Here is a 54,794-nt window from a genome sequence, read left to right as displayed (position 1 = left end):
TCTCGGTGCGCGTCGAGGTGGCGATGGCGAAGGGGATCCCGGCGCCGGCCAGGCCCTCCAGCAGATCGTCGGCGCCGGGCTTGACCGGAATGCCGGCGCTCAGCAGATCGGCGAAGGCCTGCTGCCAGTGCCGGTCGAACAGGCCGGCATCGGCGATCCCGGCAAGGCCCTCGGCCAGCCGCGCCGATCCGGCGGCGTGGTTGAGGCCGACCAGGCTCAGGAACAGCTCCTCGTCGACGTCCAGCCGGAAGCTCCGGCAGGTCTCGACATAGGCCGCGCGGGACAGCCGCTCGGTGTCGAGCAGCAGGCCGTCCATGTCGAAGACGACGGCGGCGATCGGCGCGGCGCTCATCCCTTGACGCCCGTCATGGTGATGCCGCGGATGAAGTGGCGCCGCGCCAGCAGGAAGGCGATAACCATCGGCGCGGTGACCACGGTGGCCGAGGCGAAGGTCTTGCCGTAGTCGGTGTAGAACTCCTGCTGGTACTGCATCATCGACAAGGTGGCGGTCATCTTGTCCTGGCTCTGCACCACGATCAGCGGCCAGTAGAGGTCGTTCCAGTGCGCCACGAAGGAGAACACCGAGAAGGCGGCGATGGCCGGCACGGCGCTCGGCAGGATCAGGCGCAGAACGATCTCCATCTCGCTGAACCCGTCGATCCGCGCCGCCTGGATGATGCTGTCGGGAAAGGTGCGGAAGAACTGGCGGAACAGGAAGATGGCGAAGACGGAGATGAAGAAGGGGAACATCATCGCCACATGGGTGTCGAGAAGCCCGACCTTGACGATGCCGATATAGATCGGGATCGAGGTGACGTTGATGGGAATGGTCAGCGAGGCGACCACCGTGCCGAACAGGATGGTGCTGCCGCGGAACTTCAGCTTCGCCAGGGCATAGGCCGCCGGGATCGCGGTCACAAGTTGCACCACCAGGATGCCGACGCAGACGATCAGGCTGTTCAGCAGGAACCGCGGATAGGGCTGGTCGAACAGGACGCTGTAGTAGTTGCCGAGGCCGGCGAAGGTCTTGGGGATGATCGTGAAGACCGGGGCGAAGACCTCGCTGGTCGGCTTCAGGCTGGACGACACCATCCAGATGAAGGGGAAGACCATGATCCACGCACCCAGCAACAGCAGGGCGGTGACGATCACGGCACTGGGGGAACGGGGGCGAACCGCCCGCCACAGCGCCGGCAGGTCGAAGCGGGACGGGCGGGACGGCCCGTCTTGGAGCAAGGGGGTCACGGGCATACCTCAGTAGTGGACCCGGCGGTCGACGACGACGGCCTGGATGATCGCGAAGACGAGGATGAGAAGCAGGAACACCAGCGACAGGGCGGCGGAATAGCCCATGTTGAAGTATTCGAACCCTTCCAGGAAGGCGAGGTAGAGATAGACCTCGCTCGCCTTGTCCGGTCCGCCGCGGGTGACGATGGCGACCACGTCGAAGAGCTTGAAGGCGGTGATGGAGGTGGTGATGGCGACGAACATCGCCGTCGGCCCGAGCATCGGCCAGGTGACCTTGAAGAACCGGTCGAGCGGGTGGTCGGCTCCGTCGATCGCGGCGGCCTCGTAGAGGTTCTTCGGGATCGCCGTCAGCCCCGCCAGGAACAGCACCATGTTGAAGCCGATGGTGCTCCACAGCGAGATCAGCGCCAGCGAGAACAGCACCAGGTCCTGGCTGCCGAGGAAGTTCAGCGGCGGCAGGCCGAGCGCGGCGATGACCCCGTTGATTACCCCCTGCCGGCTGTCGAGCAGCGCCGCCCAGACCAGCGCCATGGCGGCAAGGGTCGAGGTCACCGGCAGGAAGTAGAGCACTTCCAGGATCGAGCGGAACTGCTTGCGCTCCTGGATGGCGATCGCCAGCACCAGGCTGACGACGAAGGCTGCCGGCAGGAACATCACCGCGAAGACAAAGGTGTTGTGCAGCGCATTGCCGAACTGGTCGTCGGTCGCCATCCGCCGGTAGTTGTCGAGACCGACGAACTCGAAATAGTCGCTGACCAAGGTGTAGTCGGTCAGGCTGGCCGCGATCACCATGGCGATCGGCACGATGTAGATCAGCAGGATCAGCAGCGTCGCCGGGGCCACCAGCCAATAGGCCAGCCGCGCCTGGGCGCGCTGGAGCGGACTTGCGGTCGTTGCGGTGGCCATCACACCAGATCCAGCTTCTTGCGCAGCCCGCCCTGCAGGGCGGCCGGCTCGGCATGGTCGTCCGCAAGCACCGGTTCGGCGCGCAGGCGCATGCCGCCGGCGTCGAACAGCAGGATGTGGGCCGGGTTGACGCGCACTTCCCAGTCCCGCGCCTCCGACAGGCTGCCGCCGCAGCCATAGGCCTCGCTCTTCTGCGCCCGGATGCGCACGTCGTGCTCGGGATGTCCGTCGAGGCGCCCATGCACCAGCACCTCGCCGCCGAGATCCTCGATCGTCTGCTTGCGGAAAGTCAGGGACAGGCCGCGTCCGGCGCGCGCCGGATAGGCAAGTTCCGGCACCGTCTCCAGCACCATATGCTCGGGCCGCACGCCGACCTGCACCGGGCCGGAGCGCAGACCGCCGCCGGCGGCCGGGGCGATCGGCAGCACGATCTCGCCGCAGCGGACGACGCCGTCCTCCAGCGTGCCCGGCAGGATGTTGATTTCCGGGCTGCCGATGAAGCGGGCGACATCCACCGTGTCGGGGTTGCCGTAGAGCGTGTTCGGCGCGCCCATCTGCAGGATCGAGCCGCCCTGCATCAGCGCGACGCGGCTCGACATGGTCATCGCCTCGACCTGGTCATGGGTGACATAGACGAAGGTCAGGCCGGAGCTGGCATGCAGTTCCGAAATCTCGCGCCGCACCTGGACGCGCAGCTTGGCATCGAGGTTCGACAGCGGCTCGTCCATCAGGAAGATCTTCGGGTCGCGCACCAGCGCCCGTCCCAGCGCCACGCGCTGGCGCTGGCCGCCGGAAAGCTGGGCCGGCCGGCGGTCGAGCAGGTGTTCGATGCGCAGCTTGCGCGCCACTTCGGCGACGTCCCGCTGGATGCCGGGCCGCTCCCGCGCATGGGCGGGCGCCAGGTGCCGCAGCAGCGGCAGGCGTGCGTGCAGCGGCAGGCGCGCCATGATCAGCGGCATGCCCATGTTCTCGGCGACGCTCATATGCGGGTAGAGCGCGTAGTCCTGGAACACCATGGCGATGTTGCGGTGCTTGGGCGCCGCATCGTTGACGCGGGCGCCGTCGATCCGGATCTCGCCGCTGTCCGGCGTCTCCAGCCCGGCGATGACGCGCAAGAGGGTCGACTTGCCGCAACCGGACTGGCCGACCAGCGAGACGAACTCGCCGTCCTCGATGTCGAGCGAAATGTCCTTCAGGATGGCGGTCTTCCCGAATGACTTGCAAATCCCGTTCAAGCTCAGCTTGGCCATGATGATCTCCTGGAACCGACGGCGGAATGGCGCAGGCGGCGGGGGGCCGCCTGCGCCAGGGGCGGCGCGGTCAGCGCTTCATCAGGGTCTCGGCGATCGACACCAGTTCGGCGGCGCCCTCCTCCGGGGTCTTCTCGCCCAGCATCACGGCGCGGATCACCGACTTCTGGTCACGCCAGATCTTCTCGGACTGGGTGCCGGGATAGCCGGCCCAGGGGCCCGCGCGGTGGTACTGGTTGGACGGCGTCGCGTAGTAGGGATTGGCCTCGTAATAGGCGCCCAGCCGCTCGGGAGCCAGCGCGCCGAGGTTGGTCGGCAGGTAGCCGGTGATCTTGGCGGCGAACTCCTGGCCTTCCGGGCCGGTGATGAACTTGATGTATTCCCACGCCGCCGCGATCTTCTCCGGGTCCTGCGTGGTGATGATGGCGGCGTTGCCGCCGGACGGCAGCAGCCCTTCCGCCTCGTTGGTCAGGGTAAAGACGGCGCTGCGCAGGTCGAACGCGCCGCCGACCCGCTCCTCGGTGGTGCGGGCACCGGCCGGCGAGGAGGCGTAGATGCCCATCTTGCCCACCGTGAACTGCCGCAACTGGTCGCCCTGGTTGACGTCCGGATTGTAGACGCCGGCCTCGACCAGGCTGCGCGCCAGCTTCATGGCGTTGATGTGATGGTCGTTCTGGTTGAACATGACCGTGTCGCCGGCCTCGTTGAGCATGCGGCCGCCCTGCTGCAGGATCAGCACCTGGAACGGCCAGTCGTCGCTCCACTGCTCGACGGAGTAGGCCATGCCGTCGATGTCCGGGCCGAGGGCCGAGATCTTGCCGGCCAGTTCGATCACACCTTCCCAGGTGGTCGGGAAGGCATCGGGATCGCCGCCGGCCTGACGGACCAGATCGGCATTGTAGTACCACTGGATGACCGAGGCGTTGAACGGCATGCCGTACTGCTTGCCGTCGACGCGGCCGAGATCGAGCATCTTGTCGGTGTAGTTGGCCTCTTTCCAGCCTTCGGCCTCGCCGGCCATCAGCGCACCGAGATCGGCGATCTGGCCGCGGGCGTCGAGAGCCCGGGCGAGCGAGGGAAGCTGGTTGAACGCCTCGAAGGCGCAATCGGGCAGCGTGTTGGTGGCGGAGCCGCGGAACAGGCGCAGATGCACGTCGGAATAGTCCTTGGCCGGCGCAGCGTAGACCACTTCGATGTCGTTCTGCATCTCGTTGAAGCGCTGCATCAGCGGTTCGTGCTGGCGGGTCAGGTGACCGGCGGTGGTGAGGCAGGTGATCGTCACCTTCGCTTCCGCGGCCCCGGCCATGGCGAGGGCGATCGTGGTGGCGACTGCAATGTGCTTGAGCATCTCGGGCTCCCGTCGAGGGTGAAACGGTACGGCGCATCCGACAGGCCGGCGCAACGGATGGGGAGGTCGTTGGCGACTGGCGGTGCGTGCGACGGCGACACTCAAAGCGGCTGTTCATGACAGCCGGTTGACGCAACCGGCCCGGGGCGGCGCCTGACATCGAAGCTTCATGCCAAGTGGCGGGCTTGGCGAGACCGGCCGCTCAGATCAGCAGGCGGATGCGGTCGCCGCGCACGATGGCCTCCGTCACCTCGATCGGGCTGCCCCGCTCGTCGACATTGCAGCCGACCAGTTCGAACACCGGCTGCGACGGCGCGATGTCCAGCGTCACCGCTTCCGACGGCGTCGGCAGCCTGGTGTTCACCGTCGTCTCCGACCGGGTGTAGTGGTCGATGCCGAGCCGCTTGAAGGCGGCCGGCGAGGAGGCCGAGGCCGACATCAGGTCGAGCATGTCCGGAAAGCGCTTGGGGTCGAAATAATGCCGGCCGATGGTGGTGGGCACTGCGTCGACGACATGCAGGATCTCGCTGACCAGCACCGTCTCGCGCTGCGACACCGCCAGCATCTTCGCCACCTCGGCGGAGGCGCGGCCGCGTTGCCGCAACACCAGGATCTCGATGCGCACGTCGCAGCCGTTCTCCCGCATGTTGGTGCCGAATCGGGTTCGCCGGTCGATCCTGTAGACCTGCTTGCGGGCCGGCACATAGGCTCCGCGCCCCTGCCAACTGCCGATCAGCCCGTCCTGCTTCAGCCGCTCGATCGCGCGCCGGACCACATGGCGCGGCACCCCGTAGCTCTGGGAAAGGTCCGTCTGGGAGGGGATCCGGCTGCCGGAGCCGAGGGCGCCGGTCTCGATCCGCGCCTTCAGGTCGGCATAGACCCGGTCCCAGGCGGAAGAAGTCGGTGACATCCCGGCGCCTCCAGCTCCGCAAATCGCTCAGCCGGGGACAATCCGCCTCTCCTGCGACAGCCGCGTGACAGCGCCGCTGCCGGCCCGTGCCTCAGCCGCCCGGCAGGGTCCGGTCCGCCTCTCCCAGCGGCCGCTGCATCAGCACCGTGTCGACCCAGCGGCCAAGCTTGAAGCCGACCGAACGCAGCGTGCCGACCGTCTCGAAGCCGAAGCGGCGATGCAGCCCGATCGAGCCCTCGTTGCCGCTGTTGCCGATCACCGCCAGCATCTGCCGCCAGGGTCCTTCCTCGCAGCGGGCGATCAACGCACCGAGCAGCGCGCCGCCGATGCCGCGGCCGCCATGGCCCTCGGCGACATAGACCGAGTCCTCGACCGTGTGGCGGTAGGCCGGGCGCGGCCGGTAGGCGGTCGCATAGCAATAGCCGAGGATCCGTCCCTCGCTTTCGGCGACGAGATAGGGCAGGCCGGCGGCGATCACCGCTTGGCGCCGCGCGTTCATCTCGTCCGCCGTCGGCGGCACTTCCTCGAAGGTCGCCAGACCATGCAGCACGTGATGGGCATAGATCGCCTCAACCGCCGGCATGTCCGCTTCGCCCGCCGCGCGGATGCGCAAGGGCGCGCGCGTGCCGTCGTCCCGTTTCAGCCCCGTCTCGTTCATCGTCCGCCCTGCCCCCGTCTTGCCCAGTCCTGCCCCACGCATCATCCGCGCATCACCCACTCCGGCGGCGCGGGCCCAGCCTTCGACAATCGCCAGGCAAGCGGGGCCCAGGCAAGCGGGATCGCCGTGTCGTCCATAGGAAATCTTCGCGAGGTCGCCGCCGGACGGCGATCTCGCCGGCGCAGGGCCGCGGGAGGGGAACGGGAGGGCCGCTGCGGCGATGCGGAGGCAGGCGATGCGGAGGCAGGCGGACAGTTCCCCGCCGAACGTCGGCCAGGAGCATTGGGAATTTACACGACCACATAGGTCGGGATAATGGGATATCTTTCGATAGCGGCGCCGAAGACCGCCGAAGCGGGGGCTCAGTTGGAATCCGAGGCAGATCCCGCAACGACATTGACCGCCGAGGACGCCATGACCAAGGTGGAGCCACCGGCAGAGCGCCGCGTTCAGGCACCCGGCACGGGCAAGGAAAAGACCGAGACGATGATTTCCCAGAAGGCGAAATACGCATTGAGGGCCCTGGTCGCCCTGGCCAGGGTCGAGTCGCCGGAGGAAACCCGGATGATCTCGGAGATTGCCGAGCAGCAGAACATTCCCAAGAAGTTCCTCGAACAGATCCTTCTCGATCTGAAGCATCACGGCATCGTCGCCAGCCGGCGCGGCAAGGCGGGAGGCTATCTGCTCCTGCGTCCCGCCGAACACATCACCTTCGGCGAGGTTCTGCGGATCATCGACGGCCCGATCGCGCCGCTGCCCTGCCTGTCGCGTATGGCCTATCGCCGCTGCCAGGACTGCGGCAGCGAGCAGAGCTGCGAGATCCGGCGCGTCTTCGCGCGCGTGGCCATCGCCACCCGCGAGGTGCTCGACCGCACGACCATTGCCGACAGCCTCCGTGCCGAGGGCGACGACCTGCCCCTCGACGGCGCCGGTCTTCAGAACGTTTCGCGCTCGGGCGGGTCGCTCTGACGGCCGCCGGCCGCCACGCCGAATTCAAATGCCCACCGGGACCGGATCGCTGAAAATCCGTTCCCTTGCGCAGGAACCATTTGGCAAAGGAGCGCATTTCAATACACTATAATATCGATAGAGTTTTGGAGCTTATCAAAACGGAGGCGGATATGATCCATTCTCGACGCTCCCTGCTGTTCTCGGCGGTCCTTGCGGCGGCTGTCCATGTCAGCGGCATCGCCTTTGCCCAGCAGACGCTGGTCAACGTGTCCTACGATCCGACGCGCGAACTCTATCGGGCGTTCAACGCCGCCTTCGCCGCCCATTGGCTGGAGAAGACCGGCAAGAAGGTCGAGATCACCGTCACGCATGGCGGGTCCGGCTCCCAGGCCCGCACGGTCATCGACGGCCTTGCCGCGGATGTGCTGACCATGCCGCTGGCCGGCGACATTCTCGCCGTGGAGAAGGCCGGTCTCATCGAGCCCGGCTGGCAGGCGAGACTGCCGCTCAATTCCTCGCCCTATCTGTCGACCATCGTCTTCCTGGTCCGCGCCGGCAATCCGAAGACCATCCTCGACTGGGACGATCTCGTGCGCGACGACGTCGAGGTCATCACCCCCAATCCCAAGACCTCGGGGGGCGCGCGCTGGAACTATCTCGCCGCCTATGGCTACGCGCTGAAGCGCTCCGACGGCGACCATGCCGCCGCCCGCGACTTCGTCGGCCGTCTCTATGCCAATGTCCCGGTGCTGGACAGCGGCGCGCGGGGCGCCACGACCACCTTCGTGGAGCGCGGGTTGGGCGACGTGCTGCTTGCCTGGGAGAACGAAGCCTTCCTCGCGCTGGAGGAACTGGGGCCGGGCTCCTTCGACATCGTCGTGCCGTCGCTGTCGATCCTCGCCGAACCGCCGGTCGCCGTCATCGACGCCAATGTCGACCGGCGCGGCACGCGCGAGCTGGCGACGGCCTATCTGGAGTATCTCTACACGCCGCAGGCCCAGCGCATCATCGCGGCCAACTACTATCGTCCGCAATATCCGGAGCACGCCGATCCCAAGGATGTCGCCCGCTTCCCCGATCTCGAGCTGATCACCATCGACGAGGTGTTCGGAGGCTGGGCCGTCGCCCAGCAGGAGCATTTCGGCGACGGCGGCGTCTTCGACCAGATCTACCAGGACAACTGAGACAGTCCGTCACCGGCGGGGGCGCGGATCCGCACCCCCGTCCTTGCCGGCAACCCCGAGGGACCGTGCGGCCGATGGCAGTCACACACTTTCGCGCGCCGAGCATCATTCCGGGCTTCGGGCTGACGTTCGGCTTCACGCTCTTCTACCTGTCGATCATCGTCATCGTGCCGGTGATCGGCATCTATATCCACACGTTCCAGCTCGACTGGGCCGCCTTCGAGCGCATCGTCACCGGGGCGAGGTTCCAGGCGGCGCTGCGCCTCAGCTTCGGCACATCCGCCCTTGCGGCGCTGGTCAATGTGGTGATCGGGGTGCTCGTCGCCTGGGTGCTGACGCGCTACAGCTTTCCCGGGCGCCGCGTCCTCGATGCCATCGTCGACCTGCCGTTCGCGCTGCCGACGGCCGTCGCCGGCATTTCCCTCACCGCGATCTATGCACCTACCGGCCTGATCGGCCAACTGTTCGCCCCGCTCGGCATCCGCATCGCCTATACGCCCCTCGGCATCCTGATCGCGCTGATCTTCATCGGATTGCCTTTCGTGGTGCGCACGGTGCAGCCGGTCCTGCAGGATTTCGATCGCGAGGTCGAGGAGGCGTCGGCAACGCTCGGCGCCTCGCGGCTGACGACGATCGTCAGGGTGCTTCTTCCCAACCTCGTCCCGGCGATCCTGACCGGATTCGCGCTGGCCTTCTCCCGGGCGGTCGGGGAATACGGCTCGGTGATCTTCATCGCCGGCAACCTGCCGCGTCAGACGGAGATCCTTCCCCTGCTGATCGTGTTCCGGCTCGAGGAGTACAACTACCCCGCCGCCGCCGCCATCGCCGCCGTGATGATGACGGCCTCGTTTGTCATTCTCCTGCTGATCAACCTGATCCAGGCATGGAGCAGACGGAGGTTCGGCCGTGTCTGACCCTGCCGCCCGCATCCCCGCCAAACATCCCCCCGCCAGGCGCCTCCCCGCCACGCGCTCCGCCGCGGCGCCGTCGCCGCGCATCTCGCCGACGACCGAGACGCGCGCCGTGCAATACGCGCTGATCGCCGTTGTCGTGGCCATCCTGTCGCTGTTCCTGCTGGTACCGCTGGCGACCGTCTTCACCCAGGCCCTGCGGTCGGGCCTCGGCGACTATCTCGCGACCTTCCGCAATCCCGAAGCCCTCGCGGCGATCCGGCTGACGCTGCTGGTGGCGGCGATCGCGGTGCCGTGCAACCTGATCTTCGGCATCGCGGCGGCCTGGGCCATCGCCAAATACCGCTTTCCCGGCCGCACCCTGCTGGTGTCGCTGATCGACCTGCCGTTCTCCATCTCGCCGGTCGTCGCCGGCCTGGTCTATATCCTGCTGCTCGGCTCCAACTCCCTGATCGGCGGCTTTCTGCTGGAGAATTTCGGGATCCGCATCATCTTCGCGGTGCCGGGCATCGTGCTGGCGACGATCCTCGTCACCTTCCCCTTCATCGCCCGCGAGTTGATCCCCTTGATGGAGGATCAGGGGACGGGCGACGAGGAAGCGGCGCTGTCGCTGGGCGCCAATGGCTGGCAGACCTTCCTGTTCGTCACCCTGCCCAACGTCAAGTGGGCGCTGCTCTATGGCGTGCTGCTGTGCAATGCCCGCGCCATGGGAGAGTTCGGCGCCGTCGCGGTGCTGTCCGGCAAGCTGCGCGGCCAGACCGTGACGATGCCGCTGCAGGTCGAGCTGTTCTACAACGAGTATGCCTCGGTCGCCGCCTTCTCGCTGGCCTCGCTGCTCGCCGGGCTGGCGCTGGTCACGCTCATCGTCAAGTCATGGCTGGAATGGCGCTACGCCGACCAGATCGCCGCCACCGGCAGAGGGCATTGAGGAGACCGCAATGGAACTCAGCATCCGCAACATTCGCAAGGAGTTCGACCGTTTCCCCGCCCTGCACGGCGTCTCGCTCGACATCCGCTCGGGCGAGTTGATCGCCCTACTCGGCCCGTCCGGGTCCGGCAAGACGACGCTCCTGCGCCTGATCGCCGGGCTCGAATTCCCCACCTCCGGCGCGATCTTCTTCGGCGAGGACGATGCCTCGCAGAAGACCGTGCAGGAGCGCAATGTCGGCTTCGTCTTCCAGCACTATGCGCTGTTCCGTCACATGACGGTGGCCGAGAACATCGGCTTCGGCCTCAAGGTGCGGCCGCGCCGCCTGCGCCCCTCGGCGGCGCAGATCCGCCGGCGGGCGTCGGAGCTGCTCGAGCTTGTCCGGCTTCCGGGTCTGGAGAACCGCTATCCCAGCCAGTTGTCCGGCGGCCAGCGCCAGCGGGTGGCGCTGGCGAGGGCGCTCGCCATCGAACCGAAGGTGCTCTTGCTCGACGAGCCGTTCGGTGCTCTTGATGCGCAGGTGCGGCGCGATCTGCGGCGCTGGCTGCGCGAGATCCACGAGACCACGGGCCACACCACCGTCTTCGTCACACACGACCAGGAGGAGGCGCTGGAGCTTGCCGACCGCGTCGTCGTCATGAGCCAGGGGGCCATCGAGCAAGTGGGATCGGCCGATGACGTCTATGACAGGCCCCTTACCCCTTTCGTCTACGGCTTCATCGGCGAATCGAGCCGTCTGCCGGTCAGGGTCGACACTGGCGGGGTCTGGATCGACGACCGGAGCCTCGGTCTTGCCGCCGGCGACGTTCCGGACGGCCCGGCGCACCTGTTCTTCCGGCCTCACGACGTCGAACTCGTGGAGGGCTGCGGCGGCTGCATCGCCGGAGTGGTGGTGTCCAGCCGCCGTGTCGAGGCGACGCGGCGGGTGGAACTGGCCGTTGGCGGGGATCGCCGGATCGTCGAAATCGAGCTTCCCGCCGATCATCCCGCCGCCCTGCGCAGCCGGATCGCCTTCCGCCCGAGAAGCTGGAAACTCTTCGCCGACGCACGGGCCGGGCGGGAGGCATGCGCCGAGACGGTCTGAGGCGATGCCGGGTCTCGCCGGGCTCCGGCACCGCCGCGCGCCGCGCCCGGAAAAATCCCCGGCAAGGACTCCAGAAGGGACGCCGGCGTGATGGACGGCGGCCCCCTCCTCGCGCTCGAACAGCTCCTTCTCGTCGTCCTCTTGTGCGGCATGCTCGCCGTCTTCCTGGTCGACCGCTTCCGCATGGAGGTGGTGGCGCTGACCGGCCTCGCGCTCGGCGTCCTGTTCGGCCTTGTCGGGCCGGCCGACGCCTTTGCCGGCTTCGCCAACCCGGCCTTCATCACCGTCGTCGAGATCCTGCTGGTGGTGAAGGTGCTGTCGAGAAGCGGCCTTCTGGAGCGCCTGTCCGCCCGGATCGTCGCCTTGCGGCTCGGCCCGACCGGGCTGCTGGCGACCCTGTGCGCCCTTACCGCGGCCCTGTCGGTGGTGATGAACAATATCGGCGCGCTGGCCCTGATGATCCCGGTCGCCTTCGGTGTCTGCCGCGCCAGCGATCTCAATCCGAAATTCGTGCTGATGCCGATCGCCTTCGCCTCGCTGCTCGGCGGCGTGTGCTCGATCGTCGGCACGCCTGCCAATCTGATCGTCAGTCAGCAGCTCGCACTGGCCACCGGCACGGGCTTCTCGTTCTTCAGCTATGCCGTTGCCGGCCTGCCGGCGGCGCTTGCCGGGATCGCCGTTCTCTGTCTCCTCGCCCCGCGCATCCTGCCCGTGACCGGCGGCGGCGCGGCGACGCCCGCCCCGCCCTCGCTGCCCTCCCGCAGCGTCGTCGCCGAAGGCGTGGTCCCGGCCGGTTCCCCGCTTGTCGGGGCCTCGCCGGCCGGTCTGCCGTTCGAGCTCCATGCCGTGACCCGCGCGGGAAAGCGGCAGTTCCTGCCGCGCGTCGCGGTGCTGGAGGCGGGCGACAGGCTGCTGATCGGGATCGATCACAGCCGACTGGCGCGTCTTCGCGCCGACGGCGCTCTCGACCTCGGCGCAGGCCCGCCGGACGGCGTTTCGTTGCAGGCGGTGGTGATGCCCGAGAGCACCGTGGTCGGATCCCGCATCGCCACCATCGAGGCGCTGGCCGCCAGAGGCATCGTCACGCGGGCCGCGTCGCTGCAGTCGCCCCGGATCGAAGGCGGCTTCGCCGATCTTCAGCTCTCGATCGGCGACGTGCTCTATCTGGAAGGGGAGCCCGACCTGCTGCGCGAGGCGCTGGAGGAGACCGAGATGCTCGCCCTGGAGGCTGCCGAAAGCGTGCGGACCGACCCGCCCGACTGGCGACCGCTCTGCGTCTTCCTCGGCGGCGTGGCGCTTGCCGCCTTCGCCCCGGTCGCACCCCAGATCGCTTTCGGCCTCGTCGTCCTGGCGCTGGCGCTCGCCGGCTGGCTGAACCTGCGCGACGGGCTCGCCAACCTGCCCTGGCCGGTGCTGATCATGCTGGCCGCGATGATTCCGCTCGGCGAGGCGGTCGAGACCACCGGAACCGCCCGGCTGCTGGCGGGCCTGCTGCTGTCGGCGCTGCCCTCGACGGACCTGCCTCTCATCGCCTCGGTGCTGCTGCTTGCGGTCCTCGTCACACCGTTCGTCAACAACGCCTCGACCGCCATCGTGCTCGGCCCGATCGCGATCGGCATCGCCCAGGCGGCCGGCCTGCCGCCGGAGCCCTTCCTGCTGGCCCTCGCGCTCGGCGTCTCGATCGACTTCCTCACCCCGTTCGGCCACCACAGCAACATGATCGTCATGGGGCTCGGCGCCTATCGCTTCGCCGATTTCCTCCGGCTGGGACTGCCGGTGACCCTGGCCTCGGGCATGACGGGCCTTGCGGCCCTTGTGGGTCTGTGGCGGTGAGCGGGGCCACGCGGACGCGCCGCGCGGCCCCTGTTTCGGCGACCTCGCGGTCCGCTATCTGGCGTTGTCGGCCAGCCACTGCGTCATGTCGGCGATTTCCCGGACCTGCGCCTCGATGATCTGCTCGGACAGGGCGCGGATCCACGGGTCCTTGCCGTGTTCGAGCTGGATCCGGGCCATGTCGATAGCGCCCTGATGATGGGCGATCATGGCGCAGGCGAAGGCGACATCCGGGTCACCCTGCATCATGCCGTCCATCATCGCCGGCATGGTGACCGCCATCTTCTCCATGTTCTGGCGCTGGAAGTCGGTCATGCCGGCCATGTCCATGCCCTCCATCCGCATCATGCCCGTCTCCCGACCGCCACCATGCATGCCGCCATGGCCGGCATGGTCCATGGCGCTGCCCGCAGTGCATTGTTCGGGGAGTTGGAACGCTGCCTCGTCCTGGGCGAGCGCCGGGGTGGACAGGGACGCCGCGAAGATTGCAGCGACCGCGAATTTCAATGTGTTCATCTCAAGGTCTCCTTGAATGATTGACTGGTCTCAGGGTCGATCAGACAGGGAGGATGCGCGGTGGCGGCACCAGGATTGCCGGGTCGATCCCGGCCGCGGCCGTTGGGCGGCCCGGCTCATGCGCCCGCAAGGAGGCCGTCCGCGGCATCTCGGGCAGGGCCAGCGCCAGGCCGGGATGGCACTGGGTCATGACGCAGCAGCCCATGTCGGGCGCGCAATCGGGCGCAGAGCCGGAAGCGGCGTCGGAGGCAGAATTGGGGGCAGAGTTGGGGGCAGACTCGGGCGAGATGCGGTGGTGAGCGTGCGCCGCCCCATGGGAAGACCTGATGGCGGCGGCGTTGCTGGCGGGAGCCTCGGCAGCGGCGGCCTCGACGCTTGCCGGAGGGTGCGGGCCGGCCGGCCCGGAGCGCGGCGGGAGCTTGCCCATCGACGGCCAGGCAAGGGCGACTGCCAGAACCAGCGACAGGCTGAGCAGCACGTCCCGGATCCTGGCGAAGGTCATCTGGCGCGGCATTCGATCGGACCTGCATTTCTGCCCGTCTCGACGAGCGGGCTCCAGGAGCAACGAGAGCCGCCCATTGTCGTCAGCAATGTGGCGCCGTTTTGTCCCCGCACGGGGCCGTCCGGCGTGGTGTCCACCCGCGCTGGTGTGGTGAAGTCGGCCAACTCGCCGAGCTTCATCTTGCGGCGAGCGAGCATCAGATCGAGGCGAGACGCCCGGCGCTATCGCGGCCGCCGCCGTCCGGGCTCAGCCCGGCCCGGCCCCATGCACCGTCAGCGGCACCGGCGCCTCGGGCATCAGGGTGTCCAGCGTCACCTCGCCGAAACGCGCAAGGAACAGCGCCTCGGCCTGCACCATCGTCTCCGCCAGCGCGGCGTTGACGTTCTTCTGCACCAGGCAATCGGGAGTGTCGCTGCGATTGCCGATCGCGAACAGCGTCGGGCGCCCGAGCGCCTCATAGACCGAGAGCAGGGTGATTTCGCTGAGCGGCCGTGCCAGTTGCCATCCGCCGCCATGGCCCTTTCCCGACGTGACGTGGCCTGCGTCCCGCAGGCCCGCCATCGTCCTGCGAAACACCGCCGGGTTCGTGCCCATGCTTCTGGCCAGCACATCGGAGGTCACCGGCTCGCGGAACTGGCCCATATGCAGCAGCACATGCAGCACGTCCGACAGCCGCGTGTCCTTGTTCATGTCTTCTTCCGCTCCAGCGCGCGCAGCAGGGCGCCCCTCGGGCCGTCCGTGAATTTCACGTAACAGATGTTGATACGTGAACCGCCGCCTGTTATGTATCTCCAACTGATACGTTCCAAGCCGCCCCATGTCCAGCGCAGACGCCCTTCCCCGAAGGCTGGCGGGCGTGTGATCCAGCGAAGTCGATCCAATGCATCATGACGCCCTCATCATCGGCGGCAGCTTTGCCGGACTGTCCGCAGCCCTTTATCTGGCGCGCGCCCGCAGGAGCGTATGCGTCGTGGATGCGGGCGCGCCGCGCAACCGCTTCGCCGCCACCTCCCACGGCTTCTTCGCCCAGGACGGCAGCGATCCGCAGGCCATGCTGCAGACCATGCGCCGACAGGTCGCCGCCTATCCGACCGTCGGTTTCCTCACGGATACGGCGGTCGAAGCGCGCGGGGACGACGGCGTGTTCTCGGTCGCGCTCCGCAGCGGCGCGCTCGTCACCGGCAAGCGCCTGCTTCTGGCCTTCGGCATTTCCGACGAGATGCCGGAAACGCCGGGGCTGGCGGAGCGCTGGGGCACATCCGTCCTGCATTGCCCCTATTGTCACGGCTACGAGTTCAGCGGCCGGCCGCTCGGCGTGCTGAAGACCTCGCCGCTCTCGCATCATCAGGCGATGATGATCAGCGACTGGGGGCCGACCACGCTCTATCTGGACGGCGGCGACCTGGAGGCGGAGCACCGCGACGCGCTTGCCCGGCGCGGCGTCCGGATCGAGCCTGCCGCCGTCGATCGCCTGACCGGCGACGGCCGGAGCCTGTCGCATATCCATCTGGCCGACGGGCGGGCCTGTCCGCTCGAAGCGCTGTTCATCGCCCCGCGCAACCGCCTCAACAGCGCCGTGGCCGAACAGCTCGGCTGCGCGATCGAGGCCGGACCGCTCGGGCCGGCGATCAAGGTGGACGAGATGCGGATGACCAGCACGGTCAACGTGTTCGCGGCCGGCGACATCACCCGCACGGCGCACAATGTCACCTTCGCCTGCGCCGATGGCGTCATGGCGGCCCTGGCGATGCACCGTTCTCTGGTCTTCGGGGCCGCGTCGTGAGCACCGCACCCACACCGTTCGCGGATCCGGCGGCTGTTGCGTCCTACACGCAGGACACCCCGGCCAGGGTGCCGGGACTGGCCGACCTGCACCGGATGACGACGGTTCTTCTCGGCGAGCGCGCCCAAAGCGCCGCCGACATCCTCGTGGTCGGTGCCGGCGGCGGGCTGGAACTGCAGGCGATGGCTGAGGCGCGGCCCGGCTGGCGGTTCACCGGCGTCGATCCCTCCCCGGCGATGCTCGACATCGCGCGGCGCACGACCGCTGCCCATGCCGCCCGGATCGCGCTTCTCGAGGGCACTGTCGACGACGCGCCTATCGGTCCGTTCGGCGGCGCGACATGCCTGCTGGTGCTGCACTTTCTGGACAGGGCCGAGCGGCTGCGCAGCTTGCGGGAAATCCGCCGCCGCCTGGCGCCGGGCGCCGCGCTCGTCACGGCGCATCACGCCTCGCCGGACGGCGAGGCGGAGCGCTGGCTGGCCCGCTCGGCCGCGTTCGCCGGGCGGGGCGGCCGCGATCCGGCGCAGGGCCTTGCTTCGGCGCGCGACATGGCCCAACGCCTGCCGCTGCTCACCCCGGCCGAAGAGGAAGCGCTTTTGCGGGAGGCCGGCTTCTGCGCACCGGCGCTGTTCTATGCCGCCTTTTCGTTTCGCGGCTGGGTCGCCTTCGCCGGCTGAGCATCGTCGCGGCAATCGGACGACAGCTTGCCAGCCTGAAAGATGAACCATTCGGGAGCATCGTCTGAGGCAGAACACCGGAGGTCAAAGCAGACTATATCGCCTTGATTGCCGGCGTGGGTGCATGCCGCTCGCAGCCGTGATCGCGGGTAGATGAGGCATAGGATTGGTTGCTATAGCTCACAGCGGAACGGGAGAATTGGAATGCGTAGCCGCTTCAAAGAAGGCACGGAGATCGTCAGCATGGCTGTCGAGCTGGACCGGGCCGAGTTGCTGTGGGCGGCACGGCTGGGCGGGATGGAGTTCGCGGATGATGACGTGGAGGACCTGACCACCCGCATGTTCCATGAACCCCAGCTAGCACGTCTCATCAAACACTACGCGCGACAGGGGTTGATCGGCTCCCTCCACGCCGCGCGCAATCGCGCGATGGATCAGGCCGAAAAAGCGGAAAAGCGAAAGCGTTTCGAGGCGATGACGCAGCCAAAAGGCGGCATGCTGAATTGAGGGGCGCGGTTCACGAGGCTCACTCGTTACATAAAGTCTGCTTGAGCCTTCCGCCGCTCATACGGATTTCAGAGAACCGGGTGCTACCGGGACAGGGAATGAGAACGGCATCATCGCCAAAGCGCGGTTCGATGCCAAGATAGCGACCGGACACATAGTCATCGCCGTGCGACACATAGACGGCGAACTCGCAGTTGGCCGCCCCGCAATACGGGCTAAGTCCCGTCCCGCAGGAGAGCTTACCGAGGTCAAGCAGATAATCGGGCTTGCCGTCGCCGTTGATGTCTTTGGACTGCACGCTTCCGTCCAGAAGCTGCGCTTTACCTCCGATATTGATGCACATTTCCGCCGTCTCAAGAATCAACGGATCCATTGCCGAGGGATAGGACGAGCTGCCGGATACGGCGGGCGGGGTATCCGTCGAGGCGATGAGCGGACATTCGGCCAGCATTGTCGTCAGCGCCGCGCCCGAACCGCGCAATGACAGGGTGAAGGCCGCGAATTGGTCACTGTCGAGGGTGAAGCGGTTCCCGCTTTTGAGTCGTTGCACGAGGTTCTGATGATCGGTTTGGCTGAAAGCGGCATCGTAGCTTTGCATGCCGGTGTCAGCAGGTCCGGCCTTGTTCATCGGCAATGAAACAGCCGCACCGTCTATCGTCCATGTGACGGACACGAACTCGGCGGAGTGGCCGGGTTCCGGTGCGTCGATCCCCCACGAAATGCCGCCGCCCTCCATCGTCAGGCATTGCAGCTTGACACAGTGCCTGTCCGAACCGGCCTGGCAAATGCCTGCAGCAACGAAATTGTCGCCACGGTTGACCTGCCACGCGGCGGAACTCTGCCCCGCCGCAGTGCCCGACATGGCAAGCAGGACGGCAAACGTCCCGCCGATCACTCGTTCGGGTGTTTTCATCCTACTTGCCCCTTTCACTTACCGGATCGTCCGCGATGCGGAATCGAAGCGCGCCCATGTCTGCGTGCGCGATGCGCCGCCAGCCTGCACCTCGAACTGATAATGCGAGTTGATGCGCCCGCCGGAGGTGTTGCAGGGCGGTAGGAAGCCGTAATTCACGGTCGTCGTTCCGGAACCATCCGAGCGGACGGTGGTGCTGCGGTGGTTATATGTCCCGCCATCGCTCCAGTAATCGGTCAGGCGAACACGGATTGGCACGCCTGCCGCAGCCGTATGCCGGATCGTCACGGTCGGCGGCTGTCCCTGTCCACCCAGATCACGGCAGAGACTGGCATTCGTCATCGGGGTGACGCTGATGCTGCTGATCTCGAAATTCTGTGCGGGGGTGGCAGCGGCTATATCGGTACCGTCTCCGGTGGATTGGCATGCGGCGAGCGCCACAAGTATGGTGGCCATGCCTGCAGCACCGCCAAGTTTCTGCACGACGTTCATGTAAACTCCTCTTGGGTGGTTTGCGCTGGAAGATGATAGGGAGCGCGTCAGGCCGCGCTTGGCTTGTGAGCGGCAGATGAACCCTGCCGACAAAGAGCGAGGGCGGCCTTGGCACGACGGCCAACCCACCAGACCCATATGCCGATTGGAATTATCAGCAGGGGGATGACCAGCATTCCAGTCACCACCCCCAAGACGACGAGGATAATTCCGATGACACGTAGCGTTCCGCCGCCTTCGCCGTATGTGCCGTTCGTCAGATTGTTGTAGGCAAGAGCGTTCAGGCCGTTGGACTTCTGAACCCCTGCGACAATGAGATGATCGCCGTTGTTGATGCTCATGGATTCGCCGAAGTCGGCATTGACAGCCTTGCCGTCGATCAGAAAATTCATGGTAGTCGTGCTGGACACGCTGCCCTTGCCACGACTGATAGAACCGTGAACCGATGTATCGGTACGGATGTTCGAGGCGATGCCCTCCAGTTTCGTCAACGTTGCCATCTTCGCCCCCTTCTCCATGCTTGCGCTGGATCGTGCCTGGCCGAACGGCCAGACCCGGTTTCGTCACTTGTTCTGTCCGGCGCGAAGTCCGGCGTTGCACTGCTCCCGCTGGACAGCATTCGGGATCTGCTGCGGGGTGGCCTGCTGCTGGTGCTGGTTCTGCTGCCCGACCTGCTTGCCCTGATCGCAAGTGCTGCTCACGTCATCTTCTCCATGGCTGAATCATCATGGCCTGAACCAGTGCGGCACTGATACAAACCCTTGGATTCATTATATATTTCCATATTTTGTTTCAGAAGGACTTGCCCCGCTGCCAAATGCTTGATTCAATAGGAACCGGATCAACCACAACGCGGTGGTGAGAGCGGCATCCAAAAAGGAACCTTTTTGAACGGTCGCGCCGCCTCCGTCCCACCACGCGTCAGCGCCGGTTCCTCCCCCGCTGCTTCACTCGATTGCCCTGTCTGATTTTTCGTAGCCTGCGCTGCCAGCGCGGTCAGCGTAGTTCAGCCGAAAAAGCCGAAGCACCGGAAAAAATCACCGGATCACCTTGCCGTTTCAATGACTTGGCGGGTAAGCTGCGCAGGCGGTTACATTGCAGCGGGGGTGCTCATGACCGGCGAGAAGAATTGGGATACCCGCCATACATGGCACAAGCTGTTGGACGCCCTGTGTATCGAACAGGGGCATCTGGATAATCTGAACCTGGCCGAGCGGTTGTGTTCGGCCAGCGGCAACCGCTCCCATGCCGCTTTCGACACGGCCTTGAAGAACCTGCACAACTGGCGGCAGGGCGTGCACCTCCCCCAACGGCGCAACTTCCTGCTTCTGACGCGGCTTCTCGACGTCGATCGCGATCAGGCCCTGCGCGAACATTGGAACCGCCTATACGCTCAGGCGCGTAGCGCTTCACCTGTCGTGGCACCGCTCGCATCCGCCCCAGATGAGGTACCTGCCAATGCCTTCCCCCCTGAACGGGCGCGCAGGCCACTCGTCCTCGGAGGAGGCGTGATCGCGGCTGCACTGGTCGGACTGTTTGCGTATTTCCAGTGGCCGGGCGGCGACGAGACGGTTGCTGATCCGGGAACCACCTTTGCCGGTATTCAGGCCGATTATGTTCGCACGGTCACGGCGAAGGTTGGCGATGCGCTCATCATCCATGGCGCGCGCGGCAATGATTGCGGTCCGGCGCCGGAATGGGAGAACGCCCGTCAACACCTGCCCGAACTGACAACAGGAACGCTGGCCGATGGTGGCGTGGGAACACGGTTCAGCCGCCAGTGCGGCGGGAAGGTTCCTGCCCGCGCGATCCTCTTCACGGCGACAACCCCGGGTATCGAGCAGACCTCGCTATACGGCGATTCGATTACCATCACCGTTCAGGAATAAGGCGGCCTATGCGGCCGCCTCCTTCGTTTCGAGCCCGATCAGATAATTCGCGGCTTTGCTCGCCTGGCTGGCGGCGGTGAAGATCGCCTTGCGGTCGTTCTTCAGGACGGTGAGCCAATTGGCGATGTAGGCGGCGTGGTCGGTACGCGGCTCCTGCGAGATACCAAGATCGCTGCACAAGAAGGCCGCGCCAAGCTCGGCCACCAGTTCTTCCATCGCGTAATGCTCGGTGGCAAAGCGTGCGGACATATCGCGGTCGAGTCTGGTCTTCGCGCCCGACCAATGCACCAGCTCATGGCAGAGCTTCGAATAGAGCGAAACATTCTGCGTAGTTCCCTGTCTTCCATGACGGGGATATGCTAACCATCAAGCATCCTGCGACGCGGCATGTGCTTCGTCATGCGTCCTTGAAACCATCCGCTACGAAGCATACGTAACACCCATGATGTTCATTTCCACATTCTTCCCGCTGATCTGAACGACTGAAAGTCGTGTCGGCGCACCTGCGCCGTTCAGATTAGGACGGCCCTGCTGACGCGGAGGCCGAACGGAGAATGTGTTTGTAATGCCTAGATCCAATCGTGTCGGCCTGACTTCCGGTCAGGTCCAGAGCTTCATCGACGATGGGTTCGTCAAAATCGAAAACGCCTTCAGCCCCGACCTTGCAAAGCAAGGGAGGGACGAGTTGTGGGCGGATATAGGTCTGTCACCGGACGAACCTCGAAACTGGACTCAACCCGTTGTTCGAGTGGGGTTCAAGTCGTCGCCCCCCTTCATCGAAGCTGCCAACACGCCGCAACTGCACAAAGCCTACGATCAACTCGTTGGGGAAGGCCGATGGCTTGCCCCCAAAGGTGTTGGAACTTTCCCCATCCGCTTTCCGTCACCAGAATCTCCCGGTGACGATGGCTGGCATGTGGACGTGAGCTTTGGCACCGACAATCCGGACTTCATGGAATGGCGGGCCAACGTGAAGAGCAGCGGACGCGCCTTGCTGATGCTGTTTCTGTTTTCGGATGTTGGCCCCAATGATGCGCCAACGAAAATCCGAAAAGGGTCACATGCGTCGATTGCGCGTGAGTTGCTGCCCTTCGGCGACGCAGGCGCAACGCTCCGGCAACTTTCCGCGAACGGCTACGCCTCTACGGAAGGTTGCGATGTTGCGTTGGCAACAGGTGCGGCGGGTACCGTCTACCTGTGCCATCCATTCATCGTCCATGCGGCGCAGCCCCACCGAGGGGAGCAGCCGCGTTTCATGGCGCAGCCGCCGCTGCTGCCGAAGGGCGAGTTTGATCCGGCGCTACCACCATCGCCGGTCCAGATCGCCATCCGTCAGGCATGTAGGCTGACGTTCTAGGCCAAGAGGCATCCGGGGCCGCAACACGGCCCCAGATGCTGCCGGTTATTCGCTATCGGGTCTGCAACAGGCGCAGGGGTGCCGCCAGCGGCTCAACCGGCTCTATGACGCCATCGAAAACGGGGGGCCGATCTGGACGATTCGGGCCTCAAGGAGCGTATCACCGGGCTCAAGGCGATACGGGAACAGGCCAAGGCCGACGCCGAGCGCATACAGGTTGCGCTCGATAATGTCGGCAACCAGGCGATCAGCCCCGACATGCTAACGGCTTTTGCCCGCTCCGCCCGCGAAAGGATGCGGCTGGAAGATGGTGGCTATCGCCGTGATCATCTGCGCGCCTTGGCGCAGCGCGTCGAGGTTGCCGACAACGAGGTTCGCATCATGGGATCGAAGTCGGAACTGCTGCGAACGCTCGTCGCCGCTTCAAGCGGGCAATCGGCGGCGTTCGGCGTTCATAGTTCTGTACTGAAATGGCGCACCGGGGAAGATTCGAACTCCCGACCCCCAGATTCGTAGTCTGGTGCTCTATCCAGCTGAGCTACCGGTGCTTTGGCCATCATGCCGTCATGCTCAAGGCGCGGGGCCAACGGGCACGAGGCGAGGCGGTCCGTCCGGGGCATCGCCCCCGGACAGGGCGCTACCTCTACTCTGGTCCTTCATGGATTGCAAGCGAGGGCGCGCGATTTTCTCGCACTTTTTCACCAAGGCCCGCAACCTGTTGATAAGCTGCCGAAACCGGAACTCGAACCGGCTCAGCCGCGCCGCTCGGCCGGGGCGGCAAGGGTCCGCGGATCGGCCCCGCCCGCCTCCTCTTGCGCCCCCTGTTGCGCCCCCTCGCCTGTCCCGTCTCCAGCCCTCTCGCCCGCGCCTTCTCCTGTCCCCTCTTCCATTCCAGCGCCGGCCGCCGGGGCGGCACGCGGCAGGCGGATCTCGAACACCGCGCCGGGCCCCATCCGCTCCAGCAGGCGGATCTCGCCGCCATGGGCGCCGACCAGTTCGGCGGCGATCGCCAGCCCAAGGCCGGAGCCGCCGCGCCCGGCCGCCGACTGGAACGGGCGGAACAGCTTGTCGCGCAGGGCCGGCGGCACGCCCGGCCCGGTGTCGCGCACCCGCACCATCAGGTCCGACGCCCGCTGCTCCGCCTCGACGACGATCCGGCACACCAGCGTGTCCGAACCGCCCTGCCGCAGCGCCTGCACCGCGTTGCGGCACAGGTTCATCAGCACGCGAAACACCTGCTCGGGATCGGCCTCGATCTCGGTTCCCTCCGCCACCCGGTTCTCGAAGGCGATCGGCCCGTCCGCCGTGAGGCCGAGCACCTCGCCGACATCGCGCACCACCAGGTCGAGCCGCACCAGGCGGCGGCGCAGCGGCGCCTCGCGGGCGCTGCCATAGGCCAGCACCGAGCTGGTGTAGTCGACGGCGCGGTCGAGCGTGGCGATGATCTTCGGCGCCAACCGCTGCACCGTCGGGTCGGCGACCTGCTCCAGACGCTCGGAAAAGAGCTGCGCCGAGGCCAGCAGGTTGCGCAGGTCGTGGTTGATCTTCGACACGGCAAGGCCGAGGGTCGCCAGTTGCCGGCGCTGCTCCAGCGTCGCGCGCAGGGTCGTCTGCATCTGCGCGAAGCAGCGCTCGGCATCGCCCAACTCGTCCTGCCGGCCCGAAGGAACGATGATCCGGCCGGGATCTTCGGGCGCGGCCTGAAACTCCAGCATCGAGCTGGTCAGCCGGCGGATCGGGCGCACCAGGAGCCAGCGCAGCGACAGATAGACCAGCGTCGCGGTGATCGCCGAAATCACCAGCGACAGCGCCAGGATGCGCACCGAGAAGGCCAGCATCGCGTTGCGCAGCCGCGCCTCCGGCATGACGATGTCGACCCGCCCGCCGATGCCCATCTGGGTCGGCCCGATGACGCGCATCCGCCCCTCGCCCGAGGACAGCAGGATGGCGAAGCTCTCCATCACCGAGGTCATCGCATCGGCCTTGCCCATGTCGACCGTGCGGCCGATCTCGCCGGGCGTCTCGACCATGGCGATCAGCCGGCGGCGCTCGCCCTCGTCGAGCGCGACGGCCAGCGCCCCGGTGGCGCGCAGCAGCTCCGCCTGCACCGCCGGCGACACCGTGTCGGTCTCCACCAGCACGCTGGCGGCGACGCCGGCGATGGTCAGCTTGTCGGTGAGCCAGGTATTGCGGAAATTGGCGATCGACGGCACGAAGATCAGCACTTCGCTGATCATCACGAAGATCACGGTGAGGATCAGCAGCTTGCCGGACAGGCCGCTGCGGCGGCGCCCCGGCCGCGCGGCGGCAGCCTCTGTCGCAGCGTCCCTGCGGGACGTCTCGTCATGATGCGGTGCGCTCAATGGCCACCCTGTCGCTGCTGTGCCGCGCGGCCTGCCCGCCGAACGGTCCGGAACGCTCTGCCCCGTTTGCCGGCGCAGAGCCCGTTCCGCCTCCCGCCTCAGCCGAAACGGGCGAGGACGCGGACGGCGCGGCGAATCCACGGGTTGCGCGCGCTGTCAGCATAATAGGAAATCGCCGCGCGGCGAACCGCTTCCGCAAGGGAGGGATAAGGAGAGACGAAACCGGCAAGATCGCGCGCGGTGAGCTTGCGGGCGACGATGAGCGACAGCAGGTTGGTCATCTCGCCCGCGCCCGCCCCGACGACGCTGGCCCCGAGGATGCGCCCGCCGCGCCCGGCGACGAGCCGCACCAGCCCGTCGGCGCGCCGCTCCGCCCGCGCCCGGTCGTTGCCGGCAAAGGCCGCCTCCAGCACCCGCACCCGGTTGGCGCCGAAGCGGCTGCGCGCCTCGTCGGCGCTGAGGCCGACATGGCCGATCTCCGGGTCGGTGAAGGTGACGCGCGGGAGGATGTCGCGATCCTCCTTCGCCGGCAGGCGGAACAGCAGCGCCCGGATGACGATGCCGGCATGATAGCCGGCGACATGGGTGAATTGCGGTCCGCCGGCGACATCGCCGATGGCATAGACCCGCCGGTTGGAGCTGCGCAGATCCGCCCCCACGGTGATGCCGCGCCGGTCGAAGGCGATGCCCGCCTCCTCCAGCCCCAGCCCCTCGACATTGGCCTTGCGGCCGGCCGCCAGCAGCAGATGCGTGCCCTCGATCTCGCGCGCCGCCTCGCCGTCTCCCCCGCCTTCTGCGATGGTCAGGCGGATCGCGCCGGCCGTGCCGGAAACCGCGGTGACGGTGGCGCCTTCCACGATCTCCACCCCCTCGCCGCGCAGCCGCTCCAGCACGATGGCGGCGAGTTCGGGGTCCTCGCGTGGCATCGCGCGCGCCGCCTCGATGACGGTGACCCGCGCGCCGAGCCGGCGATGCGCCTGCGCCAGTTCCAGGCCGATCGGCCCGCCGCCGATCACCAGCAGATGCTCCGGGCAGGTCCGCAGGGTGAAGATCGTCTCGTTGGTGTGGTAGGGCACGCTGGCAAGGCCCGGGATCGGCGGCACCAGGGGCGAGGAGCCGGTGGCGACGACGAAGCGGCGGGCGCGGACCTGCGCGTCGCCGGCCAGCACCGTGCGGGGGTCCTGGAAGCGCGCCGGCGCGCGGATCACCGTGACGCCCAGCCCCTCGAACCGCTCCTGCGAATCATGCGGGGCGATGCCGGCGATCACCTCGCGGATATGGTCGTTGACGGCGGCGAAGTCGACATCGACGCGCGGCACGCTGACGCCGAACCCCGCGCCGTGCCCGGCGTGGTAGGCCGCCTTGCCGGCGGCGATCAGCGCCTTGGACGGCACGCAGCCGTAGTTCAGGCAGTCGCCGCCCATCTCGCCCTGTTCGATCAGCACCGTGTCGACGCCGAAGGCGGCCGCTGCCGCCGCGACGGAGAGGCCGCCGGACCCGGCGCCGATGACGCAGATGTCGGGAGTGAGGATGCGGGACATGCGAAACCTCTTGTGAAACGCGGGCGCCGGCGGGACGTCGGCGGGAGGATTATCAGGCGGCGGGCGGCCTGCGGCCACGCCATTTCTTCAGGACGACGGGAATGAGCGCGACAAGACCCAGCGCGGCGAAGGCCAGCATCAGCTTCGGCGTCGCCAGCGCGGAAAGCTCGATGCGGCAGGTGCCGGCAGCCGCGCAGCCGGGCGAGGCCGCCTCCTGCGCCGCGATCATGCTGTCGAGCCCGGCGCCGATAAAGGCATAGGCATAGGTGCCCGGCAGGATGCCGACGAAGGTCGCGAGCAGATAGGGCCGCAGCCGCATGCCGAAGACCGCCGGCGCGACATTGACCAGCCAGAACGGAAACACCGGGGCAAGGCGCAGGAACAGCAGATAGTGGAAGGCGTCCTCGCGAAAGCCCTCCGCCAGCCGCGACAGGAACGGCCCGGCCCGCGCCGCCAGCGCCTCGCCCAGCGACATGCGGGCGGCCAGGAAGATCAGCCCGGCGCCGAGCGTCGCGGCGAAGGCGACAAGGGTGCCGGCGAGCGCCCAGCCGAACAGGAAGCCGCCGAGCACGGTCAGCAGCGCGGCGCCGGGAAAGGACAGCGCCACCGCCGCCACATAGACGGCGGCGAAGCCGGCAACCGCCAGCCACAGGTTCTGCTCGACAAGGCCGGCAAGCTCCGCGCGGCGGCGGATCAGCTCGGACAGGTTCAGGTGCTGGTGCAGGCCGAAGGCATAGCCGAGCGCCATCGCCGCCAGGATCGCCGCCAGCGGCAGGAAGCGGCGCAGGCCCGGACGGCGCGCCGCCTGCCCTGCCCTCGCCGTACTGTCGTCGCCCTGCATGGGGCCTCTCCCTTCGGCGGCGCGGGTCCCCGCCCCGACCCTGGGGCGGGCCTGCCGGGTTGACCGCATTTGACCACACTGGTCGTTCCGACCCTAGCGCCAAGCGGCGGGCACGAAAGCGGGAATCGTCCCTCTCACCGGGAAGTGAAACGCCGGCCGGCCCGCGTGAGCCCGGCGTGAGCGCGCCTTCCGGCCGGTCTCGCCCCCCGCCGCACCGCCCGGCGAAAGCGCGGCGAAAGTGGTGGATCGCACCCCGCCGCGACACCGCGCTTGTCGTTGACTTCGCGCGCCCCGGCCCGTATAAGCCCGGCAATCGGGTCGGCTGACTTATGCGGGCGCCCACGACATCCTTGCCTGACCGGTCTTGACGACCCGGGCCGGCGGGGATTGACCACCAGAAAATTCGACAACCAGGGCCGCGCGCCCCTCAGCGCGCGGAAAAGAAGACAATGAAGCGCACCTATCAGCCGAGCCGCCTCGTCCGCAAGCGCCGCCACGGCTTCCGCAGCCGGATGGCCACGAAGAACGGCCGCCAGGTTCTCGCCCGCCGCCGCGCCAAGGGCCGCAAGCGGCTGAGCGCTTAACGCGGGCCGGACGGGCGGGCGAAGGAGTCGTTTCGGTGATCCAGCCCCCGCCGAGCTCAACAGTGCCGACGCTGAAGAAGCGCGCCGAGTTCCTGGCCGTCGCAAAGGGCGGCCGGACCTCTCGGCGTGCTTTTGTCATGCAGGCCGCCGCCAGCGAGGCCGGCCCGCGCATCGGCTACACGGTCACCAAGAAGACCGGCAACGCGGTGGAGCGCAATCGCATCCGCCGGCGTTTCCGTGCCGCCTTGCGTGCCGCCGCAGGTCAGGCCCGCCAGCAGGTCGACTATGTTCTGGTCGGCCGGCGCGGAGCCTTGTGCGCCCCGTTCGACGAGCTGGTCCGGGAGATCGGGCAGTGCCTTGCCCGCACGCCGCTGTCGGGCGGCGACGTATCGCGGCCGCGCCACCGCAAGGGCGGCGGCGACCGTAACAGACAACGTCCAGCGAATAACGAAGGGTGAACGCCGACAATGGCCGACAACCGTAACACGATCCTGGCTATCGTCCTGTCGCTGATCGTCCTGCTCGGCTGGCAGTATTTCATTGCCCAGCCGCAGCTCGAGCGCCAGCGGGAGCTGGCGCAGCAGCAGCAGGCCACCCAGAGCGAACAGGTATCGGCCGACGGAACCCCGGCCCCGCAGGCGCCCGGCATCGTCCCGACGCCGGGACAGGACGGTGCCGGCGTTGGAGCCGGCGTTGGTGCCAGCGTTCCGGGCAGCACCGCCCCCGCGACCGCGGCGATGACCCGCGAACAGGCGGTGGCCGCCACCTCGCGCGTCGTCATCGACACGCCGCGCGTCGCCGGCTCGATCAATCTCGTCGGCGCGCGCATCGACGACATCCGCCTGAAGGACTACCGCGAGACGGTGAAGCCGAACAGCCCGACGATCGTGCTGTTCTCGCCCAAGGGCGCACCCGCACCCTATTACGCCGATTTCGGCGTCACCGCCGATCCGGGCGCCTCGATCCGCCTGCCCGACGCCACCACGGTGTGGCAGGCGCCGGAGGGGGCAAGGCTGACGCCGCAGACCCCGGTCACCCTCACCTTCGACAATGGCGAGGGGCTCGTCTTCGAGCGCGTCGTCTCGATCGACCCGGACTACATGTTCACGGTCGAGCAGCGGGTGCGCAACGAGAGCGGCGCGGCCGTGCAGGTCTATCCCTACGGCATGATCGTGCGCAACGGCACGCCGCATACGGAAGGCTTCTACATCCTGCATGAGGGTCTGATCGGCGTGTTCGGCGATGCCGGCCTGTCCGAGATCGACTATGACGACCTGCAGGACAGCGGCCGCATCCGTCCGGCCGCGGTCAACCAGGGCTGGCTCGGCATCACCGACAAGTATTGGGCGGCGGCGCTCGTCCCCACCGGCGAGGGCACCTTCCAGCCGCAGTTCTCCTACACGCGGGCGACGGACAACTTCCAGGCCGACTTCCTCGGCGAGGCGCTGCGCGTCGAGCCGGGCGCGACGGCGAGCGCGACAACCCGGCTGTTCGCCGGCGCCAAGGAGACGGCCAAGCTCGATGCCTATGAGGAGACCCTCGGCATCAAGCAGTTCGAGCTGCTGATCGACTGGGGCTGGTTCTACTTCCTCACCAAGCCGCTGTTCTACGTCATCGACTACCTGTTCAACCTGGTCGGCAATTTCGGCGTGGCGATCCTCCTGGTGACCGTCATCATCAAGCTGATCTTCTTCCCGCTTGCCAACAAGTCCTACGTCTCCATGAGCAAGATGAAGCTCGTGCAGCCGCAGATGGTCGAGATCCGCGACCGCTACAAGGACGACAAGCAGAAGCAGCAGCAGGCCTTGATGGAGCTGTACAAGAAGGAGAAGATCAACCCGCTCGCCGGCTGTCTGCCGGTGCTGGTGCAGATCCCGGTCTTCTTCGCGCTCTACAAGGTGCTGTTCGTCACCATCGAGATGCGGCACGCGCCGTTCTTCGGCTGGATCCAGGACCTGTCGGCGCCCGATCCGACCTCGCTGTTCAACCTGTTCGGCCTGATCCCCTGGGACCCGCCGCAACTGCTGATGCTCGGCATCTGGCCGCTGATCATGGGCATCACCATGTTCGTCCAGATGAAGATGAACCCGGCCCCGCCGGACCCGACCCAGCAGATGATCTTCACCTGGATGCCGGTGCTGTTCACCTTCATGCTGGCCTCGTTCCCGGCCGGTCTGGTGATCTACTGGGCCTGGAACAACTCCCTGTCGATCGCCCAGCAATGGGTCATCATGAGCCGGCAGGGCGTCAAGGTGGAGCTCTGGGACAATCTGCGCGGCACCTTCGCCCGCAAGAAGGACGAGCCGGCCGACAAGCCGAAGGCGAAATAAGCGCCCGACGTCGGCGGACCTTGCGAAACTCACAGTGTGGCCCCGGAGCAACCCTCCGGGGCCATTTTCGTTGTCCCCGCCCGGCCGGGGGTTGCAAGGGCGGCGGGGGCTCCCCATTAAAGCGGCATCAGTTCGCAAAGAGAACCATTCGGGGAGAGGGCCGATGAACAGGATCGCCTGAAGATGGCGCGAGCGGTGGCTGCAAGGCGGCTGCCCCGCGCCCGGACAGTGACGGGACGCGGCACGGGCCCCCAGGCGGGCCGGCCGCGCGTTCCGGTTCAAGCGCTTCCTGAGTTCATCCCGGAGACATCCCATGCAGGGTCCCGACCCGCGCACGCGCCATCCCCTTCGCGGGGAACCGCATACCGTGTTCCTCAACACGGTGATCACCCGCCCGACCATCCAGGTCGGCGACTACACCTATTACCACGACGAGGACCACGCGGCGGAGTTCGAGACCCGCAACGTGCTCTATCATTTCGACTTCATCGGCGACCGGTTGGTGATCGGCCGCTTCTGCGCGCTGGCCACCGGCGTCCGCTTCATCATGAACGGCGCCAGCCATCCGATGCACGGCTTCTCCACCTATCCTTTCGCGATCTTCGGCGAAGGCTGGGACGAGGGCTTCGACATGGCCGAGCTCGGCCGCAGCCATCGCGGCGACACGCTGGTCGGCAACGACGTGTGGCTCGGCCGCGAGGCGGTGATCCTGCCCGGCGTGACGATCTGCGACGGAGCGGTGATCGGCGCCGGCGCCGTCGTTTCCGCCGACGTGCCGCCCTATGCGGTCGTCGTCGGCAATCCGGGGCGCATCGTCCGCCTGCGCTTTGCCGAGGAGGTGATCGAGCGGCTGCTCGCGCTCGCCTGGTGGGACTGGCCGGCGGAGAAGATCGCCCGGAATCTCGCCGCGATCCGCGGCGCGGACCTCGACAAGCTGGAGCAGGCCGTCTAGAGCATCCGGACCGGGCGGCGCTGCCGTCGTCCGGTCCGCGCACCGAGCGCTGCCACCAGACGCAAGCCGAGACGAACGCCGCCATGAGCCAGCCGGACGACCGCGCCGACGCAGACAGTCCCCACACGCCGGAGGACATCGAGGCCGGCCGCCTGCTGTTCCGCCGTCCCTGGGCCTTCGTCACCAGCGTCGCGCAGCTCGAGCAACTGCCGCCGGAAGGCGACATCGAGATCGCCTTCGCCGGCCGCTCCAACGTCGGCAAGTCCAGCCTGATCAACGCCATCACCGGCGTCAACGGGCTGGCGCGCACCTCCAACACCCCCGGCCGCACCCAGATGCTCAACTTCTTCACCGCGCCCGAAAGCGCGGTGACGCTGGTCGACATGCCCGGCTACGGCTATGCCGAGGCGCCGAAGTCGCTGGTCGACGCCTGGACCAGCCTGGTCTTCACCTATCTGCAGGGGCGGGCAAGGCTGCGCCGCGTCTTCGTGCTGATCGACAGCCGCCACGGGCTGAAGGCAAACGACCTGGAGGTGATGACCCTGCTCGACCGGGCGGCGGTCAGCTACCAGGTGGTGCTGACCAAGATCGACAAGATCAAGCCCGGCCAGGCCCGGCGGGTCGAGGAGGAGACGGCGGAGAAGATCCGCAAGCGTCCGGCCGCGCATCCGCGGATCATCGTCACCTCCTCGGAAAAATCGGCCGGCCTTGCCGACATTCGCGCGGAAATCCATAAGCTTTCCACCATCTGAGGCCGGATGCCGCAGCCCGCACTTGCCGACCCGTCAAAAATGGGGATGCTTGACCGCCGATGCGGGGGCATCTTTCGGCGGGACGGCGCGCCCTCGGCTTTTAACGCTGCGTAAAGTCACATAGGCTATGCCTGCGGAATCGAGGGGACAACCGCATGCACGTCGAACGCGGGAATGCCACGGGCGAAGCGTCCGGCACAGAAGCAGGACGGCAGCAGGTCGATCACCTGCACAGGGAGATCGCCAGCCTGCATCTGGTGGGTCATTCGCTTGATCCCGCGCTGGACGAGATCGTCCGCCTCGCCGCCCGCATCGCCGACTGCGGCAAGTCCTTCGTCACCTTCATCCACGACGCCGACCTGTTCGTGCTCGCCCGTGTCGGCAGCGACACGGTCCGCCTGCCGGCCTCCCAGACCGTCTGCGGCGTCGCCTATCGCGCCGGCGCACCGCTGATCGTTCCGGATCTGACCGCCGATCCGCGTTTCCGCCACTTTCCCTATGTGGAGATCGAGGGCGGCAGCCGGTTCTATGCCGGCTTTCCGATCCACCTCGACACCGGCCTTCCCATCGGCACGCTCTGCGTCATCGACGACAAGGTCCGCCCGCACGGGCTCAGCGAGGACGAGTTCGCCAGCCTGCGCGACCTCACCGCGCTTACCGTGCGCATTCTCGAGGGGCGCCGGCGCGATGCCCGCTTCTCCAGCTATCTCGACATCACCTCCGACTGGATCTGGGAGCAGGACGCGGAGCTGCGCTTCACCTATCTGTCCTGCAGCGCCGAGGACAACGGGGTCGATCCCGCCGACTTCGTCGGCAAGACCCGCTGGGAGGCCCCCAGCGGCGCGGGCGAGAGCCACGAGTTCTGGCAGCGGCACCGCGCGCTGCTGGAGGCGCGCCAGCCGTTTCGCGACGTGCGGTTCCGCTGGCTCAGCAACGGCAGGGAACGCTTCACCCTGGTCAGCGGCTATCCGGTGTTCGCCCCGGGCGGGACCTTCCTCGGCTATCGCGGCACGGCGCGCGACATCACCGAGATGGAGCGGGTCAACCGCGAGCTTGCCCATCTTGCCCGCCACGATCCGCTGACCGGGCTCGCCAACCGGGCGACGTTCGAGACGCGGGTCGCCGACGCTTTCCGCCGCTGGCAGGAGACCGGCGAGGAGGCGACGCTGTTCCTGCTCGACCTCGACCATTTCAAGCTGGTCAACGACACGTTCGGCCATTCCAGCGGCGACCGGCTGCTGGTCGAGACGGCGCAGCGGATGCGCGCGCATGCGGGGCCGCAGGCGACCGTCGCCCGGCTCGGCGGCGACGAGTTCGCCATTCTCGAGCCCTCGCTCGCCCGCGACGGGGCGATCGCCGAATATGCCGCCGGCCTTGCCCAGACGATCGCCGTGCCGGGGCCGGACGACAGCGGCGAGAGCGCCGCCTGCGGCTGCAGCATGGGCATCGCCGTGCTGCCCGATCACGGCGGTTCCTACAGCCAGTTGATGGGCAATGCCGACCTTGCCCTCTATGCCGCCAAGACGCGGGGGCGCGGCCGCTTCATGGTGTTCGACGCGGCGATGCGGCGCGAGGCGGACCGGCGCAACACGCTGGCGCGCGAACTGGCCGACGCGGTCGACCGGCAGCAGTTCCAGCTCCTCTACCAGCCGGTGGTGCGCATCGGCGACGAAGCGGTGATCGGCGCCGAGGCCTTGATGCGCTGGAACCATCCGGTGCGCGGCATTCTGCCGCCCGCTGCCTTCATCGCCGTCCTCGACGGCAGCCGGCATGCGGCCGATATCGGCTACTGGGTGCTGGAGGAGGCCTGCCGCACCGCCCTGCCCTGGGTGCAGGCCGCAAGCCACGGCTTCCGTCTGTCGGTCAACCTGTTCTCCGGCCAGTTGCGCGACCCGCGCCTCGTCCACCGGGTCCGCTCGATCCTGGAGCGCACCGGCTTCGACGGGCGCAATCTCGACCTGGAGATCACCGAAAACATCCTGCTGACGCCGGGCAGCGACCTGGAGGCGGTGCTGCAGAACCTCAAGCTGCTCGGCATCTCGATCGCGCTCGACGACTTCGGCACCGGCTACGGCTCGCTCAACCACCTGCTGCAGTTCCCGATCGACCGGATCAAGATCGACCGCCAGTTCGTGCGCGGCCTCGGCGAGAAGGTCGACTACGATACGGTGACCCGCGCGGTGGTGAACCTTGCCGCCGATCTGGGGCTGAAGGTGACGGCCGAGGGCATCGAGACCGAGGAGCAGAAGGCGTTTCTCGCGCATCTCGGCTGCACCGACCTGCAGGGCTTCCATTTTTCCCGGCCGATCGCCGCCGAGCGGATCGGTGCGCTGCTCGGCGCGGCCGGATGGTCGGAGCTGCCCCAGCCGCGCGCGGCGGAGGCGGAGACCGCCGCCCAGCGCAACGCGGGCTTCGCCTGAGCGCCGGCTTTTCCCGTTTCCGCGCACAGGTCCCCGCGGGGCCGCAATTGAGCCCCTTTCCGAAAGCAGCTATAGACCGGGTGGCGCGCGGATCGCGCTCCGCCCTTCCTGCCGTCCCAGCCGAGGTGTCCGTCCGTCCATGAGCGAAACCGCCCCGATCAATCCCGCCAAGATCATCTCCACCGCCCTGCCGCACATGCTGCGCTATGACGACCAGGTCGTGGTGGTGAAATATGGCGGCCATGCCATGGGCGATCCGGCGCTCGGCAATGCCTTCGCCCGCGACATCACCCTGCTGCGGCTGGCCGGCGTGCTGCCGGTGGTGGTGCATGGCGGCGGGCCGCAGATCGGCACGATGCTCGACCGGCTCGGCATCAAGAGCGAGTTCCGCAACGGCCTGCGCGTCACCGACAAGGCCACCGTCGAGATCGTCGAGATGGTGCTCGCCGGCTCGATCAACAAGGAAATCGTCCACCTGATCAATGCCGAGGGCGGCAAGGCGATCGGCCTGTGCGGCAAGGACGGCAACATGGTGACGGCCGAGAAGCTGCAGCGGCGGGTGCGCGATCCCAATTCGGCGATCGAGCAGATCCTCGACCTCGGCTTCGTCGGCGAGCCGGCGGAGGTCAATCCGACGGTGCTGCGCCTCGTCATGAAGGAAGAGCTGATCCCGGTGGTCGCGCCCGTCGCCCCCGGCGCCGACGGCGAGACCTACAACATCAATGCCGACACCTTTGCCGGCGCCATCGCCGGCGCGCTCGATGCCAAGCGGCTGCTGTTCCTCACCGACGTGCCCGGCGTGCTCGACGCGAGCGGCAAGCTGATCAAGGAGCTCACCATCTCCCAGGCGCGGGCGCTGATCGAGGACGGCACCATTTCCGGCGGCATGATCCCGAAGGTCGAGACCTGCATCGACGCGCTGGAGCGCGGCGTCGAGGGCGTCGTCATCCTCAACGGCAAGGTGCCGCACGCGGTGCTTCTCGAACTGTTCACCGATCAGGGCGCCGGGACCTTGCTGCGCCCATGAGCATCAGCGAACGCGAAGGCCGCCACGCCCACGAGCAGGACCTGCGGGTCTTCACCGGCGTGGAGGCCTGGGTCTTCGACCTCGACAACACGCTCTACCCGCCGAGTTCGGACCTGTTCTCGCAGATCGACGCGCGCATTTCCGGCTATATCGCCCGCCATCTCGGCATGCCGATGGAGGAGGCGCGGCTCAAGCAGAAGGCGTTCTACCGCGACTACGGCACCACCTTGCGCGGGCTGATGGTCGAGCATGGCATCGAGCCGGATGCCTTCCTCGAATATGTCCACGACATCGACTATTCGCCGGTCATGCCCAATCCGCGGCTCGGCCAGGCGATCGCCCGGCTGCCGGGCAAGAAATACATCTTCACCAATGGCGACCGGCCGCATGCGGAGCGCACCGCCGCCCGGCTCGGCATTTCCGAGCAGTTCGACGACATTTTCGACATCGTCGCCGCCGGGCTGCTGCCCAAGCCGAACCTGGAGACCTACAACCGGTTCCTGGAAAAGACCGGCGTCTCGCCGGTGCGCGCGGCGATGTTCGAGGATCTCTCCCGCAATCTGCAGGTGCCGCACAAGCTCGGCATGCGCTCGGTGCTCCTGGTGCCCGAGGGCACCCGCGCCGTCTTCCGCGAGGAATGGGAGCTGGAAGGGCAGAACGCCCCGCATGTCGACTTCGTCACCGACGATCTCGCCGGCTTCCTCAACGCCGTGCTCGGCGCCATCGAGGTGTGATGCGGCCCGCCGGCGATCACATGTCGCTGTCTTGCGGCTGGACGCGGCGGCGCCGGTGGCGTATGCCACCGCATCCCTTCCGCCGCGTTTGCCGACAGGACATCCCATGACCGCTTGTGCCCTTTGCAATTCCGAAGGCGCCACCGCCTTTGCCGTGCCCCCGCGCGAGGACAGCGTGCCGCTCTGCGCCGTCTGCCGGGCCGGCATCGAGGAGGGGCCGCGGGACGAGCCCCACTGGCGCTGTCTCAACGAGGCGATCTGGAGCCCCGAGCCGGCGGTGCAGGTGCTGGCCTGGCGGCTGCTGAAAGGCCTGCCGGAGGCGGCCTGGGCGCGGGACCTGCTGGAGACCGCCTGGCTGGAGCCCGACGTTCTGGCCTGGGCCGAACAGGGCGCGGGCGGCAGCGGCAGCGGCGAGGACGCCGTCGTCCATGTCGACTGCAACGGCGCGGTGCTGGCCTCCGGCGACACCGTCACATTGATCAAGGACCTGCCGGTCAAGGGCGCCGGCTTCACCGCCAAGCGCGGCACGGCGGTGCGCAAGATCTCCCTCGTCGCCGACAATCCGAACCATCTGGAAGGCCGCGTCGAGGGCCAGCGGATCGTCATCCTCTGCCAGTTCGTCAAGAAGGCCTGAGCAGGTCGGCGCGGCGCCGGCCCGCCCGGCCTTGACTTCGCGCGGGCGCGGCGGTTAGGTCCGCGCGGAGACTTTCCGACGCTTTCCACGGACCTTCCGGAGACCCCCGCGCATGACCACGGCCCCTACCGACAAGGCGAAGCTCGCCGCCATCATCGACGCCGCCTTCGAGGACCGCGACACGATCACCGCCCAGACCACCGGCGCGGTGCGCGATGCGGTCGATGCTGCGCTCGACCTGATGGATCGCGGGCACGCGCGGGTGGCGGAGAAAGCCGAGAGCGGCGACTGGGTGGTCAACCAGTGGCTCAAGAAGGCCGTGCTGCTGTCCTTCCGCCTCAACCCGATGGCGATCATCAAGGGCGGGCCGGGCGATGCCGCGTGGTGGGACAAGGTGCCGTCGAAGTTCGACGGCTGGCGCGGCGTCGACTTCGAGGGCGCGGGCTTTCGTGCCGTGCCGGGCGCCATCGTCCGCCGCTCGGCGCATATCGGCCGCAACGTCGTGCTGATGCCGTCCTTCGTCAATCTCGGCGCCCATGTCGGCGAGGGCTCGATGGTCGACACCTGGGCGACCGTCGGCTCCTGCGCCCAGATCGGCCGCAACGTGCATCTGTCGGGCGGCGTCGGCATCGGCGGCGTGCTCGAGCCGCTGCAGGCCGGGCCGGTGATCATCGAGGACAACTGCTTCATCGGCGCCCGCTCGGAAGTCGTCGAGGGCTGCATCGTCCGCGAGGGCGCGGTGCTCGGCATGGGCGTGTTCATCGGCCAGTCGACCAAGATTGTCGACCGCGCCACCGGCGAGGTGTTCTACGGCGAGGTGCCGGCCTATTCGGTGGTCGTTGCCGGCACCATGCCGGGCAAGCCACTGCCCGGCGGCGAGCCGGGGCCGAGCCTTTACTGCGCAGTGATCGTCAAGCGCGTCGACGAGAGAACCCGCTCCAAGACCTCGATCAACGAGCTGCTGCGCGACTGAGACCAGGCGCCCGGCCGCCCTTGCGCGCATCGCCGCGCCGCCGGGCAAAACCGCGCAGGCGCACGACAATCGGGCAAAGCGCCTTGATTGTCGGCGCCTCCCGGCCTACTTCGGGGACAACAGACCGTCTCCTGTCCAGGACATTCCATGTCGCAACCGCAAGCGCATCCGGGCCCGCTGGGGCCGCTCTGGCTGTTCTTCAGCCCGATCGGGCGTGTGTCGCGCGAGCCCTATATGCTCGCGCTCGGCTTCCTGTGGGCGCTGTTCGCCATTCCGGTCAGCCTGTGGGTGCAGGGCCTCGACGTCACCGGCGACCAGACGACGGTGGTGACGATGGAGGACTTCGTCAACTCGCATCCGCTGCTGCCCTACATGCTGTTCGCCAGCCACTGGGTGGTGCTGGCGCTGGCCATCAAGCGGCTGCAGGACCGCAACCTCACCGGCTTCCTCGCCGTGCTGGTCTTCGTGCCGGCGCTCAACCTGCTGTTCGTGCTCGGCCTCGGCCTGATGCCCGGCGAGCCGGGGCCGAATCCTTACGGCCCGCGCCCCAACAGCCGCTGGGCGAGACCGACCTAGCGCAATTTCAGGACACCCCGCAGACCGCCATGGCCGACACCCGCCTTTCCCTTGCCGCAACCCTTGCCCGCGACCTCTTGCGCTGCCCCTCCGTGACGCCGGCCGAGGGCGGCGCGCTCGCCCTCCTGGAGGAGCGGCTGACGGCCGCCGGCTTCACCGTCGAGCGCATGGTGTTCTCGGACCGCGGCACGCCGGACGTGGAGAACCTCTTCGCGACCATCGGCACGAGGGGGCCGAACCTTGCCTTTGCCGGCCATACCGACGTGGTGCCGGCGGGCGATGCGGGCGCCTGGCGGCACGGCCCGTTCGACGGCACGGTCGAGGACGGCATCCTGCACGGGCGCGGCGCGGTCGACATGAAGGGCGGCATCGCCGCCTTCGCGGCCGCCGCCATCGCCTATGTGGCGGAGAAGGGCGAGGCGCTGCCGGGCCGCATCTCCTTCCTGATCACCGGCGACGAGGAAGGCCCGGCGATCAACGGCACGGTCAAGCTGCTCGAATGGGCGGCGGCGCGCGGCCACACGTTCGATGCCTGCATCGTCGGCGAGCCGACCAATCCCGAACATCTCGGCGATGCGATCAAGGTCGGCCGGCGCGGCTCGCTGTCGGGCATTATCACCGTCACCGGTGTGCAGGGCCATGTCGCCTATCCGCATCTGGCGAAGAACCCGGTCTCCGACATGCTGGCGCTGCTCGCCCGTCTCGACGCCCTGGAGCTCGACACCGGCAACGCGCGCTTCCAGCCGTCGAACTTGGAGATCACCTCCGTCGATGTCGGCAATGCCGCCTTCAACGTCATCCCGCGCAAGGCGGTCGCCCAGTTCAACGTCCGCTTCAACGACACCTGGTCGGTGGAGAGCCTGAAGGCGCATCTGCGCCATGCGCTTGCCGGCATCAACGGCCTTTCCTGCGACTGGCAGCTCGAATTCACCAATGATTCCAGCGACAGCTTCCTCACCCATGACGCCGAGTTGATCGAGGCGCTGGCGGACGCGGTGGAAGCGGAGACCGGCCGCCGGCCGGAGCTGTCGACGGGCGGGGGCACGTCGGATGCCCGCTTCATCAAGAATTACTGCCCGGTGGTCGAGTTCGGCCTGGTCGGCCAGACCATGCACCAGGTCGACGAGCGCGTGCCGCTCGCCGAGCTCGACGGGCTTGCCGCCATCTACCGCCGCTTCCTCGACAGCTATTTCGCCGGCTGACCGACAGGCGTCTCCCCCGCCTTGCAACCCGCATCGGTTCGTCTCTCCCCACGCCCCGCACGTATCTTTGCGAAGGTGACGGATTGACGCAGGTCTGTTTCAGTGGTCCTGCTTGTTGCAGTGTCTGGAAACAAGGGTCCACGGCTGCGAGGGAGGCAGGCAATGACGGTCGAGCAGGACAAGAGCGCGCTTTCGGGAGACGCGCCTTCGGGGAATGCGCCTTCGGGGGCGCCGGCCCGGCGGCCCGATCCCACCCGGGTCAACGCCATCGGCTTCGATGCCATCGTCGATGCGCTCGGTGCCGGCATGCGCGACTTCCGGGCGGCGCCGCGCTTCGGCCTGTTCTTCGGCTTCGTCTATGCCGCCGGCGGCATATTGGTGCTGCTCACCGCCTCCGCCCTGCATATGAGCTATCTCAGCTATCCGCTGGCGATCGGCTTCGGCCTGATCGGCCCGTTCATTGCCGTCGGCCTCTATGAGGTCAGCCGCCGGCTGGAGACCGGCGCGCCGCTCGACTGGCCGGGCGTGCTCGGCGTCATCTGGGCGCAGCGCCGGCGCGAGCTCGCCTGGATGGCCTTCGTCGTGCTCTTCGTCCAGATCATGTGGATGTATCAGGTGCGGCTGCTGCTCGCCCTGTTCCTCGGCTTCAAGTCCTTCGCCTCCTTCGGCGCCTTTGTCGAGGTGGTGGTGACGACGCCGGAAGGGCTGATGTTCCTGCTGCTCGGCAATGTCATCGGCGCGGTGCTGTCGGTGGTGCTGTTCTCGCTCACCGTCGTCTCCTTCCCGATGCTGCTCGACCGGGACGTCGACTTCATCACCGCGATGATCACCAGCGTGCGCTCGGTCGTCACCAGCCCGAAGCCGATGATCGGCTGGGCGCTGGTGGTCACCGCGACGCTGCTGCTGGCGATGCTGCCGCTGTTCGCCGGGCTGATCTTCGTCCTGCCGGTGCTCGGCCACACCACCTGGCATCTCTATCGCAAGCTGGTGCCGCCCGCCCCGCTGGAGGATGCGGCGGGCGCTCAGTCGCCCGAGGCCTCTTCGCCCTCCGCCTCCCCGGCCGCCGTCGCGGGATCGGCGCCCGAAAGCCCGGCCCTGTAGGCGGCGAGCAAGGCCGCGTCCTCCTCCGCCGGGCGGTAGTCGACCCGCGTCAGATACAGCCCGTCGGGCGGCGCCACCGGGCCGCAGGCCTCGCGGTCGCGCGCCGCCAGCGCCCTGGCGACGTCCTCCGCCCCCCAGCGCCCCTCGCCGACCAGCCGCAAGGTGCCGACCATCGAGCGCACCTGGTTGTGCAGGAAGGAGCGCGAGGAACACTCGGCGATGATGCTCTCGCCCTCGCGGCGCACGCTGAAGGCCTCCAGCGTCTTCCACGGGCTCTTCGCCTGGCAGCGCGAATGGCGGAAGGTGGTGAAGTCGTGATGGCCGACAAAGACCTGCGCCGCCGCGTGCATCGCCTCGGCATCGAGCGGCTTCTTGACGTGCCAGGCAAGGCCCAGATCGTGGGTCAGCGGCGCCAGCCGGTTGACGATGCGGTAGCGATAATGCCGGCGGATCGCCGAAAAGCGGGCGTCGAAGCCCTCCTGCATCTTCTCGCAGGCGAGGATCGCCACCGGGTCCGGCTGGCAGTGGAAGTTCAGCGCGCCGAGCACGGTCGCCGCCGGCCAGTCCTTTTCCAGATCGAGATGGGCGACCTGCCCGGTCGCATGCACGCCGGCATCGGTGCGCCCCGCCCCGCCGATGGTCACCGTCTCGCCGGAAAACGCCGTCACCGCCCGCTCGATCACCGCCTGCACGGAGGGGCCGTTGGCCTGCCGCTGCCAGCCCACGAAGGGGCGGCCGTCATAGTCGACTGTCAGCTTGTAGCGGGGCATGAACGGGGTCGGCTCGCCGGTTCTCGCGGTTACTCGAAGGCCTCGAAGGGCGTGGCGAAGGTGACCTCGATGGGCAGGGCGGCAACCGCCGCCTCGCTCAGCGCCAGCGCCTGGAAGGCCGCCCCCGCATAGGGGCCGGCGACCTTTTTCGCAAGCTCCGCGTCGAAGCCGAAGCGCGGATAATAGGCCGGCGGTCCCAGCACCAGCACCAGATCCTCGCCCGCCTCGCGCAGGGCGTCGATCCCGGCGCGGATCAGCGCCGCGCCCACGCCGCCGCGCTGGCGGTCGGGGCTGACGGACACCGGCGCCAGGCAGGTGATGGCAAGGCGATGGCCGGCGCCGGCACCGGTGACGCGCGAGAAGGCGACATGGCCGACGATCCGCCCGTCCCGATCGACCGCCACCCGCTCCAGCACCAGCGCGCCGCAGGAGCGCAGCGCGTCGACCAGCCGCGCCTCGCCCTCCTGGCCGAAGGCGGTGGCGATGACCATGGCGATATCCGCCTCGTCGGCGGGCGTCGCAGGGCGGATCTCGGGTTCAAGCGCGGGATGGGTCATCGTCTGGATCGTCCGTTCGGCGTGTGGCTACAGCGGCGTACCGGGTGGCTGGCCGGCATCATAGCCTGCCGGCAACCCGCTTGGCGACGTGGGGCGCCGTCATCCAAGCCGCGCACCCGCGCCGAGCTGCGCGCCGCGCTGGAACTCGGCCGCCGGCATCGGCTTCTTGCCGGCTCGCTGCAATTGCACCAGCCGCAGCGCGCCGCTGCCGCAGGCGACCAGCAGCTTGTCGCCGGCTGCCAGCAGCGTGCCCGGCTCGCCCGTGGCGCCTTCCTCCAGCGAACTGCGCAGCACCTTCACCCGCTCGCTGCGCCCGGCGATCTCCATCTCGCACCAGGCGCCGGGAAAGGGCGAGAGCCCGCGCACATGGTCGTGCACCTCGCGCGCCGGCCGGGTCCAGTCGATGCGGGTCTCCGCCTTGTCGATCTTGCGGGCATAGGTGACGCCCTCCTCTGCTTGGCGGGTCGGCACCAGGGCGCCGCGCGGCAGGGCGGCGAGCGCGCGCACCATCAGGTCGGCGCCCAGCACCGACAGGCGGTCGTGCAGCTCGCCCGCCGTCATCTCCGGCCCGATCGCCAGCTTCTCGGCCATGTAGACCGGACCGGTGTCGAGCCCGGCCTCCATGCGCATCACCTCGACGCCGGTCTCGGCGTCGCCGGCCATGATCGCCCGGTTGATCGGCGCCGCGCCGCGCCAGCGCGGCAGCAGCGAGGCATGCAGGTTGAGGCAGCCATGCACCGGGATATCGAGCACCGCCTGCGGCAGCAACAGGCCATAGGCGACGACGACGGCCGCGTCCGGCGCCAGTTCGGCAAGGGCGGCTTGCTCCTCCTCGCTTTTCAGCGAGTGCGGGCAGCGCACCGGAATGCCCAGCGTCTCCGCCGCCTGATGCACCGCCGACTTGCGCTCTTCCATGCCCCGGCCCGCTTTTCGCGGCGGCTGGGTGTAGCAGGCGACGACATCGTGACCCTGGCCGACGATCTCCATCAAGGTCGGAACGGAAAACTCCGGCGTTCCCATGAAGACGATGCGCAGGCTCATGATTGCTCCTTGGTGGGCGCGCGCGGGTGGGCGCGGAGGGTCAGGCGAGGCGCGTCAGGCAAGACCCGGCAGCAGGGTCTTGAGGCTCGCCACCATCATCTCCATGGCGATGGCGGCGAGGATCATGCCCATCAGCCGGCTCATGATGCTGATCGCGGTGCGGCTCAGAATTCGCGACAGCATTGGCGCGGCGAAGAAAGTGGCAGCGAACACGGCGACCATGGCGGCGAGCGCCGCCACCAGGGCGATCTCCTGCGCGGCCCCGCGCGCCTGCTCGCGGAAGATGATGATGGTCGAGATCGAGCCGGGCCCCAGCAGCATCGGCACGGTCAAGGGGTAGATGCCGGGATTGTCGCGCGTCCGGTGATGCTCTTTCTCTTCATCGGTGCCGGCCTGGGCGCTGCTTTCGCCGCCATGCAGCATGGAGAGGGCGATCAGCAGGATCAGCAGCCCGCCGGCGAGGCGGAAGCCGTCGATGCTGATGCCGAACAGCGCCAGGATCGCCTCGCCGCCGAAGAAGACGATGACCGAGCCGGCAATGAGGCCGAAGGTTGCGGTCAGGGCGACGGCGCGCTGTCCGGCGGCGTCCCGGTCGCTGGTCAGCGCCAGGAACACCGGCAGATTGGCGACCGGGCTCATGATCGCGAAAAGCGCCGCGAAGACCTTGAGGAAGAAGGCGATGTCCATGCGTCCGCCTCCCGGGTCGCAGGTTCGGGGACGGCCGGCTCAGGCCTTTTCGGACAGGCGGGCCTGTTTCTGGAACTTCTTCACGACGCGGTCGCGCTTCAGCTTCGAGATATGGTCGATGAACAGCACGCCGTTCAGGTGGTCGATCTCGTGCTGCAGGCAGGTGGCGAGCAGGCCGTCCGCCTCGATCTCGCGCGCCGCGCCCTCGCGGTCGAGGAAACGCAGGCCGATGCGCTGCGGCCGCTCCACGTCCTCGTAATATTCCGGGATCGACAGGCAGCCCTCCTGATAGACGGAGTGCTCCTCGGATTCCCAGACGATCTCCGGGTTGATCACCACCAGCGGCGCCGGCGTCTCGCCCTCGCGCGCCACGTCCAGCACCAGCATCCGCTTCGGCACGCCGATCTGGATCGCGGCCAGCCCGATGCCCGGCGCGTCGTACATGGTCTCCAGCATGTCGTCGGCCAGTTGCCGCACCGCGTCGTCGACGCTGGCGATCGGCTCGCTGACCAGGCGCAGCTTGAGGTCCGGCAGGATGATGATGTCGCGTTTCGTCATGGTGCTGAGATATGGGAGAAGGCCGGCCGCGTCAACGCGCCGATGCGCCCGGAACGCACGATTTCCGCGGGTTATGGCCGCCGGCGAAGGAGCTGCCGGCATCCTGCGCGCCCCCGGCGCTCCTCTACCTGCTCGCGGCGGCCGCGCGCGCCCCCTTCGCCTGCGCCGTTTCGCTGCACCGGCAAATGTTCTATCTTTGTTTCCATGGAGGCGATTCTCTTCACCCTGCTCGGCCGGCCGGTGTCGCTTGGCGAGGCGCTTGTCGGTGCCGCGCTGCTGCTGCTCGGCGCGGCGCTGCTGACGCTCGTCTCCGTGTCGCGGCAGGCGGGCCGGGCGCGCGATGCCGAATGGCGGGCCACCGAACAGGCGCGCGAGCTCGAGGCGCGGATCGCCGCCCTGCTCAAGGTCCAGTCCGAGATGACCGGGCGGATGCAGACCATGGCCGAGGTCTTCGGCTCGCGGCAGGGCGACCTGATGCGCGCGGTCAACGAGCGGCTCGACGGCATGAGCCACAAGCTCGGCCAGTCGATGGCCGAGACCACCCGGCGCACCCATGACGGGCTGCGCCACCTGCACGAGCGCCTCGCGGTCATCGACCGGGCGCAGGCGACGATCCGCGACCTCTCCGGTCAGGTCGGGGCGCTGCAGTCGATCCTCGACAACAAGCAGGCGCGCGGTGCTTTCGGCCAGGGCCGGATGGAGGCGATCGTCCAGGACGCGCTGGCGCCGGGCGCCTACTCCTTCCAGGCGACCCTGTCGACGCGGGTGCGGCCGGACTGCCTGATCCATCTGCCGAACGGCGCCCCGCCGCTGGTCATCGACGCCAAGTTTCCGCTCGAGGCCTATAACGAGCTGAAACAGGCCGAGGGGCCGGAGCCGCTGAAGCAGGCGCGCGCCCGGTTCCGCCGCGACATCGGCAAGCACCTTGCCGACATTGCCGAGCGCTACCTCGTTCCTGGCGAGACCCAGGACACGGCCTTCATGTTCGTGCCGTCGGAAAGCATCTTCGCCGAGATCCACGAGCAGTTCGCCGATCTCGTCCAGAAGGCGCACCGGGTTCGGGTGGTCATCGTCTCGCCCTCGCTTTTGCTGCTGTCGATCCAGGTGGTCCAGTCGGTGCTGCGCGACGCAAGGCTGCGCGAGGAGGCGCACCGCATCCAGGCCGAGGTCGGCCATCTCGTCGCCGATGTCGACCGGCTGGACGAGCGGGTCCGCAAGCTGCAGCAGCATTTCGGCCAGGCCGGCCGCGACATCGAGCAGATCCTGATCTCCACCGACAAGATCGGCAAGCGCGGCCGCAGCATCGGCGACCTCGACCTTGCCCCGCCGCGCGGCGAGCAGGTCACCGAAGCCGAGCCCGGCCGTCTCGACCGTTACGCCGCCGACTGACGTTCACGACTGACCTTCATGCCCCGGCATTATACGCGAGCCGCACCCTGCGGGGATAACGGTTCGCGCGCGCCGGGGATAGGACGGGGACAGACGTTTGCGGCGCGCGGGGACAAGCCAGCCGGCGTCAGCGGGCCTTGCGGATCGGCGCCGTCTCGCTGTCCGTGTCGGACGACACCTCCACCGTGGCCGCCGTGCCGGCGTAGTTCCGCTCGGTATAGCGGAACTCCTTGTCGGTCAGCACGTCCGGACAGAGGTCGACCCCTTCCCTAAGCGTCACCTCGATGCGGTAGACCGGCGGCTCCGACTTGTCGAGCCCGGCGAACTCCGCCAGCACCTCGTGGCAGGGTGTCGGCGCGGTCACCTTGCCGGTCACATGCAGGGTCGGCGTGCGTCCCGGGCCCGGCATCAGGTTGACCCAGGCGACCACCTCCTTGACGTCTCCGATGTCCATTTGTCCTCTCCCCCGGAAAAGCGCGTTTGCGACAGGAAAATCAATTTCTCGCGAATTTGAGACGGAATTTTGCAAAATTTCTCTCAAAAATTGATTTCATTGCGCACCACACCTGTCAAGCGAATTGCCGCTGCGGCAGAGGAGGACGGCCATCGGCCTTTTTACGCCAGAGGCTTGGCTTTGCGGCACTTTTTTCGTCCCGGGTGCTGCACAGATCGACGGAAGATGCTCTAAGGAGGGAAATATTCGTTTGGAGGACCCTCATGAGCCTGCTGATCGCCGTCAAGGGCTGGAACCCCGCCGCCTGGGCCGCGCGCCTTGGCAAGCACCTGCCGGAGCACGAGGTCCGGTCCTGGCCCGACGCCATCGGCGAGCCGGCCGCCATCCGCTACGCGCTGGCCTGGAAGGCCCCGGCGGAGGCCCTCGCCGCCTGCCCGAATCTCGAGGTGATCTTTTCGCTCGGCGCCGGCGTCGACCACCTGCTGGCCCAGCCCGGACTGCCGGACGTGCCGGTGGTGCGCGTCGTCGATCCGGACCTGACCGCACGCATGACCGAATGGGTGGTGCTGCAGGTGCTGCTGCACCATCGCCAGCATCTCGCCTACGCCGCGCAGCAGCGCGAGGGCGTCTGGCGCGACCTGGAACAGCCGGCGGCGCGGCAGGTTCGCGTCGGCCTTCTGGGGCTCGGCGTGCTCGGCGCGGATGCCGCCAAGGCCTTGGCAAGATTGAGGTTTGACGTCGCGGGCTGGGCGCGCGGGCCCAAGCGGATCGACGGTGTCGCCTGCTATGCCGGCGAGGGCGAGCTCGACGCCTTCCTCGCCCGCACCGACATTCTGGTGAACCTGCTGCCCTTGACGCCGGAGACGCATGGCCTCGTCGATTACGGCCTCGTCTCGCGGCTGGCGCGCGACGGCGCGCTTGGCGGACCGGTCTTCATCAATGCCGGGCGCGGCGGCAGCCAGGTCGAGGCGGATCTCGTCCGCGCGCTCACCGACGGCACCTTGAAGGCGGCAAGCCTCGACGTGTTCGAGACCGAGCCGCTGCCCGCAAGCAGCCCGCTCTGGGCGCTGGAGAATGTGGTGATCACGCCGCATGTCGCCGCCGAAAGCGATCCGGAGGCGATCTCCGCCTATGTGGCCGAGCAGATCCGCGCCTATGAGGCGGGCGGCGAACTTCGTAATCTTGTAGACAAAGCAACAGGTTACTGAAAGGCCCAGCCGGTCAGCAGTGGAAGCGGCGGGCGCGCTGGAACCACACGTCGATGATCTCGCGCACCACCCGCTTCATCTCGCGCGGCAGCGTCGGCTTCTCGTACACGACGTCGAACCAGTCGTTGTCGCTGGCCGGCGACGGCGCTGCGGCGCCGGTCAGCCCGACCAGCGGCAGCGTGCTGCTGTCGTAGCGCTGGCGCAGGCGCCGGGCGAGATCGCCGGCGCCGGTGCCCGGCAGATCGAGCGAGGCGACCACACAGTCGAAGGGCGGGCCGGCGGCCGCGTCCGGGGTCGACAGCAGCTCCAGCGCCGTCTCCACCGAGCCGACCCGGCGCACGCGAATGTTTCCCGTCACGCTTTCGAGTGCCAGACGGAAGGCCATTGCATCGTTCACGTTGTCTTCAACGTGAAGAAAAACAGCATGTGGCAAGACATGAAGCATGATCGATCAGTGATCCATTGAATAGCGGCAAAGACGTTTACATCCGCGACCTGTCGGCAGCCTGACGAAACATCCGATTTTTGTGATCCTTGCGGAATTCCGAGCTTCGGCGTGACCCGTGGGAAGCTCGCGGTCCGTCTCAATGGCGTGAAACAGCGCTCGCGCAACGTCGAGGCTGATATAGTTACAGCCTAAAGCAATTTCAACTGCATTCCCTGCATATCTGATACGCTAGGGAAACGGGTCGTTTTGCGGAATTTCCTTTTAGGGAAGAGCAAGCAAGTTTCGGAAACGACTTGAAATTCTGTCGAAACGACAAGCGCTTGTCGCCGGTCGCCGAAATCAGAGCCGGCGGCAGGCGGTCACCGCGCCCCATTCGGTGGCGGCGATCCGGGCGAGCGCCGCGTCCAGCGGCTCGCGGGCGACGCTCATCGTGCGACCGTTGGCATGCAGCAAGGTGGCCGGATCGCTGAGGATGCCGACATGGCCCTTCCAGAACAGCAGGTCGCCGCGCCGCAGCTCCGGCAGGCCGGCGGAAATGTCGAGCGCGGTGCCGGCTTCGGCCGCCTGCATGTCGCTGTCGCGCGGCAGCAGATGGCCGGCCTCCGCCGCCGCAAGCTGCACCAGCGCCGAGCAGTCGAGCCCCAGCGACGTCCGCCCGCCCCACAGATAGGGCGTGCCGAGCAGGCCTTCGGCGACCGCCACCCAGTCGACGACCGTCTCGCCGAGCGGCATCAGGTGGCGGGCGACCATGGCGCTGCCGTCGTCGAGCAGCGCGTAGTCGAGGCCGCGCGTCACCGCCGTTCCGACGACGCGCACCCGCGCGCCGAGCGAAATCAACGAGAGCGGCGGCCGCTTCAGCTCGGCCTCCGGATAGCGGAAGCTGCGCGGCACGCAGACCCGGTGGGTGGCCGGCAGCCCGGCCTCGCCGAGGCACCCGGCCGGCAGGAAGCCGACATAGCTGTCGGTCGCGAGCTGACCCCAGGCCCAGCCGTCGTCGCGGATCTCGTAGAGATCGAAGCTCTCGCCGTAGAGCGCTTCCGTGTCGATCGAGCGGGCCGCATCCGGCGCGGGGCGCAGCGGCGCCGAGGCGGCCGCGATGCGCATCGGCACCGGATCGGCGAAGCGCTCAGCCGCGACCCGGCCGCGATAGCGGCTCGCCGCAAGGTCCGCCCGGACGGGATGGATGCGGCGGTCGAGGGCGGGGCCAGGGGTCGGGCCGGGGGTCGGGTCGGGGGTGGGGCCAGGGGTGGCGGCGGTGTCGCTGGGCATGCGGTTCTCGGACTTTCTCGAGGCCCCGCGCGGGGCTGCGGTCAGCGATGCATCTCGGCGGCGCGGGCGACGATGGTGTCGGCAATGTGCTCCAGATAGAGCGCGCCGGCAACGGTGCGGGTCACCACCACATTGCGCCGGTCGGCCTCGTCGCGGCGGCGCGACAGCAGCTTCATCGCGCCCAAAGTGTCGAGCGCGCGGGTGATCACCGGCTTGGTGACGTCGAGACGCGCGGCGAGCCCGCGCACCGTGTGCGGCGGCGGCTCGAGATAGACGGTCATCAGGATCGCCATCTGGCGCGATGTGAGGTCGCGGTCGCCGTCGGTGACCAGCGACATCGTCACCTCATGCCAGAGCCGCAGCGCCTGCGACGGCCGCAAGTCGATACCCATCCCTCACCCATGCCTCATCTGCCGTTGCCGGCCTTGCCCCATCCTGACAGGAAGTTCGTTTCGGTTCCGTTATACAAACGGCGAAACGAGGCAGGAAAGCGTGCAGTCTCAGCGTCGCGGGTAGCGGGCGGCAAGCAGCGAAAACAGCGCGCGCGCGGCCTGCGCCTCGCCGCCGAGCGGCCGGCCCGGACGATCCGCCGGGTTCCAGCCATAGATGTCGAGATGCGCCCAGACCCGCGCCTTCTCGACGAAGCGGGACAGGAACAGCGCGGCGGTGATCGAGCCGGCAAAGCCCGCGCCGCTGGTGTTGATGTGGTTGATGTCGGCGATCCGGCTTTCCAGATAGCTCTCGTAGGGACGCCACAGCGGCAGGCGCCACAGCGGATCGCGCGTGGCGGTCGCATGGGCGGCCAGATCGGCGGCGAAGGCCTCGTCATCGGTGTAGAAGGGCGGCAGGTCGGGGCCGAGGGCAACGCGCGCGGCGCCGGTCAGCGTCGCCATGTCGATCAGGATCTCCGGCTCCTCCTCGTCGGCGAGCGCCAGCGCGTCGGCGAGAATCAGCCGGCCTTCCGCGTCGGTGTTGCCGATCTCGACGGTGAGGCCCTTGCGGCTCGCCAGCACGTCGCCGGGGCGGAAGGAGGCGCCGGAAATCGCGTTCTCGACCGCCGGGACGATGACGCGCAGGCGCACCGGCAGGCCGGCAGCCATGATCATCGAGGCGAGCGCCAGCACGGCGGCGGCGCCGCCCATGTCCTTCTTCATCAAGGCCATGGCGCTGGAGGGCTTGATGTCGAGGCCGCCGGTGTCGAAGACGACGCCCTTGCCGACCAGGGTGACGCGCGGATGGCCCTCTTCGCCCCAGACCGCGTCGAGCAGCCGCGGCGCGCGGGTGCTCGCCCGCCCGACCGCATGCACCATCGGGAAGCCTTCGGCAAGCAGCGCCTCGCCCTCGATCACATGGGCGCGGCCGCCGTGATCGGCAAAGAGGCGCAGGGCCGCATCGCACAGTTCGGCGGGGCCGAGATCGCTGGCCGGCGTGTTGACGAGGTCGCGGGCAAGCGCCATGCCGTCGAGGATCAGGCCGAGCCGGTCGAGGTCGACGCCTTCGCCGACCACCAGCCGTGGTGCCGGCCGGGTCGAGGGCGTGCGGTAGCGATCGAAGCGATAGGAGCCGAGCGCGAAGGCGAGCGCCGCCTCCTCCTGCGCCTCGGCGGCGATCTCCAGCCGGAAGTCGCCGCCCGGCAGCTTGCGGGCGAGATCGCCGACGGCAAAACCCGGTTCAGTGGCATTGGCAACGCCGAACAGCACCGCCGACAGCGCCCCATCCGCATCGGGCAGCAGCAGGAGCTGGCCCGCCGAGCCGTCGAAGCCGCTGGCGGCGGCGAAGGCCTGCGCCCGCGCGCCGAGAGCCTGCAGCACCGCCGGCGCCGTGCCCTGCTCGACGACATGAACGGGAATGGCGGCGGTCGAGGCGGACGGGGCGATCAAGGCGGCGCGCACGGGCGGGATCCTTCTGGTGGGCAACGAGTTTCCGGGTTCCGCCGTTTAATCACGGCCGGCCGGAGGCGGCAATCGTTGCGGTACGTTCATGCCACAGGCCGGCGGATTTAACGAAGCATTAGGGTTAACGACGTATTGATGGGTCTGCGCATTCTGCAAGATCCGTCGTCCGCGTCACCGTCGTTCGTGTCACCGTTGTCCGTGTCCAGGAGCCCGGCACATGCCATCCAAGCGCCACGCCCTCTCCCGTTCCGCCGCCACGCCGCGCCTGATGCTCGCCGTGTCGATGGCGACGCTGGTCGCGCTGACCGGCTGCGCCTCGTCGAAGCGCGCCGTCGGCACCCATTCCAGCGCGACCCAGGCCTATGCCGCTCCCGGCTCGAGCACCGCCCTGCAGGCCGTCAGCTATTGGGGCCAGGCCTATGAGCGCGCGCCGCAGGACCGGGAGAACATCCTGAACTACGCGGCCGCGCTGGGGCGCAACGGCCAGGCGGAACAGGCAGAGGCGGTGCTGCGCAAGGCGATCATCGCCAATCAGAGCGACCGCGACATCGCCGCCGCCTATGGCAAGGTGCTGGCGATGAACGGCCGCCTGCCGGAAGCGCTGCAGGTGCTCAACGGCGCCCAGACCCCGACCCGCCCCGATTGGCGGCTGATGTCGGCAGCCGCCGCGATCCACGACCAGATGGGCAACACCCAGCAGGCCCGCGACCTCTACAATCAGGCCCTCAGGATCGCGCCGGACGAGCCGAGCCTGCTCAACAACCTGGCCATGTCCTACCTGCTGGAGGGAGAGGCGAAGGAAGCGGAGAGCGTGCTGCGCCGGGCCGCCGCGAGCCCCAAGGCCGACAGCCGCATCCGCCAGAACCTCGCCCTGGCGATCGGCCTGCAGGGCCGCTTCCAGGAAGCCGAGCAGGTCGCCACCGCCGAAATCGACCCGGCCCAGGCGGCGCAGAACATCGCCTATCTCAAGTCGATGCTGTCGCAGCGCAATTCCTGGGCGGAAATCTCCGCGCAGGACAAGAAGAAGAACAAGTCCGGCGGCTGACGGCACTTGCTCCCTCCCGCAACCGCGAACGGCAAAGCCACCCAATCCGGGTGGCTTTTTCATATCGGCGCTGGCTGTGGTGCTTCCGCCCGGCTCTGACCGCTCCGACCAGCCGTCAGAACGTTGCCAGCGCCTGGATGATCGCCGGACCGATGATCACGGCCAGCAGGACGGGGAGGAAGAACACGATCATCGGCACGGTCAGCTTCGGCGGCAGCGCGGCGGCTTTCTTTTCGGCCGCCTGCATGCGCTGCGCCCGGTTCTCGTCGGCCATGACGCGCAGCGCCGTGGACACCGGCGTGCCGTAGCGCTCGGCCTGGATCAGCGCCAGCGAGACGTTCTTGACGCCTTCGAGGCCGGTGCGGTTCGCAAGGTTCTCATAGGCCATCCGCCGGTCGCCGAGATAGGACAGTTCGGCATTGGTCAGCGTCAGTTCCTCGGCGAGCGGGATCGACTGGATGCCGATCTCCTCCGACACCCTGCGGAAGGCGACCTCGACGGACATGCCCGATTCGACGCAGATCAGCATCAGGTCCAGCGCGTCCGGCCAGGCCCGGTTGATCGAGAGCTGGCGGTTCTGGATCTTGTTCTTCAGGTAGAGATCGGGCGCATAGAAGCCGATGAAGGCGACGACGCAGGAGATCAGCACCTTCACCATCGCCGGCTGATTCAGCTTCAGCACCACGAAGGTGTAGAACAGGGCAATGATGAACAGGATCACCGGCATGACCAGGCGGGCGAAGAGATAGGTGTAGAGCGGCCGCACGCCGCGATAGCCGGCGCGGGTCAGCCGCAGCTTGGTTTCATCGTCCGACAACAGGTTCTTCAGGTTCAGCCGGTCGACGATGTTCTGCATCTGCTTCTTCGGCTTGTTGCGCAGCGACACCCGTGCATTCGTCTTGTCGTCGGCGAGACGAGCCCGCTCGCGGGCGCGCATCTGCTCGCGCTCCAGCGCCACCGACTTCATCCGGCTCTTGAGCTTGTCGCCCTCCAGCAACGGAATGACGAGGGAAAACAACGTGCCGGCGATCGCGACCATGGTCAGGATGGCGATCATCGCCTGCTGCGAGAGCAGATTGGAGAAATCCAGACCCATTTTCTCTTTCCACCGGTTTCGCCGTCTTTCGGGCGCGATCAGAAGTCGAAGGCGATCATCTTCTTCATGATGAGAATGCCGGTCAGCATCCACAGGCCGCTGCCGACGACGATGACGTTGCCGATCGGGTCGCTGAACAGCAGCATCATGTAGGACGGGCTCGTCAGCGACAGCACGCCGACCACCAGGAACGGCAGCGAGCCGATGATCGCGGCCGAGGACTTCGCCTCCTGGCTCATCGCGACGATCTTGCCCTTCATCGCCTTGCGCTCGCGCAGCACCTTGGACAGGTTGCCCAGCGCCTCGGACAGCGAGCCGCCCGACTGCGACTGGATCATCACCACGATGGCGAGGAAGTTCGCCTCCGCCACCGGCATGCGGCTCGGCAGCTTGGCGATCGCCTCGGCCAGGGTGATGCCCATGGCCTGCGATTCGACGATGCGGCGGAACTCGCTCTTGATTGGCTCGCGGGCCTCCGCCGCGACGATCTGGATGCACTCGCCGAGCGGCAGGCCGGCCTTGGTGCCGCGTACGATGACATCGACGGCATTGGGCAATTCGTTGAGAAAGGCGGCGATCCGCTTCTTGCGGCGCCGCGCGAGATAGAAGCGCGGCACACCGAAGGCGCCGACGAACATCAGGCCACCGGTGACGATCAGCGAACCGGACAGGAGAAGGCCGGTAAGGGCGAGCACCAGGGCGCAGATCACGGAGAAGACGATGAAGCCGCGCTTCGACCACGACAGGCCGGCCTGGTCGAGCCGCTGGTCGAGGCTCAGGTGGGTGGCGCGATGCTGCTTCTTCTTCTCGCGCGCCTCGAACTCCTTGAGCTGGTCCTGCACCGACTTGCGGCGGCGGTCGCCATCGCGCGCCAGGCGGGCCGCGTCGATGGTGATGTTGCGCGAGGCCACGGCCTGCATGCGCTTCTCGCGCGCGGCACGGCCGCTCAGTTGCGGCTCGAACAGGGCGTAGAGGATGCCGCCGAAGGAAAAGGCCGCGAGCAGGGCGATGGCGATGGTCGCGACGCCGGGCGTCAGGAAAGCCTGCAGGTCAGCCATGTCCGGGCTCCTTGGCCTCGGCGGCATCGAGCGCGGCCGCCAGACGATTCTCCTCGCCGAAATAGCGCGCCTTTTCCCAGAACTTCGGACGACCGATGCCGGTGGAGCGGTGGCGGCCGATGAGCCTGCCGTTCGCGTCCTCGCCGAGAATGTCGTAAAGGAACACGTCCTGGGTGATGACGACGTCGCCTTCCATGCCCATGACTTCGGACACGTGGGTGATGCGGCGGGAGCCGTCGCGCAGGCGCTGCGCCTGCACGATGACGTCGATCGACGAGACGATCATCTCGCGCAGGGTCTTGGACGGCAGCGAGAAGCCGCCCATGGTGATCATCGATTCCAGACGCGACAGCGCCTCGCGCGGACTGTTGGCGTGCAGCGTGCCCATCGACCCGTCGTGACCGGTGTTCATCGCCTGCAACAGGTCGAAGGCCTCGGGTCCGCGCACCTCGCCGACGATGATCCGCTCGGGACGCATGCGCAGGCAGTTCTTGACCAGGTCGCGCATGGTCACCTCGCCCTCGCCTTCCAGGTTGGGCGGGCGCGTTTCCAGGCGCACCACATGCGGCTGCTGCAGTTGCAGCTCGGCCGCGTCCTCGCAGGTGATGATGCGCTCGGTGGAATCGATAAAGGCGGTCAGGCAGTTCAGCAGCGTCGTCTTGCCCGAGCCGGTACCGCCGGAGATCAGCACGTTGCAGCGGCTGCGGCCGATGATCTCCAGTACGGTTGCTCCCTCGGGGGAGATCGAGCCGTACTGGACGAGCTGCCGAAGGGTCAGCTTGTCTTTCCGGAACTTACGAATGGTGAGGGTCGGCCCGTCGATCGCCAGCGGCGGCGCGATGACGTTGACGCGCGAGCCGTCGGCAAGGCGGGCATCGCAGATCGGGCTCGATTCGTCGACGCGGCGGCCGACCTGGCTGACGATGCGCTGACAGATGTTCAGCAACTGCTTGTTGTCGCGGAAGCGGACATTGGTCTGCTGCATCCGCCCCTGGGTCTCGATATAGACCGTGTCGGCGCCGTTCACCATGATGTCGGCGATGTCGTCGCGGGCCAGCAGCGGCTCCAGCGGACCGTAGCCGAGGACGTCGTTGCAGATGTCCTCGAGCAGGTCCTCCTGCTCGGAGATCGACATCACCACATTCTTCAGCGCGATGATGTCGTTGACGACGTCGCGGATTTCCTCGCGCGCGTCCTCGGCGCTGAGGCGGGTCAGCAGCGACAGGTCGATCGCCTCGACCAGGGCGTTGAAGATCGACGATTTGGTGGCGTAGTAGCCTTCCGAGCGCTGCGGCGCGCGCGGCTCGGGCGCGGGCGGGGCCGGCCTTGCCGCGGCCACCGGCTGGGCGACCCTTTCGGTGACGGGCGGCGGGGCCGGCTGGGCGGCGGCCTCGGCAGGTGCCGGAGGGGCGTTCAGCGGCTCGCCCTGCACCGGCGGGGCC

At 67.8% G+C, this 54,794-nt stretch carries 57 protein-coding genes, 1 tRNA gene and 1 pseudogene (1 of these 59 running past the window's edge); 27 read left to right on the top strand and 32 right to left on the bottom strand.

What is annotated here, in order from left to right; genetic code table 11:
* The 7 genes from TSB10P1A_RS08210 to TSB10P1A_RS08180 all read right to left on the bottom strand — a co-directional run.
* Positions 1–352: the 5' portion of an HAD family phosphatase gene (locus TSB10P1A_RS08210; protein WP_186387429.1), read on the bottom strand. 335 nt of this gene lie to the left of the window's left edge; only the first 352 of its 687 coding nucleotides appear in the window; it begins with the start codon at positions 350–352; the stop codon falls past the left edge of the window.
* Entirely contained in the window at positions 349–1,113 is a 765-nt protein-coding gene (locus tag TSB10P1A_RS08205) for a carbohydrate ABC transporter permease (protein ID WP_244293048.1), read from the bottom strand. The genes TSB10P1A_RS08210 and TSB10P1A_RS08205 overlap by 4 nt, the downstream gene beginning before the upstream one ends.
* A gap of 141 nt (positions 1,114–1,254) precedes the next feature.
* A complete protein-coding gene (locus TSB10P1A_RS08200) occupies positions 1,255–2,154 on the bottom strand; it encodes a carbohydrate ABC transporter permease (RefSeq protein WP_186387427.1) in 900 nt (299 codons plus the stop codon).
* On the bottom strand, positions 2,154–3,404 hold the full coding sequence (locus tag TSB10P1A_RS08195; RefSeq protein WP_186387426.1) for an ABC transporter ATP-binding protein: 1,251 nt from the start codon (positions 3,402–3,404) through the stop codon (positions 2,154–2,156). The genes TSB10P1A_RS08200 and TSB10P1A_RS08195 overlap by 1 nt, the downstream gene beginning before the upstream one ends.
* Before the next feature lie 70 nt (positions 3,405–3,474).
* Positions 3,475–4,752 carry an ABC transporter substrate-binding protein gene (locus TSB10P1A_RS08190; RefSeq protein ID WP_186387425.1) on the bottom strand — a complete coding sequence of 426 codons (1,278 nt, stop codon included), beginning with the start codon at positions 4,750–4,752 and terminating at the stop codon, positions 3,475–3,477.
* A gap of 202 nt (positions 4,753–4,954) precedes the next feature.
* Positions 4,955–5,662 (bottom strand): GntR family transcriptional regulator, encoded by a 708-nt coding sequence (locus TSB10P1A_RS08185; protein WP_186387424.1) that lies wholly within the window; start codon positions 5,660–5,662, stop codon positions 4,955–4,957.
* 91 nt (positions 5,663–5,753) lie between these two features.
* The gene (locus tag TSB10P1A_RS08180) at positions 5,754–6,320 is read right to left on the bottom strand and encodes a GNAT family N-acetyltransferase (protein ID WP_186387501.1); all 567 of its coding nucleotides are present in this window, start codon (positions 6,318–6,320) and stop codon (positions 5,754–5,756) included.
* A gap of 486 nt (positions 6,321–6,806) precedes the next feature.
* On the opposite strand from TSB10P1A_RS08180, the gene TSB10P1A_RS08175 reads away from it, so the two are divergent.
* From TSB10P1A_RS08175 to TSB10P1A_RS08150, 6 genes are all read left to right on the top strand, one after another.
* Positions 6,807–7,289 carry an Rrf2 family transcriptional regulator gene (locus tag TSB10P1A_RS08175; protein WP_186387500.1) on the top strand — a complete coding sequence of 161 codons (483 nt, stop codon included), beginning with the start codon at positions 6,807–6,809 and terminating at the stop codon, positions 7,287–7,289.
* 152 nt (positions 7,290–7,441) lie between these two features.
* Positions 7,442–8,455, top strand: coding sequence for a sulfate ABC transporter substrate-binding protein (locus tag TSB10P1A_RS08170; protein WP_186387423.1), 1,014 nt, complete (start codon positions 7,442–7,444; stop codon positions 8,453–8,455).
* 74 nt (positions 8,456–8,529) lie between these two features.
* A complete protein-coding gene (gene cysT / locus TSB10P1A_RS08165; protein ID WP_186387422.1) occupies positions 8,530–9,369 on the top strand; it encodes a sulfate ABC transporter permease subunit CysT in 840 nt (279 codons plus the stop codon).
* Positions 9,362–10,294: a sulfate ABC transporter permease subunit CysW gene (gene cysW, locus TSB10P1A_RS08160; protein WP_371515079.1), complete on the top strand. Its 933-nt coding sequence runs from the start codon at positions 9,362–9,364 to the stop codon at positions 10,292–10,294. The genes cysT and cysW overlap by 8 nt, the downstream gene beginning before the upstream one ends.
* Before the next feature lie 10 nt (positions 10,295–10,304).
* Positions 10,305–11,378, top strand: coding sequence for a sulfate/molybdate ABC transporter ATP-binding protein (locus TSB10P1A_RS08155; protein WP_186387421.1), 1,074 nt, complete (start codon positions 10,305–10,307; stop codon positions 11,376–11,378).
* A 90-nt stretch (positions 11,379–11,468) separates the two neighbouring features.
* Positions 11,469–13,211, top strand: a complete 1,743-nt coding sequence (locus TSB10P1A_RS08150) for an SLC13 family permease (protein ID WP_186387420.1) — start codon at positions 11,469–11,471, stop codon at positions 13,209–13,211.
* 54 nt (positions 13,212–13,265) lie between these two features.
* Here TSB10P1A_RS08150 and TSB10P1A_RS08145 read toward each other — a convergent pair whose 3' ends face one another.
* The 3 genes from TSB10P1A_RS08145 to TSB10P1A_RS08135 form a co-directional block, all read right to left on the bottom strand.
* Positions 13,266–13,727: a DUF305 domain-containing protein gene (locus TSB10P1A_RS08145; RefSeq protein ID WP_186387419.1), complete on the bottom strand. Its 462-nt coding sequence runs from the start codon at positions 13,725–13,727 to the stop codon at positions 13,266–13,268.
* A gap of 40 nt (positions 13,728–13,767) precedes the next feature.
* Entirely contained in the window at positions 13,768–14,229 is a 462-nt protein-coding gene (locus TSB10P1A_RS08140) for a hypothetical protein (protein ID WP_186387418.1), read from the bottom strand.
* Positions 14,230–14,475: 246 nt separating this feature from the next.
* On the bottom strand, positions 14,476–14,919 hold the full coding sequence (locus TSB10P1A_RS08135; RefSeq protein ID WP_186387417.1) for an Rrf2 family transcriptional regulator: 444 nt from the start codon (positions 14,917–14,919) through the stop codon (positions 14,476–14,478).
* Between the two features lie 190 nt (positions 14,920–15,109).
* Here TSB10P1A_RS08135 and TSB10P1A_RS23705 point away from each other — a divergent pair, with 190 nt between their 5' ends.
* The 3 genes from TSB10P1A_RS23705 (at position 15,110) to TSB10P1A_RS08120 (ending at position 17,196) form a co-directional block, all read left to right on the top strand.
* A complete protein-coding gene (locus tag TSB10P1A_RS23705) occupies positions 15,110–16,012 on the top strand; it encodes an NAD(P)/FAD-dependent oxidoreductase (RefSeq protein WP_186387416.1) in 903 nt (300 codons plus the stop codon).
* On the top strand, positions 16,009–16,689 hold the full coding sequence (locus TSB10P1A_RS23700; protein ID WP_244293038.1) for a class I SAM-dependent methyltransferase: 681 nt from the start codon (positions 16,009–16,011) through the stop codon (positions 16,687–16,689). Before TSB10P1A_RS23705 ends, TSB10P1A_RS23700 begins: the two co-directional genes overlap by 4 nt.
* A gap of 204 nt (positions 16,690–16,893) precedes the next feature.
* Complete coding sequence (locus TSB10P1A_RS08120) at positions 16,894–17,196, top strand: hypothetical protein (RefSeq protein WP_186387415.1); 303 nt, start codon at positions 16,894–16,896, stop codon at positions 17,194–17,196.
* Between the two features lie 19 nt (positions 17,197–17,215).
* Here TSB10P1A_RS08120 and TSB10P1A_RS08115 read toward each other — a convergent pair whose 3' ends face one another.
* The 4 genes from TSB10P1A_RS08115 to TSB10P1A_RS08100 all read right to left on the bottom strand — a co-directional run bounded on the left by TSB10P1A_RS08115 (position 17,216) and on the right by TSB10P1A_RS08100 (position 19,302).
* Complete coding sequence (locus tag TSB10P1A_RS08115; RefSeq protein WP_186387414.1) at positions 17,216–18,109, bottom strand: hypothetical protein; 894 nt, start codon at positions 18,107–18,109, stop codon at positions 17,216–17,218.
* An 18-nt stretch (positions 18,110–18,127) separates the two neighbouring features.
* The gene (locus TSB10P1A_RS08110) at positions 18,128–18,601 is read right to left on the bottom strand and encodes a hypothetical protein (RefSeq protein WP_186387413.1); all 474 of its coding nucleotides are present in this window, start codon (positions 18,599–18,601) and stop codon (positions 18,128–18,130) included.
* Positions 18,602–18,648: 47 nt separating this feature from the next.
* Positions 18,649–19,101, bottom strand: coding sequence for a hypothetical protein (locus tag TSB10P1A_RS08105; RefSeq protein WP_186387412.1), 453 nt, complete (start codon positions 19,099–19,101; stop codon positions 18,649–18,651).
* A 63-nt stretch (positions 19,102–19,164) separates the two neighbouring features.
* The gene (locus TSB10P1A_RS08100) at positions 19,165–19,302 is read right to left on the bottom strand and encodes a hypothetical protein (protein WP_186387411.1); all 138 of its coding nucleotides are present in this window, start codon (positions 19,300–19,302) and stop codon (positions 19,165–19,167) included.
* 411 nt (positions 19,303–19,713) lie between these two features.
* On the opposite strand from TSB10P1A_RS08100, the gene TSB10P1A_RS08095 reads away from it, so the two are divergent.
* Positions 19,714–20,490 carry a hypothetical protein gene (locus TSB10P1A_RS08095; RefSeq protein WP_186387410.1) on the top strand — a complete coding sequence of 259 codons (777 nt, stop codon included), beginning with the start codon at positions 19,714–19,716 and terminating at the stop codon, positions 20,488–20,490.
* A 6-nt stretch (positions 20,491–20,496) separates the two neighbouring features.
* Here TSB10P1A_RS08095 and TSB10P1A_RS08090 read toward each other — a convergent pair.
* Positions 20,497–20,805: pseudogene (locus TSB10P1A_RS08090) on the bottom strand (zincin-like metallopeptidase domain-containing protein); the annotation flags it as partial.
* A gap of 250 nt (positions 20,806–21,055) precedes the next feature.
* Between TSB10P1A_RS08090 and TSB10P1A_RS08085 the strand changes: the two are divergent.
* On the top strand, positions 21,056–21,847 hold the full coding sequence (locus TSB10P1A_RS08085) for a phytanoyl-CoA dioxygenase family protein (protein WP_186387409.1): 792 nt from the start codon (positions 21,056–21,058) through the stop codon (positions 21,845–21,847).
* A gap of 471 nt (positions 21,848–22,318) precedes the next feature.
* Here the strand turns inward: TSB10P1A_RS08085 and TSB10P1A_RS08080 are convergent.
* The 4 genes from TSB10P1A_RS08080 to TSB10P1A_RS08065 all read right to left on the bottom strand — a co-directional run bounded on the left by TSB10P1A_RS08080 (position 22,319) and on the right by TSB10P1A_RS08065 (position 26,592).
* A tRNA-Arg gene (locus TSB10P1A_RS08080) sits at positions 22,319–22,395 on the bottom strand.
* A 204-nt stretch (positions 22,396–22,599) separates the two neighbouring features.
* Complete coding sequence (locus TSB10P1A_RS08075; RefSeq protein ID WP_208987043.1) at positions 22,600–24,210, bottom strand: HAMP domain-containing sensor histidine kinase; 1,611 nt, start codon at positions 24,208–24,210, stop codon at positions 22,600–22,602.
* A 98-nt stretch (positions 24,211–24,308) separates the two neighbouring features.
* Positions 24,309–25,751: an NAD(P)/FAD-dependent oxidoreductase gene (locus tag TSB10P1A_RS08070; RefSeq protein ID WP_186387408.1), complete on the bottom strand. Its 1,443-nt coding sequence runs from the start codon at positions 25,749–25,751 to the stop codon at positions 24,309–24,311.
* Positions 25,752–25,803: 52 nt separating this feature from the next.
* A complete protein-coding gene (locus tag TSB10P1A_RS08065) occupies positions 25,804–26,592 on the bottom strand; it encodes a TVP38/TMEM64 family protein (RefSeq protein WP_186387407.1) in 789 nt (262 codons plus the stop codon).
* Positions 26,593–27,041: 449 nt separating this feature from the next.
* Here TSB10P1A_RS08065 and rpmH point away from each other — a divergent pair, with 449 nt between their 5' ends.
* The 13 genes from rpmH (at position 27,042) to TSB10P1A_RS08000 (ending at position 39,877) form a co-directional block, all read left to right on the top strand.
* A complete protein-coding gene (gene rpmH / locus TSB10P1A_RS08060) occupies positions 27,042–27,176 on the top strand; it encodes a 50S ribosomal protein L34 (protein ID WP_067220180.1) in 135 nt (44 codons plus the stop codon).
* 35 nt (positions 27,177–27,211) lie between these two features.
* Positions 27,212–27,634: a ribonuclease P protein component gene (rnpA, locus tag TSB10P1A_RS08055; protein WP_208984761.1), complete on the top strand. Its 423-nt coding sequence runs from the start codon at positions 27,212–27,214 to the stop codon at positions 27,632–27,634.
* Positions 27,635–27,643: 9 nt separating this feature from the next.
* Positions 27,644–29,506 carry a membrane protein insertase YidC gene (gene yidC, locus TSB10P1A_RS08050; RefSeq protein WP_186387406.1) on the top strand — a complete coding sequence of 621 codons (1,863 nt, stop codon included), beginning with the start codon at positions 27,644–27,646 and terminating at the stop codon, positions 29,504–29,506.
* A 313-nt stretch (positions 29,507–29,819) separates the two neighbouring features.
* On the top strand, positions 29,820–30,458 hold the full coding sequence (locus tag TSB10P1A_RS08045) for a CatB-related O-acetyltransferase (protein ID WP_186387405.1): 639 nt from the start codon (positions 29,820–29,822) through the stop codon (positions 30,456–30,458).
* A gap of 83 nt (positions 30,459–30,541) precedes the next feature.
* Positions 30,542–31,210 carry a ribosome biogenesis GTP-binding protein YihA/YsxC gene (gene yihA / locus TSB10P1A_RS08040; RefSeq protein WP_186387404.1) on the top strand — a complete coding sequence of 223 codons (669 nt, stop codon included), beginning with the start codon at positions 30,542–30,544 and terminating at the stop codon, positions 31,208–31,210.
* 155 nt (positions 31,211–31,365) lie between these two features.
* A complete protein-coding gene (locus tag TSB10P1A_RS08035) occupies positions 31,366–33,630 on the top strand; it encodes a bifunctional diguanylate cyclase/phosphodiesterase (RefSeq protein WP_186387403.1) in 2,265 nt (754 codons plus the stop codon).
* 139 nt (positions 33,631–33,769) lie between these two features.
* Positions 33,770–34,657 carry an acetylglutamate kinase gene (gene argB / locus TSB10P1A_RS08030; protein ID WP_208984759.1) on the top strand — a complete coding sequence of 296 codons (888 nt, stop codon included), beginning with the start codon at positions 33,770–33,772 and terminating at the stop codon, positions 34,655–34,657.
* Entirely contained in the window at positions 34,654–35,391 is a 738-nt protein-coding gene (locus TSB10P1A_RS08025; RefSeq protein WP_186387402.1) for a pyrimidine 5'-nucleotidase, read from the top strand. Before argB ends, TSB10P1A_RS08025 begins: the two co-directional genes overlap by 4 nt.
* A 106-nt stretch (positions 35,392–35,497) precedes the next feature.
* The gene (locus tag TSB10P1A_RS08020) at positions 35,498–36,025 is read left to right on the top strand and encodes an alkylphosphonate utilization protein (RefSeq protein WP_186387401.1); all 528 of its coding nucleotides are present in this window, start codon (positions 35,498–35,500) and stop codon (positions 36,023–36,025) included.
* 112 nt (positions 36,026–36,137) lie between these two features.
* On the top strand, positions 36,138–36,998 hold the full coding sequence (gene dapD, locus TSB10P1A_RS08015; RefSeq protein ID WP_186387400.1) for a 2,3,4,5-tetrahydropyridine-2,6-dicarboxylate N-succinyltransferase: 861 nt from the start codon (positions 36,138–36,140) through the stop codon (positions 36,996–36,998).
* Between the two features lie 147 nt (positions 36,999–37,145).
* The gene (locus TSB10P1A_RS08010; RefSeq protein ID WP_186387399.1) at positions 37,146–37,574 is read left to right on the top strand and encodes a DUF805 domain-containing protein; all 429 of its coding nucleotides are present in this window, start codon (positions 37,146–37,148) and stop codon (positions 37,572–37,574) included.
* Between the two features lie 29 nt (positions 37,575–37,603).
* On the top strand, positions 37,604–38,776 hold the full coding sequence (gene dapE, locus TSB10P1A_RS08005; RefSeq protein WP_186387398.1) for a succinyl-diaminopimelate desuccinylase: 1,173 nt from the start codon (positions 37,604–37,606) through the stop codon (positions 38,774–38,776).
* Positions 38,777–38,938: 162 nt separating this feature from the next.
* Entirely contained in the window at positions 38,939–39,877 is a 939-nt protein-coding gene (locus TSB10P1A_RS08000) for a DUF2189 domain-containing protein (protein ID WP_186387397.1), read from the top strand.
* On the opposite strand, the gene truA is transcribed toward TSB10P1A_RS08000, so the two are convergent.
* From truA to def, 5 genes are all read right to left on the bottom strand, one after another.
* Positions 39,799–40,647: a tRNA pseudouridine(38-40) synthase TruA gene (gene truA / locus TSB10P1A_RS07995; RefSeq protein WP_186387396.1), complete on the bottom strand. Its 849-nt coding sequence runs from the start codon at positions 40,645–40,647 to the stop codon at positions 39,799–39,801. The two genes, TSB10P1A_RS08000 and truA, sit on opposite strands and share 79 nt — an antisense overlap.
* 29 nt (positions 40,648–40,676) lie before the next feature.
* Positions 40,677–41,204: a GNAT family N-acetyltransferase gene (locus TSB10P1A_RS07990; protein ID WP_186387395.1), complete on the bottom strand. Its 528-nt coding sequence runs from the start codon at positions 41,202–41,204 to the stop codon at positions 40,677–40,679.
* Between the two features lie 99 nt (positions 41,205–41,303).
* Positions 41,304–42,239: a methionyl-tRNA formyltransferase gene (gene fmt, locus TSB10P1A_RS07985; RefSeq protein WP_186387493.1), complete on the bottom strand. Its 936-nt coding sequence runs from the start codon at positions 42,237–42,239 to the stop codon at positions 41,304–41,306.
* Between the two features lie 60 nt (positions 42,240–42,299).
* Entirely contained in the window at positions 42,300–42,932 is a 633-nt protein-coding gene (locus tag TSB10P1A_RS07980; RefSeq protein WP_186387394.1) for a MarC family protein, read from the bottom strand.
* Between the two features lie 39 nt (positions 42,933–42,971).
* Positions 42,972–43,490 carry a peptide deformylase gene (gene def / locus TSB10P1A_RS07975; protein WP_186387393.1) on the bottom strand — a complete coding sequence of 173 codons (519 nt, stop codon included), beginning with the start codon at positions 43,488–43,490 and terminating at the stop codon, positions 42,972–42,974.
* Between the two features lie 204 nt (positions 43,491–43,694).
* On the opposite strand from def, the gene TSB10P1A_RS07970 reads away from it, so the two are divergent.
* Entirely contained in the window at positions 43,695–44,879 is a 1,185-nt protein-coding gene (locus tag TSB10P1A_RS07970) for a DNA recombination protein RmuC (protein WP_186387392.1), read from the top strand.
* Positions 44,880–45,006: 127 nt separating this feature from the next.
* Here TSB10P1A_RS07970 and TSB10P1A_RS07965 read toward each other — a convergent pair whose 3' ends face one another.
* Entirely contained in the window at positions 45,007–45,333 is a 327-nt protein-coding gene (locus TSB10P1A_RS07965) for a hypothetical protein (protein ID WP_186387391.1), read from the bottom strand.
* A 263-nt stretch (positions 45,334–45,596) separates the two neighbouring features.
* Between TSB10P1A_RS07965 and TSB10P1A_RS07960 the strand changes: the two genes are divergently transcribed.
* A complete protein-coding gene (locus TSB10P1A_RS07960; protein WP_186387390.1) occupies positions 45,597–46,541 on the top strand; it encodes a glyoxylate/hydroxypyruvate reductase A in 945 nt (314 codons plus the stop codon).
* A gap of 13 nt (positions 46,542–46,554) precedes the next feature.
* Here TSB10P1A_RS07960 and TSB10P1A_RS07955 read toward each other — a convergent pair whose 3' ends face one another.
* The 4 genes from TSB10P1A_RS07955 to TSB10P1A_RS07940 all read right to left on the bottom strand — a co-directional run bounded on the left by TSB10P1A_RS07955 (position 46,555) and on the right by TSB10P1A_RS07940 (position 50,150).
* On the bottom strand, positions 46,555–46,938 hold the full coding sequence (locus TSB10P1A_RS07955) for a hypothetical protein (protein ID WP_186387389.1): 384 nt from the start codon (positions 46,936–46,938) through the stop codon (positions 46,555–46,557).
* 390 nt (positions 46,939–47,328) lie between these two features.
* A complete protein-coding gene (locus TSB10P1A_RS07950) occupies positions 47,329–48,258 on the bottom strand; it encodes an NlpC/P60 family protein (RefSeq protein ID WP_186387388.1) in 930 nt (309 codons plus the stop codon).
* Positions 48,259–48,299: 41 nt separating this feature from the next.
* The gene (locus tag TSB10P1A_RS07945) at positions 48,300–48,650 is read right to left on the bottom strand and encodes a MarR family winged helix-turn-helix transcriptional regulator (RefSeq protein ID WP_186387387.1); all 351 of its coding nucleotides are present in this window, start codon (positions 48,648–48,650) and stop codon (positions 48,300–48,302) included.
* Positions 48,651–48,758: 108 nt separating this feature from the next.
* Positions 48,759–50,150, bottom strand: coding sequence for a M17 family metallopeptidase (locus TSB10P1A_RS07940; RefSeq protein WP_186387386.1), 1,392 nt, complete (start codon positions 50,148–50,150; stop codon positions 48,759–48,761).
* A gap of 220 nt (positions 50,151–50,370) precedes the next feature.
* Between TSB10P1A_RS07940 and TSB10P1A_RS07935 the strand changes: the two genes are divergently transcribed.
* Entirely contained in the window at positions 50,371–51,198 is an 828-nt protein-coding gene (locus tag TSB10P1A_RS07935) for a tetratricopeptide repeat protein (protein WP_208985210.1), read from the top strand.
* 115 nt (positions 51,199–51,313) lie between these two features.
* On the opposite strand, the gene TSB10P1A_RS07930 is transcribed toward TSB10P1A_RS07935, so the two are convergent.
* The 3 genes from TSB10P1A_RS07930 to TSB10P1A_RS07920 are packed head-to-tail and all read right to left on the bottom strand — an operon-like array spanning position 51,314 to position 54,769.
* Complete coding sequence (locus TSB10P1A_RS07930; protein WP_186387385.1) at positions 51,314–52,294, bottom strand: type II secretion system F family protein; 981 nt, start codon at positions 52,292–52,294, stop codon at positions 51,314–51,316.
* Between the two features lie 38 nt (positions 52,295–52,332).
* Positions 52,333–53,352 (bottom strand): type II secretion system F family protein, encoded by a 1,020-nt coding sequence (locus tag TSB10P1A_RS07925; protein ID WP_186387384.1) that lies wholly within the window; start codon positions 53,350–53,352, stop codon positions 52,333–52,335.
* On the bottom strand, positions 53,345–54,769 hold the full coding sequence (locus tag TSB10P1A_RS07920; RefSeq protein ID WP_371515081.1) for a CpaF family protein: 1,425 nt from the start codon (positions 54,767–54,769) through the stop codon (positions 53,345–53,347). Before TSB10P1A_RS07920 ends, TSB10P1A_RS07925 begins: the two co-directional genes overlap by 8 nt.
* Positions 54,770–54,794 lie beyond the last annotated feature (25 nt).

The sequence above is a fragment of the Stappia sp. TSB10P1A genome (assembly GCF_900185725.1).
In the GTDB taxonomy this organism is placed as follows: domain Bacteria; phylum Pseudomonadota; class Alphaproteobacteria; order Rhizobiales; family Stappiaceae; genus Stappia.
Note: the sequence above shows the minus strand (reverse complement) of the source record. Positions and strands in the feature narration are given on the sequence as shown.

Coding starts and splice junctions, on each gene's coding strand:
- TSB10P1A_RS07970 (WP_186387392.1), top strand. CDS start 43,695: ATGGAGGCGATTCTCTTCACCCTGCTCGGCCGGCCGGTGTCGCTTGGC.
- TSB10P1A_RS08025 (WP_186387402.1), top strand. CDS start 34,654: ATGAGCATCAGCGAACGCGAAGGCCGCCACGCCCACGAGCAGGACCTG.
- yidC (WP_186387406.1), top strand. CDS start 27,644: ATGGCCGACAACCGTAACACGATCCTGGCTATCGTCCTGTCGCTGATC.
- TSB10P1A_RS08170 (WP_186387423.1), top strand. CDS start 7,442: ATGATCCATTCTCGACGCTCCCTGCTGTTCTCGGCGGTCCTTGCGGCG.
- TSB10P1A_RS07980 (WP_186387394.1), bottom strand. CDS start 42,932: ATGGACATCGCCTTCTTCCTCAAGGTCTTCGCGGCGCTTTTCGCGATC.
- TSB10P1A_RS08020 (WP_186387401.1), top strand. CDS start 35,498: ATGACCGCTTGTGCCCTTTGCAATTCCGAAGGCGCCACCGCCTTTGCC.
- def (WP_186387393.1), bottom strand. CDS start 43,490: ATGACGAAACGCGACATCATCATCCTGCCGGACCTCAAGCTGCGCCTG.
- truA (WP_186387396.1), bottom strand. CDS start 40,647: ATGCCCCGCTACAAGCTGACAGTCGACTATGACGGCCGCCCCTTCGTG.
- TSB10P1A_RS08135 (WP_186387417.1), bottom strand. CDS start 14,919: ATGAACAAGGACACGCGGCTGTCGGACGTGCTGCATGTGCTGCTGCAT.
- yihA (WP_186387404.1), top strand. CDS start 30,542: ATGAGCCAGCCGGACGACCGCGCCGACGCAGACAGTCCCCACACGCCG.
- TSB10P1A_RS08205 (WP_244293048.1), bottom strand. CDS start 1,113: ATGGTCTTCCCCTTCATCTGGATGGTGTCGTCCAGCCTGAAGCCGACC.
- TSB10P1A_RS08145 (WP_186387419.1), bottom strand. CDS start 13,727: ATGAACACATTGAAATTCGCGGTCGCTGCAATCTTCGCGGCGTCCCTG.
- TSB10P1A_RS08000 (WP_186387397.1), top strand. CDS start 38,939: ATGACGGTCGAGCAGGACAAGAGCGCGCTTTCGGGAGACGCGCCTTCG.
- TSB10P1A_RS08085 (WP_186387409.1), top strand. CDS start 21,056: ATGCCTAGATCCAATCGTGTCGGCCTGACTTCCGGTCAGGTCCAGAGC.
- TSB10P1A_RS08045 (WP_186387405.1), top strand. CDS start 29,820: ATGCAGGGTCCCGACCCGCGCACGCGCCATCCCCTTCGCGGGGAACCG.
- TSB10P1A_RS07945 (WP_186387387.1), bottom strand. CDS start 48,650: ATGGGTATCGACTTGCGGCCGTCGCAGGCGCTGCGGCTCTGGCATGAG.
- TSB10P1A_RS08190 (WP_186387425.1), bottom strand. CDS start 4,752: ATGCTCAAGCACATTGCAGTCGCCACCACGATCGCCCTCGCCATGGCC.
- TSB10P1A_RS08095 (WP_186387410.1), top strand. CDS start 19,714: ATGACCGGCGAGAAGAATTGGGATACCCGCCATACATGGCACAAGCTG.
- TSB10P1A_RS08140 (WP_186387418.1), bottom strand. CDS start 14,229: ATGACCTTCGCCAGGATCCGGGACGTGCTGCTCAGCCTGTCGCTGGTT.
- TSB10P1A_RS07925 (WP_186387384.1), bottom strand. CDS start 53,352: ATGGCTGACCTGCAGGCTTTCCTGACGCCCGGCGTCGCGACCATCGCC.
- TSB10P1A_RS08010 (WP_186387399.1), top strand. CDS start 37,146: ATGTCGCAACCGCAAGCGCATCCGGGCCCGCTGGGGCCGCTCTGGCTG.
- TSB10P1A_RS08175 (WP_186387500.1), top strand. CDS start 6,807: ATGATTTCCCAGAAGGCGAAATACGCATTGAGGGCCCTGGTCGCCCTG.
- TSB10P1A_RS23705 (WP_186387416.1), top strand. CDS start 15,110: ATGCATCATGACGCCCTCATCATCGGCGGCAGCTTTGCCGGACTGTCC.
- TSB10P1A_RS07960 (WP_186387390.1), top strand. CDS start 45,597: ATGAGCCTGCTGATCGCCGTCAAGGGCTGGAACCCCGCCGCCTGGGCC.
- TSB10P1A_RS08195 (WP_186387426.1), bottom strand. CDS start 3,404: ATGGCCAAGCTGAGCTTGAACGGGATTTGCAAGTCATTCGGGAAGACC.
- TSB10P1A_RS07950 (WP_186387388.1), bottom strand. CDS start 48,258: ATGCCCAGCGACACCGCCGCCACCCCTGGCCCCACCCCCGACCCGACC.
- argB (WP_208984759.1), top strand. CDS start 33,770: ATGAGCGAAACCGCCCCGATCAATCCCGCCAAGATCATCTCCACCGCC.
- TSB10P1A_RS08070 (WP_186387408.1), bottom strand. CDS start 25,751: ATGTCCCGCATCCTCACTCCCGACATCTGCGTCATCGGCGCCGGGTCC.
- rpmH (WP_067220180.1), top strand. CDS start 27,042: ATGAAGCGCACCTATCAGCCGAGCCGCCTCGTCCGCAAGCGCCGCCAC.
- TSB10P1A_RS07930 (WP_186387385.1), bottom strand. CDS start 52,294: ATGGGTCTGGATTTCTCCAATCTGCTCTCGCAGCAGGCGATGATCGCC.
- TSB10P1A_RS08105 (WP_186387412.1), bottom strand. CDS start 19,101: ATGGCAACGTTGACGAAACTGGAGGGCATCGCCTCGAACATCCGTACC.
- TSB10P1A_RS08180 (WP_186387501.1), bottom strand. CDS start 6,320: ATGAACGAGACGGGGCTGAAACGGGACGACGGCACGCGCGCGCCCTTG.
- TSB10P1A_RS07935 (WP_208985210.1), top strand. CDS start 50,371: ATGCCATCCAAGCGCCACGCCCTCTCCCGTTCCGCCGCCACGCCGCGC.
- TSB10P1A_RS08110 (WP_186387413.1), bottom strand. CDS start 18,601: ATGAACGTCGTGCAGAAACTTGGCGGTGCTGCAGGCATGGCCACCATA.
- TSB10P1A_RS08150 (WP_186387420.1), top strand. CDS start 11,469: ATGGACGGCGGCCCCCTCCTCGCGCTCGAACAGCTCCTTCTCGTCGTC.
- cysT (WP_186387422.1), top strand. CDS start 8,530: ATGGCAGTCACACACTTTCGCGCGCCGAGCATCATTCCGGGCTTCGGG.
- TSB10P1A_RS07990 (WP_186387395.1), bottom strand. CDS start 41,204: ATGACCCATCCCGCGCTTGAACCCGAGATCCGCCCTGCGACGCCCGCC.
- TSB10P1A_RS07965 (WP_186387391.1), bottom strand. CDS start 45,333: ATGGACATCGGAGACGTCAAGGAGGTGGTCGCCTGGGTCAACCTGATG.
- TSB10P1A_RS08200 (WP_186387427.1), bottom strand. CDS start 2,154: ATGGCCACCGCAACGACCGCAAGTCCGCTCCAGCGCGCCCAGGCGCGG.
- dapD (WP_186387400.1), top strand. CDS start 36,138: ATGACCACGGCCCCTACCGACAAGGCGAAGCTCGCCGCCATCATCGAC.
- dapE (WP_186387398.1), top strand. CDS start 37,604: ATGGCCGACACCCGCCTTTCCCTTGCCGCAACCCTTGCCCGCGACCTC.
- TSB10P1A_RS08035 (WP_186387403.1), top strand. CDS start 31,366: ATGCACGTCGAACGCGGGAATGCCACGGGCGAAGCGTCCGGCACAGAA.
- TSB10P1A_RS08065 (WP_186387407.1), bottom strand. CDS start 26,592: ATGCAGGGCGACGACAGTACGGCGAGGGCAGGGCAGGCGGCGCGCCGT.
- TSB10P1A_RS08120 (WP_186387415.1), top strand. CDS start 16,894: ATGCGTAGCCGCTTCAAAGAAGGCACGGAGATCGTCAGCATGGCTGTC.
- TSB10P1A_RS08115 (WP_186387414.1), bottom strand. CDS start 18,109: ATGAAAACACCCGAACGAGTGATCGGCGGGACGTTTGCCGTCCTGCTT.
- TSB10P1A_RS08155 (WP_186387421.1), top strand. CDS start 10,305: ATGGAACTCAGCATCCGCAACATTCGCAAGGAGTTCGACCGTTTCCCC.
- TSB10P1A_RS08185 (WP_186387424.1), bottom strand. CDS start 5,662: ATGTCACCGACTTCTTCCGCCTGGGACCGGGTCTATGCCGACCTGAAG.